General features: G+C 71.1%; 51 protein-coding genes (2 of these 51 running past the window's edge). 34 read left to right on the forward strand and 17 right to left on the reverse strand.

Translation table 11 applies throughout. From position 1 onward, the window contains the following. On the reverse strand, nucleotides 1–1,008 hold the 5' portion of the coding sequence (xseA, locus tag ACFVVO_RS02950; RefSeq protein ID WP_390051195.1) for an exodeoxyribonuclease VII large subunit. The gene continues 201 nt to the left of window position 1, outside the view; 1,008 of the gene's 1,209 nt are visible here — the first part of the coding sequence; the start codon lies at nucleotides 1,006–1,008; its stop codon lies off the left edge, out of view. Between the two features lie 118 nt (nucleotides 1,009–1,126). Here xseA and ACFVVO_RS02955 point away from each other — a divergent pair, with 118 nt between their 5' ends. Both ACFVVO_RS02955 and ppgK read left to right on the forward strand, forming a co-directional pair. Continuing rightward, nucleotides 1,127–2,143, forward strand: a complete 1,017-nt coding sequence (locus ACFVVO_RS02955) for a 4-hydroxy-3-methylbut-2-enyl diphosphate reductase (RefSeq protein WP_390051196.1) — start codon at nucleotides 1,127–1,129, stop codon at nucleotides 2,141–2,143. A 69-nt stretch (nucleotides 2,144–2,212) separates the two neighbouring features. Then, on the forward strand, nucleotides 2,213–2,974 hold the full coding sequence (gene ppgK / locus ACFVVO_RS02960) for a polyphosphate--glucose phosphotransferase (protein WP_390051197.1): 762 nt from the start codon (nucleotides 2,213–2,215) through the stop codon (nucleotides 2,972–2,974). A gap of 46 nt (nucleotides 2,975–3,020) precedes the next feature. Here the strand turns inward: ppgK and ACFVVO_RS02965 are convergent, their stop codons facing one another. Then, nucleotides 3,021–3,551 carry a DUF6542 domain-containing protein gene (locus tag ACFVVO_RS02965; RefSeq protein ID WP_390051198.1) on the reverse strand — a complete coding sequence of 177 codons (531 nt, stop codon included), beginning with the start codon at nucleotides 3,549–3,551 and terminating at the stop codon, nucleotides 3,021–3,023. A gap of 181 nt (nucleotides 3,552–3,732) precedes the next feature. Between ACFVVO_RS02965 and ychF the strand changes: the two genes are divergently transcribed. Continuing rightward, nucleotides 3,733–4,821 carry a redox-regulated ATPase YchF gene (gene ychF, locus ACFVVO_RS02970; protein WP_390051199.1) on the forward strand — a complete coding sequence of 363 codons (1,089 nt, stop codon included), beginning with the start codon at nucleotides 3,733–3,735 and terminating at the stop codon, nucleotides 4,819–4,821. Between the two features lie 524 nt (nucleotides 4,822–5,345). After that, a complete protein-coding gene (locus tag ACFVVO_RS02975) occupies nucleotides 5,346–5,657 on the forward strand; it encodes a hypothetical protein (protein ID WP_390051200.1) in 312 nt (103 codons plus the stop codon). A gap of 43 nt (nucleotides 5,658–5,700) precedes the next feature. Here ACFVVO_RS02975 and ACFVVO_RS02980 read toward each other — a convergent pair whose 3' ends face one another. Together ACFVVO_RS02980 and ACFVVO_RS02985 are read right to left on the reverse strand one after the other, a co-directional pair. Beyond that, nucleotides 5,701–6,579 (reverse strand): helix-turn-helix transcriptional regulator, encoded by an 879-nt coding sequence (locus tag ACFVVO_RS02980; protein WP_390051201.1) that lies wholly within the window; start codon nucleotides 6,577–6,579, stop codon nucleotides 5,701–5,703. 257 nt (nucleotides 6,580–6,836) lie between these two features. Next, nucleotides 6,837–7,892 carry a hypothetical protein gene (locus tag ACFVVO_RS02985; protein WP_390051202.1) on the reverse strand — a complete coding sequence of 352 codons (1,056 nt, stop codon included), beginning with the start codon at nucleotides 7,890–7,892 and terminating at the stop codon, nucleotides 6,837–6,839. Nucleotides 7,893–8,035: 143 nt separating this feature from the next. Between ACFVVO_RS02985 and ACFVVO_RS02990 the strand changes: the two genes are divergently transcribed. From ACFVVO_RS02990 to ACFVVO_RS03015, 6 genes are all read left to right on the forward strand, one after another. Then, nucleotides 8,036–9,244: a DUF4190 domain-containing protein gene (locus ACFVVO_RS02990; protein WP_390051203.1), complete on the forward strand. Its 1,209-nt coding sequence runs from the start codon at nucleotides 8,036–8,038 to the stop codon at nucleotides 9,242–9,244. A 184-nt stretch (nucleotides 9,245–9,428) separates the two neighbouring features. Next, nucleotides 9,429–10,181: a GntR family transcriptional regulator gene (locus ACFVVO_RS02995; RefSeq protein WP_390051204.1), complete on the forward strand. Its 753-nt coding sequence runs from the start codon at nucleotides 9,429–9,431 to the stop codon at nucleotides 10,179–10,181. A gap of 336 nt (nucleotides 10,182–10,517) precedes the next feature. Then, the gene (locus ACFVVO_RS03000; protein ID WP_390051205.1) at nucleotides 10,518–10,712 is read left to right on the forward strand and encodes an SPOR domain-containing protein; all 195 of its coding nucleotides are present in this window, start codon (nucleotides 10,518–10,520) and stop codon (nucleotides 10,710–10,712) included. 30 nt (nucleotides 10,713–10,742) lie between these two features. After that, nucleotides 10,743–11,168 carry a (deoxy)nucleoside triphosphate pyrophosphohydrolase gene (locus ACFVVO_RS03005; protein WP_390051206.1) on the forward strand — a complete coding sequence of 142 codons (426 nt, stop codon included), beginning with the start codon at nucleotides 10,743–10,745 and terminating at the stop codon, nucleotides 11,166–11,168. A gap of 136 nt (nucleotides 11,169–11,304) precedes the next feature. Next, the gene (locus ACFVVO_RS03010) at nucleotides 11,305–11,733 is read left to right on the forward strand and encodes an ATP-binding protein (protein ID WP_390051207.1); all 429 of its coding nucleotides are present in this window, start codon (nucleotides 11,305–11,307) and stop codon (nucleotides 11,731–11,733) included. Nucleotides 11,734–11,983: 250 nt separating this feature from the next. Continuing rightward, on the forward strand, nucleotides 11,984–14,572 hold the full coding sequence (locus ACFVVO_RS03015; protein ID WP_390051208.1) for a SpoIIE family protein phosphatase: 2,589 nt from the start codon (nucleotides 11,984–11,986) through the stop codon (nucleotides 14,570–14,572). A gap of 92 nt (nucleotides 14,573–14,664) precedes the next feature. Here the strand turns inward: ACFVVO_RS03015 and ACFVVO_RS03020 are convergent, their stop codons facing one another. Next, nucleotides 14,665–16,215 carry a hypothetical protein gene (locus ACFVVO_RS03020; RefSeq protein ID WP_390051209.1) on the reverse strand — a complete coding sequence of 517 codons (1,551 nt, stop codon included), beginning with the start codon at nucleotides 16,213–16,215 and terminating at the stop codon, nucleotides 14,665–14,667. An 80-nt stretch (nucleotides 16,216–16,295) separates the two neighbouring features. Between ACFVVO_RS03020 and ACFVVO_RS03025 the strand changes: the two genes are divergently transcribed. Continuing rightward, nucleotides 16,296–17,402, forward strand: coding sequence for a hypothetical protein (locus tag ACFVVO_RS03025; protein ID WP_390051210.1), 1,107 nt, complete (start codon nucleotides 16,296–16,298; stop codon nucleotides 17,400–17,402). A gap of 9 nt (nucleotides 17,403–17,411) precedes the next feature. Here the strand turns inward: ACFVVO_RS03025 and ACFVVO_RS03030 are convergent, their stop codons facing one another. The 4 genes from ACFVVO_RS03030 to ACFVVO_RS03045 are packed head-to-tail and all read right to left on the reverse strand — an operon-like array spanning nucleotide 17,412 to nucleotide 21,297. After that, nucleotides 17,412–18,182 (reverse strand): succinate dehydrogenase/fumarate reductase iron-sulfur subunit, encoded by a 771-nt coding sequence (locus ACFVVO_RS03030; RefSeq protein WP_390051211.1) that lies wholly within the window; start codon nucleotides 18,180–18,182, stop codon nucleotides 17,412–17,414. Next, nucleotides 18,179–20,134 (reverse strand): fumarate reductase/succinate dehydrogenase flavoprotein subunit, encoded by a 1,956-nt coding sequence (locus ACFVVO_RS03035; protein ID WP_390051212.1) that lies wholly within the window; start codon nucleotides 20,132–20,134, stop codon nucleotides 18,179–18,181. Before ACFVVO_RS03035 ends, ACFVVO_RS03030 begins: the two co-directional genes overlap by 4 nt. A 23-nt stretch (nucleotides 20,135–20,157) precedes the next feature. After that, complete coding sequence (locus ACFVVO_RS03040) at nucleotides 20,158–20,979, reverse strand: hypothetical protein (protein ID WP_390051213.1); 822 nt, start codon at nucleotides 20,977–20,979, stop codon at nucleotides 20,158–20,160. A gap of 27 nt (nucleotides 20,980–21,006) precedes the next feature. Further along, nucleotides 21,007–21,297, reverse strand: coding sequence for a hypothetical protein (locus tag ACFVVO_RS03045; protein ID WP_390051214.1), 291 nt, complete (start codon nucleotides 21,295–21,297; stop codon nucleotides 21,007–21,009). Between the two features lie 286 nt (nucleotides 21,298–21,583). Here ACFVVO_RS03045 and ACFVVO_RS03050 point away from each other — a divergent pair, with 286 nt between their 5' ends. The 7 genes from ACFVVO_RS03050 (at nucleotide 21,584) to ACFVVO_RS03080 (ending at nucleotide 32,551) form a co-directional block, all read left to right on the forward strand. Next, nucleotides 21,584–23,773 (forward strand): ABC transporter family substrate-binding protein, encoded by a 2,190-nt coding sequence (locus tag ACFVVO_RS03050; RefSeq protein WP_390051215.1) that lies wholly within the window; start codon nucleotides 21,584–21,586, stop codon nucleotides 23,771–23,773. Nucleotides 23,774–23,981: 208 nt separating this feature from the next. Then, nucleotides 23,982–25,898 carry a translational GTPase TypA gene (gene typA, locus ACFVVO_RS03055; protein ID WP_390051216.1) on the forward strand — a complete coding sequence of 639 codons (1,917 nt, stop codon included), beginning with the start codon at nucleotides 23,982–23,984 and terminating at the stop codon, nucleotides 25,896–25,898. Between the two features lie 404 nt (nucleotides 25,899–26,302). Next, nucleotides 26,303–27,349, forward strand: a complete 1,047-nt coding sequence (locus tag ACFVVO_RS03060) for an ABC transporter permease (RefSeq protein WP_390051217.1) — start codon at nucleotides 26,303–26,305, stop codon at nucleotides 27,347–27,349. A 104-nt stretch (nucleotides 27,350–27,453) separates the two neighbouring features. Beyond that, the gene (locus ACFVVO_RS03065; protein ID WP_390051218.1) at nucleotides 27,454–29,262 is read left to right on the forward strand and encodes an ABC transporter substrate-binding protein; all 1,809 of its coding nucleotides are present in this window, start codon (nucleotides 27,454–27,456) and stop codon (nucleotides 29,260–29,262) included. 99 nt (nucleotides 29,263–29,361) lie between these two features. Further along, nucleotides 29,362–30,339, forward strand: a complete 978-nt coding sequence (locus ACFVVO_RS03070; protein WP_390051219.1) for an ABC transporter permease — start codon at nucleotides 29,362–29,364, stop codon at nucleotides 30,337–30,339. A gap of 15 nt (nucleotides 30,340–30,354) precedes the next feature. After that, entirely contained in the window at nucleotides 30,355–31,416 is a 1,062-nt protein-coding gene (locus ACFVVO_RS03075) for an ABC transporter ATP-binding protein (RefSeq protein ID WP_390051220.1), read from the forward strand. 13 nt (nucleotides 31,417–31,429) lie between these two features. After that, on the forward strand, nucleotides 31,430–32,551 hold the full coding sequence (locus ACFVVO_RS03080; RefSeq protein ID WP_390051221.1) for an ABC transporter ATP-binding protein: 1,122 nt from the start codon (nucleotides 31,430–31,432) through the stop codon (nucleotides 32,549–32,551). On the opposite strand, the gene ACFVVO_RS03085 is transcribed toward ACFVVO_RS03080, so the two are convergent. After that, nucleotides 32,548–33,309, reverse strand: a complete 762-nt coding sequence (locus ACFVVO_RS03085) for a class I SAM-dependent methyltransferase (protein WP_390051222.1) — start codon at nucleotides 33,307–33,309, stop codon at nucleotides 32,548–32,550. The genes ACFVVO_RS03080 and ACFVVO_RS03085 overlap by 4 nt on opposite strands. 120 nt (nucleotides 33,310–33,429) lie before the next feature. Between ACFVVO_RS03085 and ACFVVO_RS03090 the strand changes: the two genes are divergently transcribed. Genes ACFVVO_RS03090 through ACFVVO_RS03110 form a run of 5 tightly spaced genes read left to right on the forward strand, consistent with a single transcriptional unit; the run spans nucleotide 33,430 to nucleotide 39,007 of the window. Further along, nucleotides 33,430–35,052, forward strand: coding sequence for an ABC transporter substrate-binding protein (locus ACFVVO_RS03090; RefSeq protein ID WP_390051223.1), 1,623 nt, complete (start codon nucleotides 33,430–33,432; stop codon nucleotides 35,050–35,052). A 6-nt stretch (nucleotides 35,053–35,058) separates the two neighbouring features. Further along, entirely contained in the window at nucleotides 35,059–35,982 is a 924-nt protein-coding gene (locus ACFVVO_RS03095; RefSeq protein WP_390051224.1) for an ABC transporter permease, read from the forward strand. Then, nucleotides 35,975–36,955 carry an ABC transporter permease gene (locus tag ACFVVO_RS03100; RefSeq protein ID WP_390051225.1) on the forward strand — a complete coding sequence of 327 codons (981 nt, stop codon included), beginning with the start codon at nucleotides 35,975–35,977 and terminating at the stop codon, nucleotides 36,953–36,955. The genes ACFVVO_RS03095 and ACFVVO_RS03100 overlap by 8 nt, the downstream gene beginning before the upstream one ends. A gap of 8 nt (nucleotides 36,956–36,963) precedes the next feature. Beyond that, nucleotides 36,964–37,947, forward strand: coding sequence for an ABC transporter ATP-binding protein (locus ACFVVO_RS03105; RefSeq protein ID WP_390051226.1), 984 nt, complete (start codon nucleotides 36,964–36,966; stop codon nucleotides 37,945–37,947). Next, complete coding sequence (locus tag ACFVVO_RS03110; RefSeq protein WP_390051227.1) at nucleotides 37,931–39,007, forward strand: ABC transporter ATP-binding protein; 1,077 nt, start codon at nucleotides 37,931–37,933, stop codon at nucleotides 39,005–39,007. The genes ACFVVO_RS03105 and ACFVVO_RS03110 overlap by 17 nt, the downstream gene beginning before the upstream one ends. A 438-nt stretch (nucleotides 39,008–39,445) precedes the next feature. On the opposite strand, the gene ACFVVO_RS03115 is transcribed toward ACFVVO_RS03110, so the two are convergent. Continuing rightward, nucleotides 39,446–41,566: a prolyl oligopeptidase family serine peptidase gene (locus ACFVVO_RS03115; RefSeq protein ID WP_390051228.1), complete on the reverse strand. Its 2,121-nt coding sequence runs from the start codon at nucleotides 41,564–41,566 to the stop codon at nucleotides 39,446–39,448. A 211-nt stretch (nucleotides 41,567–41,777) separates the two neighbouring features. Between ACFVVO_RS03115 and ACFVVO_RS03120 the strand changes: the two genes are divergently transcribed. Further along, nucleotides 41,778–41,972, forward strand: a complete 195-nt coding sequence (locus tag ACFVVO_RS03120; RefSeq protein ID WP_358927465.1) for a hypothetical protein — start codon at nucleotides 41,778–41,780, stop codon at nucleotides 41,970–41,972. 34 nt (nucleotides 41,973–42,006) lie between these two features. On the opposite strand, the gene ACFVVO_RS03125 is transcribed toward ACFVVO_RS03120, so the two are convergent. Both ACFVVO_RS03125 and ACFVVO_RS03130 read right to left on the reverse strand, forming a co-directional pair. Then, on the reverse strand, nucleotides 42,007–42,216 hold the full coding sequence (locus ACFVVO_RS03125) for a DUF397 domain-containing protein (RefSeq protein ID WP_390051229.1): 210 nt from the start codon (nucleotides 42,214–42,216) through the stop codon (nucleotides 42,007–42,009). Further along, on the reverse strand, nucleotides 42,213–43,097 hold the full coding sequence (locus ACFVVO_RS03130) for a helix-turn-helix domain-containing protein (RefSeq protein WP_390051230.1): 885 nt from the start codon (nucleotides 43,095–43,097) through the stop codon (nucleotides 42,213–42,215). The genes ACFVVO_RS03125 and ACFVVO_RS03130 overlap by 4 nt, the downstream gene beginning before the upstream one ends. Before the next feature lie 165 nt (nucleotides 43,098–43,262). Between ACFVVO_RS03130 and mshB the strand changes: the two genes are divergently transcribed. The 7 genes from mshB (at nucleotide 43,263) to ACFVVO_RS03165 (ending at nucleotide 50,639) form a co-directional block, all read left to right on the forward strand. Continuing rightward, entirely contained in the window at nucleotides 43,263–44,129 is an 867-nt protein-coding gene (gene mshB / locus ACFVVO_RS03135) for an N-acetyl-1-D-myo-inositol-2-amino-2-deoxy-alpha-D-glucopyranoside deacetylase (RefSeq protein ID WP_390051231.1), read from the forward strand. Beyond that, complete coding sequence (locus ACFVVO_RS03140; protein WP_390051232.1) at nucleotides 44,126–44,542, forward strand: DUF6113 family protein; 417 nt, start codon at nucleotides 44,126–44,128, stop codon at nucleotides 44,540–44,542. Before mshB ends, ACFVVO_RS03140 begins: the two co-directional genes overlap by 4 nt. 155 nt (nucleotides 44,543–44,697) lie before the next feature. Then, the gene (locus ACFVVO_RS03145; protein WP_390051233.1) at nucleotides 44,698–47,010 is read left to right on the forward strand and encodes a hypothetical protein; all 2,313 of its coding nucleotides are present in this window, start codon (nucleotides 44,698–44,700) and stop codon (nucleotides 47,008–47,010) included. 143 nt (nucleotides 47,011–47,153) lie between these two features. Further along, a complete protein-coding gene (locus ACFVVO_RS03150) occupies nucleotides 47,154–48,086 on the forward strand; it encodes an ABC transporter ATP-binding protein (protein WP_390051234.1) in 933 nt (310 codons plus the stop codon). Then, nucleotides 48,080–48,838, forward strand: a complete 759-nt coding sequence (locus tag ACFVVO_RS03155; RefSeq protein ID WP_390051235.1) for an ABC transporter permease — start codon at nucleotides 48,080–48,082, stop codon at nucleotides 48,836–48,838. The genes ACFVVO_RS03150 and ACFVVO_RS03155 overlap by 7 nt, the downstream gene beginning before the upstream one ends. A gap of 5 nt (nucleotides 48,839–48,843) precedes the next feature. Further along, entirely contained in the window at nucleotides 48,844–50,004 is a 1,161-nt protein-coding gene (locus ACFVVO_RS03160; RefSeq protein WP_390051576.1) for a sensor histidine kinase, read from the forward strand. A 20-nt stretch (nucleotides 50,005–50,024) separates the two neighbouring features. Beyond that, nucleotides 50,025–50,639 (forward strand): DNA-binding response regulator, encoded by a 615-nt coding sequence (locus ACFVVO_RS03165; RefSeq protein WP_390051236.1) that lies wholly within the window; start codon nucleotides 50,025–50,027, stop codon nucleotides 50,637–50,639. A gap of 195 nt (nucleotides 50,640–50,834) precedes the next feature. Here ACFVVO_RS03165 and ACFVVO_RS03170 read toward each other — a convergent pair whose 3' ends face one another. Both ACFVVO_RS03170 and ACFVVO_RS03175 read right to left on the reverse strand, forming a co-directional pair. Beyond that, on the reverse strand, nucleotides 50,835–51,701 hold the full coding sequence (locus ACFVVO_RS03170; RefSeq protein ID WP_390051237.1) for a tetratricopeptide repeat protein: 867 nt from the start codon (nucleotides 51,699–51,701) through the stop codon (nucleotides 50,835–50,837). A gap of 29 nt (nucleotides 51,702–51,730) precedes the next feature. Next, a complete protein-coding gene (locus ACFVVO_RS03175; protein ID WP_390051238.1) occupies nucleotides 51,731–52,783 on the reverse strand; it encodes a GNAT family N-acetyltransferase in 1,053 nt (350 codons plus the stop codon). Nucleotides 52,784–52,923: 140 nt separating this feature from the next. Between ACFVVO_RS03175 and fdxA the strand changes: the two genes are divergently transcribed. After that, a complete protein-coding gene (gene fdxA / locus ACFVVO_RS03180; protein WP_004926152.1) occupies nucleotides 52,924–53,241 on the forward strand; it encodes a ferredoxin in 318 nt (105 codons plus the stop codon). A gap of 123 nt (nucleotides 53,242–53,364) precedes the next feature. Further along, nucleotides 53,365–54,462, forward strand: coding sequence for a bifunctional succinyldiaminopimelate transaminase/glutamate-prephenate aminotransferase (locus ACFVVO_RS03185; protein WP_390051239.1), 1,098 nt, complete (start codon nucleotides 53,365–53,367; stop codon nucleotides 54,460–54,462). Nucleotides 54,463–54,537: 75 nt separating this feature from the next. Here the strand turns inward: ACFVVO_RS03185 and ACFVVO_RS03190 are convergent, their stop codons facing one another. Further along, nucleotides 54,538–54,999 (reverse strand): ATP-binding protein, encoded by a 462-nt coding sequence (locus ACFVVO_RS03190; protein ID WP_390051240.1) that lies wholly within the window; start codon nucleotides 54,997–54,999, stop codon nucleotides 54,538–54,540. A gap of 273 nt (nucleotides 55,000–55,272) precedes the next feature. Beyond that, nucleotides 55,273–56,271, reverse strand: coding sequence for a heavy metal transporter (locus tag ACFVVO_RS03195; RefSeq protein WP_390051241.1), 999 nt, complete (start codon nucleotides 56,269–56,271; stop codon nucleotides 55,273–55,275). Between the two features lie 94 nt (nucleotides 56,272–56,365). Here ACFVVO_RS03195 and dapE point away from each other — a divergent pair, with 94 nt between their 5' ends. Then, nucleotides 56,366–56,900 carry the 5' end (the start) of a succinyl-diaminopimelate desuccinylase gene (dapE, locus tag ACFVVO_RS03200; protein ID WP_390051242.1) on the forward strand. Its footprint extends 545 nt past the window's final position, so the window shows 535 of its 1,080 coding nt (coding positions 1–535); its start codon is at nucleotides 56,366–56,368; its stop codon lies beyond the right edge, outside the window.

Genomic DNA, 56,900 nt, shown 5'->3' on the forward strand with positions numbered 1-56,900 from the left:
GAGGTGGCCGAGGGTGCGCCGGCCGCGGTCCAGCAGCGACGTCACATGGTCGGCGCGCTCGTCCACCATCCGGTGCGGATCCTCCATCGAGGGCCGCCCCAGCGCGTGCGCCAGCCCCCGCTCCTCGCGCTCCACGGACGCCGACACGCACCGCCGGGCACGGTCCCGCAGCATCCGCACCCGCTCGAACTCCTCGCCCACGTCCGGCACGACCTTCTTGGCGGCGTCGGTCGGGGTGGAGGCGCGCAGGTCGGCCACATGGTCCAGCAGCGGATTGTCCGGCTCGTGCCCGATGGCCGACACCACGGGCGTACGGCACTGGGCCACCGCGCGCACGAGCTGCTCGTCGGAGAAGGGCAGCAGATCCTCCACGCTGCCGCCGCCACGCGCCACGACGATGACGTCCACGTCGTCCAGCCCGTCCAGCTCCTTGACCGCCTGCACGACCTGCGGAACGGCGTGCACACCCTGCACGGCCACGTTGCGCACCTCGAAGCGGACGGCGGGCCAGCGGTGGCGGGCGTTCTCCAGCACGTCCCGCTCCGCGGCGGAGGCCCGCCCGCAGACCAGCCCGATGAGCTGCGGCAGGAACGGCAGCGGCTTCTTCCGCTCGGGCGCGAACAGCCCCTCGGCCGTGAGCGCCTTCTTGAGCTGCTCCAGCCGGGCCAGCAACTCACCGACGCCTACGGGCCGTATCTCGGCGGCCCGCAGCGAGAGCTGCCCACGCGGCGCGTACCACTCCGGCTTCGCCAGGACGACGACCCGGGCGCCCTCACCGACCACGTCGGCCACGGCGTCGAACACCTGCCGGTAGCACGTCACGCTGACCGAGATGTCGTGCGAGGGGTCCCGCAGGGTCAGGAACACCACCCCGGCGCCCGGCCGCCGCGAGAGCTGCGTGATCTGCCCCTCGACCCACACCGCGCCCAGCCGGTCGATCCACCTCCCGATGAGCCGCGAGACCTCACCGACGGGCAGGGGCGTCTCGGGCGACGTGTTCACAGCCATGCCGCGAGCGTAACGGCGGGCACCGACAAAAGGCCCCGCCCGCACGCGCGCCCGCGGCGGACCCGTATGACGGGCCGCGCGGGCACGCGATCCCGGAGCCCGTGAACACACCCTTACGATGGGTCCCATGACCGCTTCGTCTGGCCGCCGTGTCCTGCTCGCCGCCCCCCGGGGCTACTGCGCCGGTGTGGACCGCGCCGTGATCGCCGTCGAGAAGGCCCTGGAGCAGTACGGGGCCCCGATCTACGTCCGGCACGAGATCGTCCACAACAAGTACGTCGTGCAGACCCTGGAGAGGAAGGGCGCCGTCTTCGTCGAGCGGACGGAGGAGGTGCCGCCGGGCAACATCGTGATGTTCTCCGCGCACGGCGTCGCCCCGGTCGTGCACGAGGAGGCCGAGCGTGGCCGGCTGGCCACGATCGACGCGACCTGCCCGCTGGTCACCAAGGTCCACAAGGAGGCCGTGCGGTACGCCAAGGAGGACTACGACATCCTCCTGATCGGGCACGAGGGCCACGAGGAGGTCATCGGCACCTCCGGCGAGGCCCCCGAGCACATCCAGCTGGTCGACGGCCCCGAGGACGTCGCCAAGGTCGAGGTGCGCGACCCCTCGAAGGTCGTCTGGCTGTCCCAGACCACCCTCTCCGTGGACGAGACCATGGAGACCGTCGACGCCCTGAAGACGAAGTTCCCGGGCCTCGTCTCCCCGCCGAGCGACGACATCTGCTACGCCACGCAGAACCGCCAGCTCGCCGTGAAGCAGATGGGTGCCGAGGCCGAGCTGGTCATCGTGGTCGGCTCGCGCAACTCCTCGAACTCCAAGCGGCTGGTCGAGGTCGCCAAGCTCGCCGGTGCCCGCGCCGCCTACCTGGTGGACTTCGCCGACGAGATCGACGAGGCCTGGCTGGAGGACGTGACGGCCGTGGGCGTCACCTCCGGCGCCTCCGTCCCGGAGGTACTGGTCGAGCAGGTCCTGGAGTGGCTCGCCGAGCGCGGCTACGGGGACGTGGAGATCGTCAAGGCCGCCGAGGAGTCCATCACCTTCTCGCTGCCCAAGGAGCTGCGCCGCGACCTGCGCGACGAGGCGGCGACCCTGGCCGCCGAGCGCGGCGGGACCGGCACCTCCGGGGCGTGACCGGCACGGCCGGGGCGTGACCGGCATCTCCCTGGCGTGACCGTCAGTCGCACGTCGTAACGTGGTGCCATGCAGATCTTCGGCGTGGACATCGGTGGATCCGGGATCAAGGGCGCCCCTGTGGACCTGGACAAGGGAGACCTGGCCCAGGAGCGCTGCAAGGTGCTCACCCCGCAGCCGGCGACGCCCGACGGCGTCGCCGACGGGGTGAAGCAGGTCATCGACCACTTCGGCTGGACGGGCCCGGTGGGTCTGACCTTCCCCGGAGTGGTCACGGGCGGCGCCACGGTCCGTACGGCGGCCAACGTCGACAAGAGCTGGGTCGACACGGACGCGCGCGCGTTGTTCGGCGGCCGGCTGGGCGGCCTGCCGGTGACCGTGGTCAACGACGCGGACGCGGCGGGCGTCGCCGAGATGCAGTTCGGCGCCGGCCGGGACCGGCACGGCACGGTCATCCTGCTCACCTTCGGCACCGGCATCGGCAGCGCCGTCTTCGTGGACGGCGTCCTGGTCCCCAACACCGAGCTGGGCCACCTCGAGCTGAACGGCCACGAGGCCGAGAAGCGGGCCTCCAGCAAGGCCAAGGAGGACCACGACCTGAGCTGGGAGCAGTGGGCGCGCCGGATCGGGAAGTACCTCGCCCACGTCGAGATGCTCTTCTCGCCCGAGCTGTTCATCGTCGGCGGCGGGGTCAGCCGCAAGGCGGACAAGTTCCTGCACCTCATCGAGGGCGTGAAGGCCGAGATCGTGCCGGCCCAGCTCCAGAACAACGCGGGCATCGTCGGGGCGGCGATGCACGCGGCGCAGGCGCAGGCGCGGGTCGGGGACTAGAAGGGCACGGGTTCAGGCCCGGGAAGGACGGCGCGGGACCCGCCGGTCAGGCACGGCTCCGGCGGGCCCGTACCCACAGCACCCGGCGTACCAGCACGATCACCCCCGCGAGCAGCGTCCCCCCGTACAGCCAGCCCGCCTGCGTGGCGAGTCCGGTGACCAGCCCCATCAGCCGCCCGAGCAGCCCCCCGCCGCCGTCCGTCACGGGGAACAGGCCCGCCGCGAAGGCGATCGGCACGACGACCGGCGCGGTGAGCACGTCACCGCCGCGGACCCACAGCGCGGTCAGCACGCACACCGGCAGGAACAGCACGCCGTACAGCGTCAGGGACGCACCGAACATCAGCTGGTCCAGCGCACCGAGCAGGAGCATCACCGCCGCGCAGAACAGCCCCCCGCCGAGCCCGGTGAGTCGCAGCCCCGCCGGCTGCCCGTCCGACGGCCCGGCACTCGCCGGCCTTCCGTCCGCAGGCCGTGCCCCGCGCGGCACCGGCCGACGTACCTGCGGCGGCAGCGACGCGGGCGGTGTGCCGCGTCGCCGTCCGTTGTTCGGGGGTCGGCCTCTGCGCTGCTCCATCGGACTAACTTAGGTCTGCTTATGTGCCCAATCGGCCCTCAGACACGCCGGTGGGCGCGGCTCGGCCGGACGTCCCGCGCTCCCGCGAGCCCGCCATCGCGGACGCCGTAGACTGGTGGATCGGCCAGTGTCTCTGGCCCCTGGCAGCCCCTGGCCCCTCTCATCTACGGGAAGTCGCAACGTGTCGCTCACGATCGGAATCGTCGGCCTGCCCAATGTCGGCAAGTCGACCCTGTTCAACGCCCTGACCAAGAACGACGTGCTGGCGGCCAACTACCCGTTCGCCACGATCGAGCCGAACGTCGGCGTGGTCGGCGTCCCGGACGGCCGCCTCGCCAAGCTGGCGTCGATCTTCAAGTCGGAGCGTATCCTGCCGGCCACGGTCGACTTCGTCGACATCGCCGGCATCGTGCGCGGCGCTTCCGAGGGCGAGGGCCTGGGTAACAAGTTCCTCGCGAACATCCGCGAGTCCGACGCGATCTGCCAGGTCATCCGCGCCTTCAAGGACGAGAACGTCGTCCACGTCGACGGCAAGGTCTCGCCGAAGGACGACATCGAGACGATCAACACCGAGCTGATCCTCGCCGACCTCCAGACCATCGAGAAGGTCCTGCCCCGGCTCCAGAAGGAGTCGCGGATCAAGAAGGACGTGGCCCCGAAGGTCAAGGCCATCGAGGAGGCCAAGGAGATACTGGAGAAGGGCGACACGCTCTTCGCGCACGGCATCGTCCAGGGCACCGAGCGCAACGAACCTCTGCACGACCTGCACCTGCTCACCAGCAAGCCGTTCCTCTACGTCTTCAACGTCGACGAGGACGAACTGGTCGACGAGGACTTCAAGAACGAGCAGCGCGCCCTGGTGGCCCCCGCCGAGGCGATCTTCCTCAACGCCAAGCTGGAGCAGGACCTCGCCGAGCTGGACGAGGAGGACGCGCTGGAGCTCCTGGAGTCGGTCGGCGCCGAGGAGCCGGGCCTGGCCACCCTCGCCCGCGTCGGCTTCAACACCCTCGGGCTGCAGACCTACCTCACGGCCGGTCCCAAGGAGTCCCGCGCCTGGACGATCAAGAAGGGCGCGACGGCCCCCGAGGCGGCCGGTGTGATCCACACCGACTTCCAGAAGGGCTTCATCAAGGCCGAGGTCATCTCCTTCGGCGACCTGGTCGAGACGGGCTCCGTCGCCGAGGCCCGCGCCAAGGGCAAGGCCCGCATGGAGGGCAAGGACTACGTGATGCAGGACGGCGACGTGGTGGAGTTCCGCTTCAACGTCTGATCGCGCGCGTGAGGGGCCGGGCTCGTCAGAGCCCGGCCCCTCCTCGTTTTCCGCCCGGCGGCGGACCGAGGGCCCCGCCGAGTTGAACATCCCTGGAAACGACGTAGATTCGTAAGTGGACCGCCTGCGGTTCGACCGGCGACCGACTCGATCGAGAGTCCGCCTGGAAGCAGTCGCCCGTGGGGCCGGGTCCGTCGCACAGGATTCCGGTCGCTTCTTCCCCCGCTCGTCCGAGTCGACGACGGCACGAGCGGTGTCCGTCGCAACGGGAGGAAACCGCACCGAGGGTATGTGGGCCGCGCCGTGCGGCGGCAGCGTGTCGAAGCGCTCATGTCCGCGAGGATGATCATGAAGACGCTGAAACCACAACACCATGCACCCGCCTGATGATCACGGTGGCGCGACCGCCACGGACGAGGGGTGGAGCAGGCACACCCCGCCCCCCAGCCAGGCGCGGCAGAAGCAACTGCGCGACGCCTGGGACAACTTCCGCGTCGGCAACGGTGTCCGCCAAGGCCTGGAACGTGTGCACGAGAGGCCCCGTCGAACCGGATCGGGCGGCCGTCATCCGGATCGGTCTCCCGCCCACCTGGCTGGCCGTGCTGCTGCGGAAGCGGGTGCACCGCCACGGCCTCGGCCGGGTCCGGTCCCTGGACGCCCGGAGCGCGCCGCACGACCGGAACGCCGGAGCGGATGTCGTCGGGATCGCCCTGTGCGCGTTCCTCGCCGCCGCGCTCGTGGTGATCACCGGACTCGGCGAACCGAGCGCGAACGGCGGACCGAGCCCGAACTGGGCTTTATGGCTATGGGGCTTCGTCCTCGTGCTGTCGGCGTGAACGGCGGCGTGAACGGCGGTTCGTTTCCGCAGGCCCCTCGCCGTCACCTCCAGGCCTGTCCCAGCGCGCGGTGCGGCGGAGCCTGCATCCGGTCGTATCGCCAGGCGAGCGCCGTCAGTTTGTCCTCGGTGCCGGTGTCGGGCTGGGGAGTCTCCAGAATGACCCGCCGGCCGGAGCGGTCGTCGACGACGAGCGCGGTCTCCTCCAGCATCATGGGCCCGACCAGAGGATGCCGGACCTCGCGGGTGGTGACGCGCTGCCTTCCGATTTCGTGCCGCCGCCACCAGGCGCGGAAATCCGCGCTGCTTTCGCTCAATTCGTGGACGAGTGCGGTGAACCACGGCTCGTGCACATAAAGTCCGGTCGCCGCACGGAACTCGGCTAGTATCGAGCGGGCGCTCGGCTCCCAGTTGCGCATCAGTTCGCGCATGTGGTCGCTGAAGAAGAGCCACAGCAGATGACGGTGTGCCGGGGTTGTCGCGGCCAGATCGCCATATACATCGGTCCGCGCCTGGTTCCAGGCGAGAATGTCGAACCGGGGGCCGAGGGCGAATGCGGGATGCGGGAGTTGGCTGTCGAGGATGCGCTGGAGCGTCGGCGGCACACCATTCGCGGGTACGGTGGCGCTGGAACGGGCGTCCCCGCTCGCCAGGGTCAGAAGGTAGTCGTGCTCTTCGCCGGTGAGACGAAGGGCGCCGGCGAGCGAGTTGAGGACCTGGTCGGAGACCCGGATCTTACGGGCCTGCTCGAGCTGGGAGTACCAGCACGAGCTGATGCCCGCCAGGTCCGCGACATCTTCCCGTCGCAGGCCGGGCGTTCGCCGCGAGGGGCGTGAGGGGAGACCGACCTCTTCGGGTTGGAGGGCCAGCCGGCGTGTTCTGAGGAAGTCCGCGAGCTCCGCTCGCCGTGGGTCGTCATTCATCCGGCGTTCCCCCTGTTGGGCGACTGGTGCGGATGCTTTTCCATCCAAATACCCCTACTCCTAGGATAGTCGGTTTCTGTGTTCCGCGCCCGATGGGCCCGCTGGGGGCGGCATCCGGCAATCCAGCCCCGGTTCGCTACGGTGTCAATGCGTGTGACTCCTCAAGAGTCCGGCCCGAAAACGTTGTTGAGCGCATTCCGTCGCCGTCTCACTGGTCGGGGCTTATTGCGGACGGCTGTTGCCGATAACCCCGAGTCCTAGGATGAGCGGTTTCTTGATGGGTGTTGTGGCGCGTGTGATCCTGCTGTTGGAGGCGGCGTTCGACCGTTGCGTGGTGCCGATTGCAGGCGCCGGCCACGACAGAACGACTGTCTTTCGTTCCGCGGGTCGAAGGGAGAAAGGTTATGCGTGGCAAGCGGTACCTCACCCGGCTTAGCCCAGCGCTCATCGCTGCCGCTCTGGCGTTCCCGGCGGGCTTCGCCGGTGAAGCGGTCGGTGCTGCACCTCCAGCCGCTGTGGTGGCATCGGCCCACCAGAAGGCGCCCGCGACCACGGACCTCGCCCCGGATCGCCCGTGCAAGCAGCGCCCGTGCAAGCCGGTGGTGCGGCAGCAGCAGCAACAGCAGCAGCGGGGCCAGCAGCAGCAACAGCAGCAGCGGGGCCAGCAGCAGCAACAGCAGCAGCGGGGCCAGCAGCAACAGCAACAGCAGCAACAGCAGCAACAGCAGCAGCAGCAACAACAACAGCAGCAGCAGCAACAGCAGCAACAGCAGCAGCAACAACAGCAGCAGCAACAGCAGCAGCAACAGCAGCAGCAGCGGGGCCAGCAGCAACAGCAGCAGCAGCAACAACAACAGCAGCAGCAGCAGCAACAGCAGCAGCAGCAACAGCAGCAACAGCAGCAGCAGCGGGGCCAGCAGCAGCAACAGCAGCAGCAACAGCAGCAGCGGGGCCAGCAGCAGCAACAGCAGCAGCAACAGCAGCAGCAGCAACAGCAGCAGCAGCAACAGCAGCAGCAGCAACAGCAGCAGCAGCAGCAGCAACAACAGCAGCAGCAGCAACAGCAGCAGCAGCAACAGCAGCAACAGCAGCAGCAACAGCAGCAACAGCAGCAGCAGGGCCAGCAGCAACAGCAACAGCAGCAGCAACAGCAGCAGGGCCAGCAGCAGCAGCAACAACAGCAGCAACAGCAGCAACAGCAGCAGCAACAGCAGCAGCAGCAACAACAACAGCAACAGCAGGGCCAGCAGCAACAGCAGCAGCAACAGCAGCAACAGCAGCAGCAACAACAGCAGCAGCAACAGCAGCAGCAACAGCAGGCCGCCTGAGTCGCTTGGCCGAGCTGTCCGACGGACACACTGTGCCCACCCGGTGGCGCGCAACCCGCAAGGCCCGCGGATTGCGCGTCACTGGCGTATACCTCCAAGCATCAGTTGACCTGGCTTAACATGCACCGGTGTCCATACCCCCGCCCCCCGGCCCCCAGCAGCCGCACGGGCCGTATCAGCCGCCGCAGCGGCACTACCCGCAGGGGCCGTACGGGCCGCCCACGCATCCGCAGGGGCCGGCGTACCAGCCGTGGGCGCAGGGCTACAGCCCCTACAACCGGCCCGCCCCCGTGAACGGCCTCGCCATCACCTCCCTGGTGTTCGGCGTGCTGTGCTGTCTGCCGGGCGTGGGGCTGGTGTTCGGGCTGATCGCGCTGCGGCAGATCCGGCGGCGGGGTGAGCGCGGGGCGGGGCTTGCGGTGGGCGGCTCGGTGCTGTCCGGGATCGGGCTCGTGCTGGGGGCCCTGATGCTGGCCACGGGTGGCGCGTCCAGCGTCTGGGAGGGAGTGAGGGAAGGGGCGCGTGACGGCGCCAACTCCTCGCTGGTGAAAGGGGAGTGCTTCGACGCGCCCGGCGGGATGCTGAGCGGCGGGACCGGCGCCGTGACCGGGGTGCCCTGCCCCGGGGAGCACGACGGCGAGGTGTTCGCCTCGTTCCGGCTGCGGGACGGCGGCTACCCCGGCGACGACTCGGTGACCGGTACCGCCGACGAGCGCTGCTATGGACTGCGGGACACCTACGCGATGGACGCCTGGGCCGTCCCAGACGACGTCGACGTCTACTACCTCACGCCGACCGAGCGCCGTTGGTCGGCCGGGGACCGGGAGGTCACCTGCGTCTTCGGCAACGTGACCGAGGGCGCGAACCTCACCGGCTCGCTGCGCAACGACGCGACCGTCCTCGACGCCGACCAGATCGCCTATCTGAGGGCCGCTCACATCCTGAACGCCGCCGTGGAGTCGGCCCCGGAGGCGGAGTACGTCGAGGACGACCTGCCGGGGCACCAGGCGTGGGCCGGGCGGATCTCCACGGCCCTGGACGAACAGGCCCGGTCGCTGCGCGGACACGAGTGGCCCGCCGGTGCCCGGAAGCCGGTCGCCGCCCTGGCCGCCGATCTGGACCGGGCGCGTGCCGAGTGGGCGAAGGCCGCGAAGGCGGAGGACGCCGACGCGTTCTACGAGCACTACGACACCGGTCTGCGACTGCTCGACCCGAAGGAAGGGGTTCCCGTACGGAGGGCCCTGGGACTGCGGACCACCCCGCCGGCCGGTGGCGGTCATGCCAGGGGTGACACGGGGGACGGCGGCTCGGACGGCGGCAGCGGCATGGCGGTATGAGCCGGGCTGCGGACGTGATGACCGTGCGGAGGTGTGGCTTCGCCCATAGCGGGGAGAAAGTGCCTGGGTAAAGCCCTCCCCGGCCCCTTGTCATCACATCGAGTGATTCTCTGGCCTTTGCTTGCACGGGACAACCCACGGTTGCCAGGCTGTTGCTGTCTGTACAACCTGATGGGAGTGGCCAGTGACTTTCGGTGAGCAGCCGGCGTACTTGCGTGTCGCGGGTGATCTCCGCAAGAAGATCGTCGACGGTTCACTGCCTCCTCATACCCGGCTCCCCTCCCAGGCCCGCATCCGTGAGGAGTACGGCGTCTCGGACACCGTCGCGCTGGAGGCCCGCAAGGTCCTGATGGCCGAGGGTCTGGTGGAGGGGCGCTCCGGCTCGGGGACGTATGTGCGCGAGCGGCTGGTGCCCAGGAGCGTGGCACGCTCCGGCTTCCGTCCCTCCTCGGGTGCCACGCCCTTCCGGCAGGAGCAGACCGACGCCTCGGTACGCGGCACCTGGGAGTCCAGCAGCGCGCAGACCACGGCCGGGGCCGTCATCGCCGAGCGGCTCGGCGTCGAGCCCGGCGCCCGCGTCATGCGCACGAAGTACCTGTTCAGGGAGGCGGGGGAGCCCATGATGCTCTCCACCTCCTGGGAGCCCCTCGCCGTCACCGGCCGCACCCCGGTGATGCTGCCCGAGGAGGGGCCGCTCGGCGGCATGGGAGTGGTCGAGCGGATGCGGGCCATCGACGTCATCGTGGACAACGTCACCGAGGAGGTCGGCGCCCGCCCCGGCCTCGCCGAGGAACTGCATGTCCTCGGTGGCGTCCCCGGTCATGTGGTCCTCGTCATCCAGCGCACCTACTTCGCCTCCGGCCGCCCCGTCGAGACCGCCGACGTCGTCATCCCGGCCGACCGGTACCGGGCCGCGTACCACCTGCCCGTGAAGTAGCGCACACACCGGCACACGCCGAAGGCCGGCGATCCGTCGCCCACACTGGCACCCGGTGCCGCGCCCGCCGCTGCAATCCGGCCGTTCTCCCAGGTGATCGTGGGTGCGGCCGAAATGCCCCCGCCCCACGACAACGGCACAGGGGGTGGCGCGTTCACGGTTGCGCGCCCCCTGCGTTCTGGCTGGTTGCGTACCTCTTTGTGAAAAGACGTATTCGCTCCGTGAAGGTTGGGCGTACGCTCGGGCATATGCGGACTGCGGTTTCCTTGGGCGGGGCTCGGCGGGCGCCCGAGTGCGAGGGAGGGCGGGGCGGTGCGAGAAGGAACGGTGGGGGCCATGAGTGAGGGCACGGGCGTCTCCCTGCCCTGGATCGTGATACGGCAGGACGACAACGGCAATCGCTACCGCGTGGGACGGTACGCGACCCGGGCCGAGGCCCAGAAGATCGCCGACAGCCTCGACGACCACGGACACAAGCAGCTCTACTGGGTCGAGCGCATCGCTCAGAACGGGAACGGCGTCCACAACTGACCTTCTCCGCCTTCCCGTAGGCTCCGCTCCATGACGGATCGCCCCGTGACGGACCGCATCGTGGTGGTGGGAGCCGCCCTGCTCGACACCGGCCGACTGCTCGCCGCGCGCCGCAGCGCACCCCCCGAGCTGGCCGGACGCTGGGAGCTGCCCGGTGGCAAGGTCGAGCCGGGCGAGCGGCCCGAGGACGCCCTGACGCGTGAACTGGCCGAGGAACTCGGCATCGACGCCGAGCCCGTCGAGCGGGTGCCGGGGGAGTGGCCCCTCAAGTCCCCCTACGTGCTACGGGTGTGGACCGCCCGGCTGCGCGCCGGCTCCGCCGAGCCCCGGCCCCTTCAGGACCACGACGAACTGCGCTGGCTCACCCCCGACCGGCTCTGGGAGGTGCCCTGGCTCGAGCAGGACGTCCCGGCGGTCCGCGAGGTCGCCGCCCGCCTCGCCGCGGAAACGCGCTGAGCGGAGCCCACGACTGCCGGGCGGGGCGCGGCGGAGCGGGGCCCCTACGCCGTTCGCACCACAGTGCGCCGTCCCGCGCGGTACTGCCCCCTGAATACCGGGTATGTGCCCATTAACCCCATGAAAACGGACATGGGTGGGCTCGCTGGCCTGGGAAGTGATCGGCGTGATCGACACCGATGGCGACTGCGCCGAGTGGATTTTCCCCGCGGAGCCGGGCGTCGTTCGGACCGCCCGTGGCGCGGTCCGCGGCCAACTGCGCGGCTGGGACCTCGACTGTGTCGCCGACCTCGCCGCGCTGCTGGTGAGCGAGCTGGTGACCAACTCCCTGCGGCACGCCACCGGCCCCATCGGCGTACGGCTGGTGCGGCCCGCGCGGTTCGGCGACACACTGCTCGTCGAGGTCTCCGACCCGCTCCCCGACCCGCCGCGCGAGCGTGTCGCCCAGCCCGAGGACGAGAGCGGCCGCGGCCTGCAGCTGGTGGCCGGCGCCGCGCGCCGCTGGGGAACCCGGCCCGGCGGTGGCGGAAAGACCGTCTGGTTCGAGCTGGCGGTGCCCGGCTGAGCGCGGTGTACATCCCGGCGCGCGACGTCCATCCTGCGGGGGCGCCCGACGACCGGGGCGGGGGTGCGTGATTCGAGGCCGTGTTACCTGGTTAGAAGACTGGGAGTGTTGTCGCGGCCCGGTCCGAAAAGCACCTCGACCGAGCTGTGATCGTGAACACCGTGTTGTGCGGCGCCGTAGTGCTGGATACTGCGGGCAGCCGCCCCCGGTGACCGGTGCCGGGTGCGGTGAGCTGGAGGGGACGGTTCGCGTGAGCGAGATACCAGCGAAGGCCACGGAGTCCGAGGACCCGTCGGACGGCGCGAGTGACCAGGCCGCACGCAACGCGGGCGGGCCGGGCGACGCCATGTGGCAGAGCAGCCCGCCCGGCTCCATCTACGACTACATCAGGGTCGCGTCCTTCTCCATCGGTGCCGGTGGACTGGTCGAGCAGTGGAGCCTGCGCGCCGAGCAGCTCTTCGGCATCCCCGCCGAACGCGCCGTCGGAATGGACCCGATCGAGGCCTTCGTCGACTCCGACCTGCGCGAGCGAAGCCAGCGCAAGATGGCCGAGATCCTCGACGGGCGGGAGTGGACCGGGGTGGTGCCCTTCCGGATGCCGGACGGGCCGGACGGAACCCGGGGCGACGAAGGGCTCGCCGAGGTCTACGTCATGCCCACCCGGACCGCCGAGGGCGAGCGGGCCGCCGTCTGCATCGTGGTGGACGTCCGCACCCTGCGCAGCATCGAGACGGACCTCGCGGCCTCGCAGGCGATTTTCGGTCAATCACCGTTCGGATTCCTGCTGATCGACATAGATCTGAGGGTTCGTCGGGCCAACATGCGTTTCGCCTCCATCTTCGGCGGATCCCCGGACGACCACCGGGGCAAGGGAGTTCACGACTATCTGCCGCGCGCCGAGGCGGATCGGGTTTCGGCCACGCTGCGGCGCGTGCTGGAGACCGGTGACTCCATCACCGACATGCATGTGACCGGGTTCGTCCCGGGCTCCCAGGAGCGTCGGCACTGGTCCATCAACCTCTACCGGGTGCACAGCGGCAGCGGACGCCCCATCGGCATCGCCTGGCTCGGCACCGACATCACCGCCCGCCGCGCGGCCGCCCGGGAGGCGGCGGCGGCCCGGCGCAACCTCGCCCTGCTCAACGAGGCCGGCGCCCGCATAGGCAACTCCCTCGACCTGGAGACCACGGCCCGCGAACTCCTCGACGTCGTCGTCCCCGGCTTCTGCGACCTCGCCACCGTCGACCTCTACCAGGGGCTGCTCATCGGCGACGAGACCCCGCCCGGCCTAGCCGACGGCAGCGCCGAACTGCGCCGCGTCGCCTTCGCCAGCGCCGTCTCCGACGCGCCCCTCAGCGGCTCCGGTGACGCCGTCGCGGTCGGCGCGGTCCACCACTTCCCCTTCAACTCGCCGTGTGCGGACGCCCTGCGCACCGCCCGGCCACAGCGTGTGCCGCCGGAGGACGGGGGACTCGTGCAGTCCACGCTGGCCGTGCCGATGGTCGCCCACGACACCGTCGTCGGACTCGCGCGGTTCGCCCGTACGAAGGGCAGCGAGCCGTTCGGCGACCGGGACCGGGACCTCGCGGTCGAACTGGCCGCACGCGCCGCCGTCTGCATCGACAACGCCCGCCTGTACCGCCGCGAGCACGAGCGGGCGCTGATACTCCAGCGCTCCCTGCTCCCGCCCGGCGACCCGGAGGCCTCCGGCCTCGACATCGCCTGCCGCTACCTGCCCGGAAACGCGGCCACCGAGGTCGGCGGTGACTGGTTCGACGTCATAGAACTCCCCGGTCACCGCACCGCGCTGGTCGTCGGCGACGTCATGGGGCGCGGGCTGCGCGCGGCGGTCGCGATGGGCGAACTGCGCACGGCCGTACGCACCCTGGCGCTGCTGGACCTCGAACCGGCCGAGGTGCTCTCCGCGCTGGACGAGATCGCCCGCGGCCTCGGCACCCCCGGGGGCGTCCAGCAGGCCACCCGCGCCGCGCGCCAGCCCCGCGACGCCGACCTCTCCGAGGTCTACCTCGCGACCTGTGTGTACGCCGTCTACGACTCCGTCACCAGGCGCTGTACGTTCGCCAACGCCGGGCACCTGCCGCCGGTGCTGGTGGAGCCCGGCGAGGCGGCCCTGATGCTCGACGTGCCGCCCGGGATGCCGCTCGGTGTGGGCGGCGAGCCGTTCGAGGAGGTGGAGGTCGAACTGCCGGAGGGCGCGCTGCTCGCCCTCTACACGGACGGCCTGGTCGAGTCCCGCCACCACCCCCTCGACGAGGGCCTCCAGGCCTTCGTGGGCGCGCTCACCGATCCCTCCCGGCCCCTGGAGGACGTCTGCGACCACGTCCTGAACACCCTCGACACCCACCACGGCGAGGACGACATCGCGCTGCTGATGGCCCGGGTCCAGGGGCTGCCCGCCGAGTCCGTCGGCGACTGGACGCTGCCGCGCGAGCCGCGCAGCGTGGGGCGGGCCCGTGAGTACGCCCGGGCACAGCTGGTCGGCTGGGGCCTTGAGCCGCTGGTCGACACGACGGAGTTGCTGGTCAGCGAGCTGGTGACGAACGCGCTGCGCTACGGTGAGGGCGAGATCAGACTGCGGTTGCTGCTGGACCGGACCCTGGTGTGCGAGGTGTGGGACTCCGGTCTCGTGCAACCGCGGCGACGCCGGGCCCGGGACACGGACGAGGGCGGCCGCGGCCTGCAACTCGTCGGGCTGCTCAGCGCGGCCTGGGGCTCACGGCGCACGCCACGCGGAAAGACGGTGTGGTTCGAACTCCCCCTCCCCGGCGGCGAAACCGGCCTGACCGACCCGGCGGAGGCCCTGCTCAGCCTCTTCTGAGAACCCGGGCGCGTCACGGCAGGCGGGGCCGGGAGCGGGGCTGGAGGTCCTCTGGCGGGCTCAGCCTCTGCCGAAGGGTGGCGGCAGGCGCGTCACGGCATGTGGCGGCGGGAGCGGGTCTGGGGGCCGCCGAAGCTTGTCGGGGGGCCGCCGTCCGGGTCCTCGGCCAGGAGGATGCCGCCGAGGACGGCGCCGGTGAGGCCGGTGGCGTGGCCGTCGGCGAACGGGTTGCCGTGGGCGCGCACGTCCAGCTCGGCCAGTTCCCGGGCCTGCCCGGCGAGCACGTCCGCCTCGGCGCCCGAGCCCAGGGCCCGCACCGCCTGCGCCAGCCGGGCCCGTGCCGGTGCGCCCACCGCCCCCCGGTGCACCGCGACGAAGTCCTCCGTGGCGTCGACCGCGCCGCGCGACACGAGCAGCGCGGCGGCCTCCAGCACCCCGGACCGCCCCGCCTCCAGACGTTCCACGGCCCGCGTGATCCGGCGCAGCGCGTCCAGCGGGTCGTACGGGCCGCCGGTCAGCTCGGCGCGCACGGCGGCCGGCGCGGCGTCGGCGTGCGCGAGCCGGGCCCGCAGCTCACCGCCGGTCAGGGAGGTGCGCCCGCCCTCCTTCCGTACCCCGGCGATCTCCGCCTCCGCGCCGGTCAGCGCGGCCGGCACCAGCGCGGCCGCCTCCCGCAGCCGGGCCGCGAGCCGTTCCACCCCGCCCACCAGGACGCCTGCCTGGGTGATACCGCCCTCGGCGGCGCGCAACTGCCGGGCCGCCCGCGACAGCTCGCCCGAGTCGGCTGCCTGCCGCGCCTCGTTGAGCCGCTCGGTGGCGAACACCAGCCGGTCCTTGGCCTGTTCGACATACCCGGTGACGGGTGCGCCCGCCGAGGGCGCGTACCGCTCCCGCAGCCCGGCCGCCGTCGCCTGCGCCGCCGCCGTCCGCGCGGCCAGCTCACGAAACCGCGCCTCCGCGACCTCCAGGGCCGCGCTCACCCCCTGCTCCAGCCCGCGCAGCCGGTCCAGCCCCGCCGCCTCGGCGTCCAGCCGCCGTCCCGCCTCCGCACACCGCCCGACCACCCCCACCAGTGCCTGCCGCCGGGCCGTCGCGTCCGCCGGAACACCCTCCTCGTAGCGCCGCCACATCGCGAACGCGGCCGACAGCTCGGTCTCCGCGGCCCGCAGGGCATGCGCGAACGGCTCGACCGCCTCCGCCCCCAACAGCTCCTCGACGTAGGAGAGTTCCTCCCTGCTGCCCCGCACGCAGTCGTCGGCCAGCACCAGCGCGGCGCGGGCCTGCCGCTCGCTCTCGGCCGGAGTGGGCACGGGTGGCGCCGCCGGCACCACACCCGGTGTGGTGCGGGTCCGGGCCCGCCGGGTGCGCCGCAGATACCCGTAACCTGCCAGCACCCCGGCCGCGCCGAGGACGGCGAGCGGCAGCACGAGGTCGGTCGTGGAGGTCTCGTCCTGCCGCGGTGCGGCGGAGCCGGCGACCGGTCCGACCGGAGCTGCGGGAACCGGATCACCGCCCCCCGCCGTCATCACCGGCAACACCAGCCACCCGGTTCCCACGAGCGCACCGGCCGCGGCGAGCGCTAGGCGCGCCCGTACGGGCGCGCGGGTGCGCCGGGGCCGGCCGCGGATCGGGGAGCGCGTCACATTTCGGAGCGTATGGGCAGGTGGGCGCCCGCGCGAGTGGGGCGGACGCGGCTGGGGGAACGCGATGACAGGGGGTCGGAATGAGCACGGCACGGCACGACCGGGAGACGGAACCGGACCAGGAGACACCGCAAGGGCAGGCCCCCGAGGACCGGCCCGCGCCCGGCGACGGCAAAAACCCCGGACGCCGCCGCCTGCGCCGCGTCCTGATCGCGGTCCTCCTGGCCCTGACCCTGCCCCTCCTCACCGCCGAGACGGCCCTCCGCCTCAACTACACCGGCACCCCGGCACCCGGTACCCTCACCCGCCACAAGGACGCCCTCTGGCTGGGCCACGCCTGGGTGGACGGTCGCAAGACCGACGCGGACGTCAAGGCCCTCGCCGACCGCCTCCGGGGCACCGGCATCCGCGACCTGTACGTCCACTCCGGACCCCTGGAGCACGACGGCACGCTCCCGAAGTCGGCGTACAAAAGGGCGGGTTGGCTCATCGCGGCCGTACACCGGGAACTCCCCGGCGTCCGGGTCCAGGCCTGGCTCGGCGACGTGCTGGCCAGCGAGGGCCCCTATGGCCTGCACCTGGAGCGCGCCGCCACCCGCGAGGCGATCGTCGAATCGACCCGCGGCATCCTCGCCGCCGGCTTCGAGGGCGCCCACTTCGACCTGGAGCCCCTCCACTCCGGCGACCGCGACTACCTCTCCCTCCTCGACGACCTGCGCGCCCTCACCCGCGCCCACCACGCCCTGCTCTCCGTCGCCGCCCACCAGATCGACCCGCTGCCCGGGTTCCACTCCTTCTGGGGCACGACCACCGGCCACCCCAAGTGGTGGTCGCAGGCCTACTTCGGGCAGGTGGCCCGCCGCGTGGACCAGATCGCCGTGATGTCGTACGACACCATGCAGCCGCTGCAGAGCCTGTACGGCGGCTATGTGGCCCAGCAGACCAGCCTCGCCCTGGAGGTCACACCCAGGACCACCGACCTGCTCATGGGCCTGCCCTTCTACCACGAGAACCGCTTCGGCCACTGGGCCCACGCCGAGACCGTCCCGGCCGCCGTCCGCGGCGTCCGCCTCGGCCTGTCCCGCACCGACGCCGGCCGCACCCGCTTCGGCGTCGCCCTGTACGTGGACTTCGCGGCCACCGAGGACGACTGGACCGCGTACCGGAATGACTGGGCGCGGCGGTAGTGCCGCCCGCTACGAGGAGCGTCTCCTGATCTTCGACCCGAGCCACACCAGCGGGTCGTACTTGCGGTCGACGGCGCGTTCCTTCAACGGGATCAGGGCGTTGTCCGTGATCCGGATGCCCTCCGGGCAGACCTCCGTGCAGCACTTGGTGATGTTGCAGTAGCCGAGGCCGTGCTCGTCCTGGGCCGTGCGCCCGCGGTCCAGGCCTTTCTCGGCGGCCGCGTCCAGCGGGTGCATGTCCAGTTCCGCGATGCGCATCAGGAAGCGCGGGCCGGCGTACGCCCGCTTGTTCTCCTCGTGGTCGCGCACGACGTGACAGACGTCCTGGCACAGGAAGCACTCGATGCACTTGCGGAACTCCTGCGAGCGCTCCACGTCCTCCTGCGACATGCGGTACTCGCCGGGGCCCAGCCCGGCCGGCGGCACGAACGCCGGGACCTCCCTGGCCTTGCGGTAGTTGTAGCCGACGTCCGTCACCAGGTCCCGGACCACCGGGAAGGCCCGCAGCGGGGTGACGGTGATCGTCTCGTCCCGGTCGAACACCGACATGCGGGTCATGCACAGCAGCCGGGGCCGCCCGTTGATCTCCGCCGAGCAGGAACCGCACTTGCCCGCCTTGCAGTTCCAGCGCACCGCGAGATCCGGGGCCTGGGTGGCCTGGAGGCGGTGCACGATGTCGAGCACCACCTCGCCGTCGTTGACCTCGACCGTGAAGTCCGCCAGGCCACCGCCGCTCACATCGCCCCGCCACACCTTGAAGCGGGCCTCGTAGCTGCTCACTCGTACAGCTCCTCTTCGGCGAGGTACTTGACCAGCTCCTCCTTCTCGAAGAGGGCGAGCAGGTCCGGGCGGACGGGTTCGGTGGTCGCCCGGGTGAGCCGGATCTGGCTCCGGGCGGGATCGGTACCGGCGAGGGTTCCACCGGGGTCGGCGAGCGCGCACAGCAGGTTCACGTTGCGCCAGCCGCGGTCCATCGCGGGGTGGTCCTCACGGGTGTGCCCGCCGCGCGACTCGGTGCGCTCCAGGGCGGCCCGCGCCACACACTCGCTGACCAGCAGCATGTTCCTGAGGTCGAGGGCCAGGTGCCAGCCCGGGTTGAACTGGCGGTGCCCCTCGACACCGGCCCGCCGGGCCCGCACCCGCAGCTCGGCCAGCTTGTGCAGGGCCTGCTCCATCTCGCCCTCGCGGCGGATGATGCCGACCAGGTCGTTCATCGTCTGCTGGAGCTCCTGGTGCAGGGTGTACGGGTTCTCCGGGGGGCCCGCCTCACCTTCCGTCTGCGCGGAGAACGGGCGCAGGGCCTCCGCGGACGCCGTGTTGACCTGGGCGTCGTCGACCCGCGGACGCCGGTCCGCCAGTCCCTGCGCGTACTCGGCCGCGTGCCAGCCGGCCCGGCGCCCGAACACCAGCAGGTCGGACAGCGAGTTGCCGCCGAGCCGGTTGGAGCCGTGCATGCCGCCGGCGACCTCACCGGCCGCGAACAGCCCCGGCACCCCGCGCGCCGCCGCCGTGTCGGACTCGACGGCGATGCCGCCCATCACGTAGTGACAGGTCGGCCCGACCTCCATCGCCTCCGCCGTGATGTCGACGTCCGCCAGCTCCTTGAACTGGTGGTACATCGACGGCAGCCGGCGCCGGACGACCTCGGCGGGCATGCGCGTGGACACGTCCAGGAAGACCCCGCCGTGCGGCGAGCCGCGGCCCTCCTTCACCTCGGAGTTGATCGCCCGGGCCACCTCGTCGCGGGGCAGCAGCTCGGGAGGCCGGCGGTTGTGGTCGGGGTCGTCGTACCACCGGTCGGCTTCCTCCTCCGACTCGGCGTACTTCTCCTTGAACACATCCGGGACGTAGTCGAACATGAACCGCTTGTCCTCGGAGTTGCGCAGCACCCCGCCGTCCCCGCGCACCGATTCGGTGACGAGGATGCCCTTGACCGACGGCGGCCAGACCATGCCGGTCGGGTGGAACTGCACGAACTCCATGTTCAGCAGCGGCGCCCCGGCCAGCAGCGCGAGGGCGTGCCCGTCACCGGTGTACTCCCACGAGTTCGAGGTGACCTTGAACGACTTGCCGATCCCGCCGGTCGCGACGACCACGGCGGGGGCCTCGAGGACGAAGAACCGCCCGGTCTCGCGCTCGTAGCCGAAGACGCCGCAGACCTGACCCGCGGCGGAGCCGCTGTCGGATGCCGTGTCCTTGAGGATCCGCGTGACCGTGCACTCCTGGAACACCTTCAACCGGGACTCGTGGTCCCCGGTCTCCCGGGCGTCTTCCTGCTGGAGCGAGACGATCTTCTGCTGAAGGGTGCGGATCAGCTCGAGGCCCGTACGGTCGCCGACGTGCGCGAGCCGCGGGTACTCGTGGCCGCCGAAGTTGCGCTGCGAGATCCGGCCGTCCTTCGTCCGGTCGAACAGCGCGCCCCAGGTCTCCAGCTCCCACACCCGGTCCGGTGCCTCCCGGGCGTGCAGTTCGGCCATCCGCCACTGGTTGAGGAACTTCCCGCCGCGCATCGTGTCGCGGAAGTGGACCTGCCAGGTGTCGTGCTCGTTCGCGTTGGCCATCGCCGCCGCGATGCCGCCCTCGGCCATCACCGTGTGCGCCTTGCCGAACAGCGACTTGCAGATCACCGCCGTACGGGCGCCCCGCTCGCGCGCCTCGATCGCGGCGCGCAACCCGGCGCCCCCGGCACCGACCACGACGACGTCCCACTCCTGCCGGTCGACCACGGACATCAATCAGTCCCTCACTGGAGTCACTAGAAGAAGCGCGGATCGTCGAAGACACCGGACGCGACGAGATAGACGTAGAAGTCGGCGAGCGCGACGCTCACCAGGGACGCCCAGGCGAGCAGCATGTGGTGGGCGTTCAGCCGCCCGACGAACTGCCACGCGCGGTAGCGCACGGGGTGCCTCGAGAAGTGCTTGAGCTTGCCGCCGACGATGTGCCGGCAGGAGTGGCAGGAGATCGTGTACGCCCAGATCAGCAAGATGTTGGCCAGGAAGACCAGGGTGCCGAGGCCCATGTGGCCCCAGCGGTAGTGCGGGTCCCGGAAGGACAGCACGGTGTCGTAGGTCAGCACGCCGGCGACCAGCAGGGCGGCGTAGAAGAAGTAGCGGTGGACGTTCTGCAGGATCAGCGGGAAGCGGCTCTCGCCGGTGTACCCGCGGTGCGGCTCGGCCACCGCGCAGGCGGGCGGGGACGCCCAGAAGCTGCGGTAGTACGCCTTGCGGTAGTAGTAGCAGGTCAGGCGGAAGCCGAGCGGGAAGATCAGGATGATGATCGCCGGGGAGATGCCCCACCAGCTCCCGAAGATCTCCGCGTTCGGCCCGGCGCGCATGGTGTGGCAGTTCTCCGCCAGGCAGGGCGAGTAGAACGGGGAGACGTACGGCGCCGCGTAGTAGTCCGTGTTCGAGAACGCCCGCCAGGTCGAGTAGACGACGAAGGCGAGCAGACCGGCCGCGGTGACGGCGGGCGCCAGCCACCAGCGGTCGGTCCGCAGATGCGGTGCGGCGATCGCGGCGCGCGTACCGCCGCGCACGCCACCGCTGTCCGGTTGGGATTCCGTACCAGTAGCCAAGACGGGACTCCGGTCGGTTCGGGGGTGTCAGGGAGCGTGCCGGTCGCGAGCGCCCAGACCCTCGTCGTCGGAGTCCGTCCACAGGCTGATGTCGTACGGCGTGTCGGAGATGGTGACGAGGTCGGGCCGGTTCGGGGCGGCCGGGTGGTTCGCCGCCTCGCGCAGCAGCCCGAGGCTGTCGCGCAGATGGTCGGCGTCCATCCGGACCCGGCGCATCTCCAGGCCACCGCTGTCGAGCTGCTGCTCCAGGCGTCCGATCGACCGGTGCAGTTCGTCCAGGCAGCGCTGGACGGATGTCAGTTCGTCGTGCACGGACATGACTTGCCCTCACTTCCGCGGGTCTGCGGGCCCTGGGCGGCGACGTTCATGCGCCTTGGAGTGTTGCGCGTCACACCTGGTGCTGTGAAGAGATGTGCACCGATTGGCCGAGGCGTACGGATGCACTTTCGGTGTATTGCGCCGCACGGGTGGGGTTCGTGTCCGTTGCCGCCGTGTCGCCCGCTGTTGCCGGATCCTTTCCTCTTCAGTGGGTGCATAGATCTGATCAGCTCCATATACCGCCAAAAGTGATCATAACGCCCGCGGCTCCCCGGAGGTAGCAGAGATGTCCCACCACGGCGTCGGCCTGCGCGCGGTCCTGCGCCCGGCCGCCTTCCTCACCGCGGGCGCCCTAGCGGTGCCGCTCCTGGCCGGCTGCGGTTCCGACGAGGAGGCGAGCCGCCCCCTGGCCGGGCAGGACATCGGCCTCGTCGCCCGCGACAAGGTCACCGACGGCGGCACGCTGAAGTGGGCCGTGGACGCCGTGCCGGAGACCCTGAACACCTATCAGGCCGACGCCGACGCGGGCACCACCCGCGTCGCGCAGGCGGTGCTGCCGTCGATGTTCCGGTCCGACGCGAACGGCCGGCCGGTGGCGAACCCGGCCTATCTGGAGTCCGCCAAGGTCATCGAGACCGAGCCGCGCCAGGTCGTGCTGTACAAGCTGAACCAGCAGGCGGTGTGGAGCGACGGCCGGGAGATCGGCGCCGCCGACTTCGCCGCCCAGTGGCGCGCCCTGTCCGGCAAGGACAGCGCCTACTGGACCGCCCGCAACGCCGGCTACGACCGCATCGAGAAGATCGAGCGCGGCTCCGGCGACCTCCAGGTCCGGGTCACCTTCTCCCGCCCCTACGCCGACTGGAAGTCGTTGTTCTCCCCGCTGTACCCGAAGGACGTCATGGGCACCCCGGACGCCTTCAACGACGGCGCCCGCCGGAAGCTGAACGTCACCGCGGGCCCCTTCAAGGTGGAGAAGGTCGACACCGCCAAGAAGGACGTCGTCCTCACCCGCAACCCCCGCTGGTGGGGCAGTCCCGCCAAGCTGAACGAGCTGGTGCTGCACGCGGTGGACCGCGACAAACGGGTGTCCGCGCTCGCCGACGGAACCGTGCAGCTCGCCGACATCGACTCCGCCGACGCCGAGCGGATCAAGGCGGCCTCCGGCTCGGGCGGCTCCCCGCTGCGGGGCGGCGGCAAGACCTCCGCGAGCAAACTGCGGTCCTGGGCGCTGGCACACGGCTTCGACGCCGAGCAGGTGAAGGTCGGCAAGAAGAAGCTGCGCAAGGCGATCACGCGGTATCTGGAACAGCAGCAGGAACTGCGCGCCTTCGGCGTCCGCAAGTCGCTGGAGCCCGCCTACACCCAGCTCGCTCTCAACGGCGCCGGGGGCATGCTCGCCGACGAGCGGGTCCGCCGGGCCGTCGCGCGGGCCCTCGACCGCGAGGAACTGGCCAAGGCCGTGCTGACCCCGCTCGGCCTGCCCGCCGTGCCGGTCGGCAGCCACCTCGCCCTGTCCGGGCAGGACGCCTACGCCGACGGCAGCGGCGCCCTGGGCGGCCCGGACGTCAAAGAGGCACAGGCGCTGCTCACGGACGCCGGCTGGGTGGCCGGCGGACCGGTGAAGGAGCAGAAGCAGGCCGAGAAGGCGGCCGGCGCCGAGCCCGGCAAGGGCGACAAGCAGAAGAAGTCCGACGGCGGCAAGGACGGCGAGTACATCGTCGGCGAGGACGACAAGGCCAAGCAGCACGAGTCGGCCGAGGAGCGGCGGGAGAAGGGCGACGAGGGCGGCAGGCACCTCGCCCAGGACGGCAGGCAGTACTCCGACAAGGACCTGAAGCAGGGCGGTGCGCCGGGCGCCTACGCCCCGCAGGGCACCGCCGCCCCGGCCGGCGCCGTGACCGCGCCGCTGGCCAAGGACGGCAAGGCCCTCGACCTGCGCTTCGTGCTTCCCTCGGGGCCGGGATCCGAGACGCTGGACACCGTCGCCGCCCGGATCTCGGCGATGCTGTCGAAGGTCGGCATCCGCACGACGATCACCAAGGTCTCGGACGAGAGCTACTTCAAGGACCACATCGCCTCCGGCGACTACGACCTCGCCCTGTACTCGTGGCCCTCCTCCGCCTTCCCCGCCACCGACGCCCGGCCGATCTACGGCAAGCCGATCCCGGCCGCCGACGGCTCGGTGAACATCGAGCAGAACTACACCCGGGTCGGCACCGACCAGGTCGACCAGCTCTTCGACCAGGCCGCGGCGACGCTGGACGAGGGCGAGGCGCGCGACCTGATCCGCAAGGCGGACTCCCGTATCTGGGCCGCGGCCGCCTCCATCCCGCTCTACCAGCGGCCCGAGCTGGTCGGCGTGCGCAAGGACGTGGTCAACGCGGGCGCGTTCGGCTTCCGTACACCGGTGTACGAGGACATGGGTTTCCTGAAGAAGGGCGCGAAGATCGCACCCGGCCCGACCGCCACGAAGTGAGGCCCGGCCCATCCGGCCGGTGAACCGGAACCCGTCCGGAACGTGAACCCGAGCCGTCCGGCACCCGGCCCCGTGGCCCTGCGGAGGCCTTCACCCGCGGGGCCACGTACCATGGGGTGAGGCCGTGGCGTGTCCAGCCCGGCAGGGCCCGCGCATCAGCAAGACGTCCGCGCAGGGCAATCCTCATACTCCGGGAGTACGCCGCACCATGGCTGTGACTGCAACGCGTCACGACATCCGCAACGTCGCCATCGTCGCCCACGTCGACCACGGCAAGACGACCATCGTCGACGGCATGCTGAAGCAGGCCGGCGCGTTCGCCGCCCACCAGCTCGAAGGCGTCGACGACCGCATGATGGACTCGAACGACCTGGAGCGTGAGAAGGGCATCACGATCCTGGCCAAGAACACGGCGGTCAAGTACCACCCGAAGGCCGGCGGGGACCCGATCACCATCAACATCATCGACACCCCCGGCCACGCCGACTTCGGTGGTGAGGTCGAGCGCGGTCTGTCGATGGTCGACGGCGTGGTGCTCCTCGTCGACGCCTCCGAGGGCCCGCTGCCGCAGACCCGCTTCGTGCTGCGCAAGGCCCTCCAGCAGCGCCTGCCCGTCATCCTGTGCATCAACAAGACGGACCGCCCGGACTCCCGGATCGACGAGGTCGTCAACGAGACGTACGACCTCTTCCTGGACCTGGACGCGGACGAGGACCAGATCGAGTTCCCGATCGTCTACGCCTGCGGCCGCGACGGTATCGCCTCGCTGACCAAGCCGGACGACGGCACGGTCCCGGCCGACAGCGACAGCCTGGAGCCGTTCTTCTCCACGATCCTGGAGCACATCCCGGCCCCCACGTACGACGAGGAGGGCCCGCTCCAGGCCCACGTCACCAACCTCGACGCCGACAACTTCCTCGGCCGTATCGCGCTGCTCCGCGTCGAGCAGGGCGAGCTGCGCAAGGGCCAGACGGTCGCCTGGATCAAGCGCGACGGGTCCGTCAGCAACGTGCGCATCACCGAGCTGATGATGACCGAGGCGCTCACCCGCAAGCCCGCCGAGAAGGCCGGCCCCGGTGACATCTGCGCCGTCGCCGGCATCCCCGACATCATGATCGGCGAGACGCTGGCCGACCCCGAGAACCCGGTCCCGCTGCCGCTGATCACGGTGGACGAGCCCGCGATCTCGATGACGATCGGTACGAACACCTCGCCGCTGGTCGGCCGGGGCGGCACCGGCAAGGGCGCCGACGCGAAGGCGGCCGTCAAGGACCGCAAGGTCACCGCGCGCCAGGTCAAGGACCGCCTGGACCGCGAGCTGATCGGCAACGTCTCGCTGCGGGTGCTGGAGACCGAGCGCCCGGACGCCTGGGAGGTCCAGGGCCGTGGTGAGCTGGCGCTCGCCATCCTGGTCGAGCAGATGCGCCGCGAGGGTTACGAGCTGACCGTCGGCAAGCCGCAGGTCGTCACCAAGGATGTCGACGGCAAGACCTACGAGCCGGTCGAGCGCATGACGATCGACGTGCCCGAGGAGCACATGGGCGCCGTCACGCAGCTCATGGGCGTGCGCAAGGGCCGGATGGACAACATGTCCAACCACGGCTCGGGCTGGGTCCGCATGGAGTTCGTCGTGCCGTCCCGCGGTCTCATCGGCTTCCGCACCGAGTTCCTCACCCAGACCCGCGGCACGGGCATCGGCCACTCCATCCACGAGGGCTTCGAGCCCTGGTTCGGCGCCCTGACGACCCGCAACAACGGCTCCCTGGTCGCCGACCGTGCCGGTGCCGTCACCGCCTTCGCGATGACGAACCTCCAGGAGCGCGGTGTGCTCTTCACCGAGCCGGGCACCGAGGTGTACGAGGGCATGATCGTCGGTGAGAACTCGCGCTCCGACGACATGGACGTGAACATCACCAAGGAGAAGAAGCTCACGAACATGCGGTCCTCGTCGGCCGACTCGTTCGAGGCGATCGTGCCGCCGCGCAAGCTCTCCCTGGAGCAGTCGCTGGAGTTCTGCCGCGACGACGAGTGCGTCGAGGTGACCCCCGAGGCGGTTCGCATCCGCAAGGTGAACCTGGACGCCCGCGAGCGCGCCCGCGCCGCGAGCCGCGCCAAGCACGGCTGACGCCGACGCCCCAAGCCCGTGGAACCCGGCCCTCCGCCATCTGGAGGGCCGGGCTTTCGGTTTGTATGTCCGGACCCCGCACGGGTAGCGACACCGTGACCGGTTCGCCCGGACAGCCGCCGGTACCGAGTGTTCGGATACCGGGGACAAGCGCGTCAAGTTTCGGACATGTAACGAAAAAAAAGTAACGAGCTGTCCGATTTGCCGAGAACCCACTGACCGTGTCAAGCGCGCACAGGTGTCGATCTCTGCAATTTTTGCTCAAAATAATGACGGTAGGGAGATCCCTATGTCTTCCGCCCTTGACGCGCGTTGAACGCATTGGCGAAAGTTCCCCCAAACCGCAGAACTCTCCGGTATCTGCGCTGCGCTCAGCTCTCCAACCCCCCGGGGGAAGAACTCACATGTCCAGTCCTGCCAAGGCTGAAGGCTCCGGGCCGTCGGTTGCCCTGGAGCCAGAACTCGAGCCGGCACCTGCGCCCGCCAAGGGCGAGACCACGCTCGAGGGTCGCTCTCCCGGCCAGTTGATGTGGCAGCGCTTCAAGCGTGACCGTACCGGTGTCGTCTGTGCGGCGATAGTGATTTTGTACTTCGTCGTGGCGGTCGCCGCGCCGCTGCTGACGAAGATCAGCGGGACGGACCCGTACACCCTGTACGGCCAGGACCCGACCTACCAGAGCACCCCGGTCCTCGACGACTTCGGTCTGCCGCTCGGTTACTTCGGCGGCCTGTCCGGGGCGCACTGGTTCGGCGTCGAGCCGCAGTACGGCCGCGACGTGTTCGCGATGCTGGTGTACGGCATGCGCACCTCGCTGTACATGGCGGTGGGCATCACGGTCCTGATGATGGTCACGGGTATCGTCCTCGGTCTGATCGGCGGCTACTTCGGCGGCAGGACCGACTACTGGATCGGCCGCGTCACCGACTTCTTCCTCGCCTTCCCGCAGCAGCTGTTCTTCATCGCCTTCATGCCCGTGGTGACCGCGTTCTTCGTGGACCCGCGCGAGGAGACGCCCACGTACCTCCGTGCGGTGGCGATGCTCATCGTGCTCTGGCTCCTGGGCTGGATGGGCATGGCACGTCTGGTGCGCTCGACCGTGCTGTCACTGCGCGAGCGGGAGTTCGTGGAGGCCGCCAAGGTCTCCGGCGCCTCGCCCTGGCGGATCGTCCGCAAGGAGATCCTGCCGAACGTGGTGACTCCCATCCTGGTGCAGTTCACGTACACGCTGCCCAGCACCATCCTCACCATCGCGTTCCTGTCCTTCGCCGGGGTCGGCTTCGTCGAGCCCACCCCGGACTGGGGAAAGCTGTTCGCCAACGGTGCCAAGTACACCGAGCAGGACCCGGCGTTCCTCTTCTTCCCCGGTCTGGCGCTGGTGATCTTCGTCCTGGCCTTCAACCTCCTCGGAGACTCAGTGCGGGACGCGTTCGACCCCAAGTCCGGACGGTAGTTCGTCCAACCGGTGGGGGATGACTGCCACCCCCGATTCGGCCTACCAGCCGCGTCAGGCAGTACTCAGGAAATATCAAACCGACAGGTAGGTGCATTCGCCTCATGAAGTCGTTCAGCTCGCGCAGAGCGCAGGCCATCGTCGTCGCCCTCGCGGCCGGCTCCCTCGTGCTCACCGGGTGCTCCGAGAACAAGGGGGGCAACGGCGGTCAGGACTCCAAGAAGGACCAGCAGCAGGCCTCCGTCCAGTCGAAGGCGGTCACCTACGCCGACGCCGCCGGCTCCACCGGTCCGGCCGAGGACGTCCCCGGTGCCCAGAGCGGCGGCACCATCACGGTCTACCAGGAGGCGGGCCTCTCGCACCTGGACCCGGGCCAGACCTACGTCTCCGACGCCGGTCAGGTCGCCAACCTGCTGTTCCGTCGCCTGACCCAGTTCAAGGAGGACGGCAAGGGCGGCGTCTCGGTCGTGGGTGACATCGCGACCGACGCGGGCAAGATGTCGGACGGCGGCAAGACCTGGACGTTCACCCTCAAGGACGGCGTCAAGGACGCCAAGGGCAACGCCATCACGTCCGCCGACGTCCGCCACACCGTCGAGCGCCAGTTCGCGAAGTTCATCTTCGACGGCCCGCCCTACCTGCACGACTGGCTGGCCGGCAAGAAGTACACGGGCAAGTACCGCGAGCTGCTGCCCGGCGGCGGCTTCGACGGCAAGCACCTGCCGAAGTCCGTCCTGGACACCCCGGACGACAAGACCGTCGTCTTCCACTTCGACCAGGCCCGCCCGGACCTGCCGCAGACGCTGGCCATGGCCGGCTACGCGATCGTCCCCACGAAGGACGACACCAAGGAGAAGTACGACACGGCTCCGGTCGCCACCGGCCCGTACAAGATCCAGTCGTACAAGAACGGCAAGTCCATGGTGCTCGTCAAGAACACCAACTGGGACCCGAAGACCGACTCCGTGCGTCACCAGTACGTCGACGGCTGGAACTTCCAGTTCGGCGTGACCGAGTCGACCCAGACCAAGCGTCTGATCGCCGACCAGGGCAACGACAAGAACGCCATCCAGCTCACCGGCGGTGTCGAGGCCACGCAGATCCAGGACGTCATCAAGAACCCGGCCGTCAGCAAGCGCACGGTCAAGGGCTACCAGCCCTACGTGATGCAGCTGTCGTTCAACCTGGACCGCGTGAAGAACCTGAAGGTCCGCCAGGCCATCACCTACGCCGTCAACTCCAAGTCGCTCATCGCCGGTGAGGGTGGTGTCTACGGCGGTGACGTGGCCCCGAACTACTTCGCCCCGACCCTGCCGGGCTACGAGGCCAAGTACGACCCCTACGGCCGTCTGAAGACGCCGCAGGGCAACCTCGCCAAGGCCAAGGAGCTCCTCAAGGGCGTCCCGGCGGCCGACAAGAAGGTCGTCTTCGCCTACGGCAACAGCGAGAACGGCCAGAAGCGCAAGGTCGCCATCGAGGACGCCCTCTCCAAGGTCGGCTTCAACGTCGTCTCCAAGGAGGTCGACGCGGCGAGCTACTACGAGCAGATCGGCAAGCTCGACAACCCGTACGACATGTACGTCACGGGCTGGGGTCAGGACTGGCCGAGTGCCTCCACCGTCATCACCCCGGTCTACGACGGCACGCAGGTCGCGGACGGTTCGCCGAACTACTCGCACATCAAGGACCCGAAGGTCGACGCCCTCATCCAGAAGGCTCTGACCCAGAAGCCGACCGAGGCCGCGGCCACCTGGAAGGAAGCCCAGCACTACATGCTGGAGAAGATCGTTCCGGCGGCTCCGCTGTGGTACACCAAGCAGTTCCAGCTCTCGGGCTCCAACGTGGGCGGCGCCCGCTACGGGTCGGTGTCGAGCCTCATCGACATCAACCAGCTGTACCTGAAGAAGTCGTAACTCTCTACGGCTGAACGCGGGGACGCGCACCAGGCGGAGCGCGTCCCCGCACCTCCGTGAAACCTCCCTTTCGTCTCCGCAGAGAGCAGCCCTCCCGCCATGCTTCAGTTCATCCTCCGGCGCACGGTCGGTGCCGTCGTCACTCTGTTCCTCATCGGCGCCGTCACGTTCTTCCTGTTCGTGGCCGCGCCCTCCGACTACGCCTCCCTGGCCTGTGGCAAGGACTGCTCTCCTCAGCGACTGGAGGACATCCGCCAGGCCCTCGGTCTCGACCTCCCCATCACCCAGCAGTTCTGGGACTTCATGTCCGGCATCTTCGTCGGCCGTGACTTCCCGACCGGTCACTGCAGCGCCCCGTGCCTCGGTCAGTCGTTCTACTCGGGCGACATGGTCTGGTCGACGATCACCGACCGCTTCCCGACCACGCTGACCCTCACCGCCGGCGGTGCGGTCGTCTTCCTCGTGATCGGTGTGGGAGCCGGCATGATCGCCGCGTACCGGCGCGGCTCCCTGGTCGACAAGGTCGCCACCGGCGCCTCGATGGTGCTGAGCTCGTTCCAGATCTACCTCCTCGGCCCGATCGTCCTGTGGATCTTCGTCTACAGCACCGGCTGGATGGAGAACCCCGCGTACGTCCCCATCACCAAGGACCCCTGGGGCTGGTTCGTCGGCATGCTGCTGCCGACGCTGGTGATGGCCAGCATCTTCACCGCCCAGTACACCCGTATGGCGCGCTCCTCCATGATCGAGCAGCTCGCCGAGGAGCACGTGCGCACCGCCCGCGCCAAGGGCATGTCGCGCAGGTACGTCTTCTTCCGCTACGCCTGGCGTGGCGCGCTCATCCCGATCGTCACCGTCCTCGGCATCGACCTGAGCAGCATGCTCGGCGGTGCCGTCGTCACCGAGCTGACCTTCTCCCTGCAGGGCATCGGTCGCCTGGCCGTGGACGGCGCGATCCACAAGGACCTCCCCATGACCATGGGCGTCATGCTGTTCGGTGCCTTCTTCATCCTGATCTTCAACATCCTCACCGACATCGCGTACGCCTGGATCGATCCGCGCGTCCGGCTCTCCTAGGAAGAACGAACCACCGTGACCACACTGACCAAGACCGAGGACGCGTCGGCCCCGACCGGTCCGGAGAGCTTCCTCTCGGTGCGCGATCTGAAGGTGCAGTTCTCCACCGAGGACGGCATCGTCAAGGCGGTCGACGGCCTCTCCTTCGACGTCGAGCGCGGCAAGACCCTGGGCATCGTCGGCGAGTCCGGCTCCGGCAAGTCCGTCACCAACCTGACGGTCCTGGGCCTGCACAACCCGCGAACCTCCACCATCGACGGCGAGATCGTCCTCGACGGCAAGGAACTCGTCACCGCCAGTGAGCGGGAGCTCGAGCGGCTCCGCGGCAACAAGATGGCGATGATCTTCCAGGACCCGCTGACCGCGCTGTCGCCGTTCTACACGGTGGGTCGCCAGCTGTCCGAGCCGTTCATGAAGCACCGCGGCGCCTCCAAGAAGGAGGCCAAGGACCGGGCCATCCAGATGCTGGAGAAGGTCGGCATCCCGCAGCCCAAGATCCGCTTCGACGACTACCCGCACCAGTTCTCCGGCGGTATGCGCCAGCGCGCGATGATCGCCATGGCGCTGATGTGCGACCCCGAGCTGCTGATCGCCGACGAGCCGACCACCGCGCTCGACGTGACGGTGCAGGCGCAGATCCTCGACCTGCTGAAGGACCTCCAGCAGGAGTTCGGCTCCGCGATCATCTTCATCACCCACGACCTCGGCGTCATCTCCCACATGGCCGACGACCTGCTGGTGATGTACGCGGGCCGGGCCGTGGAGCGCGGCAGCGTCCGCGAGGTGCTGCACGAGCCGAAGCACCCCTACACCTGGGGCCTGCTCAGCTCGATGCCGCGCCTGGACAGCGACCTCGACCAGCACCTGACGCCGATCCCCGGCAGCCCGCCCTCGCTGCTCAACCCGCCCGCCGGGTGCCGCTTCCACCCGCGCTGCGCGTTCAAGGAAGAAGTGCAGGGCAACCTCTGCTCGGAGGTGCGGCCACCGCTGGGCGAGGGTCGCGCGGCCGCGTGCCACCTCACGGCCGAGCAGAAGCAGACCATCTTCATCGACAAGATCCAGCCCCGGCTGCGCTAGGGAGAACTGAGACATGAGCGACAACCTCACCCTCCCCGCACCGCAGGGCACCTCCGGCACCCCGGCGGAGGCGCTGCTCGAGGTCAAGGGCCTCACGAAGCACTTCCCGATCTACGGCGGCTTCCCGATCAAGCGGAAGGTCGGCGCGGTGCAGGCCGTCGACGGCATCGACCTGACGGTCGGTTTCGGCGAGAGCGTCGGTCTGGTCGGCGAGTCCGGCTGCGGCAAGTCGACCACGGGCCGGCTCATCACCCGGCTGCTGGAGCCGACCGCCGGCTCGATCACCTACGCCGGGCAGGACATCACGCACGCCTCGCGCCGGCAGATCGCGCCCGTGCGGTCCGAGATCCAGATGATCTTCCAGGACCCGTACTCCTCGCTGAACCCGCGGCAGACCGTCGGCTCGATCATCAAGGCGCCGATGGAGGTCAACGGGATCGAGCCGGAGGGCGGCCGGGAGAAGAAGGTCCGGGAGCTGCTGGAGCTCGTCGGCCTGAACCCGGAGCACTACAACCGCTTCCCGCACGAGTTCTCCGGCGGTCAGCGTCAGCGCATCGGCGTCGCCCGCGCGCTGGCCCTGAACCCGAAGCTGATCGTGGCGGACGAGCCGGTCTCCGCGCTGGACGTGTCCATCCAGGCGCAGGTGGTGAACCTGCTCCAGGAGGTCCAGCGGGAACTGGGCATCGCCTTCCTGTTCATCGCCCACGACCTCGCCGTGGTGCGGCACTTCTCGCAGCGCGTCGCGGTGATGTACCTCGGCAAGATCGTCGAGGTCGGTGACCGTGAGTCGATCTACAACGGGCCGCGTCACCCCTACACGCACGCCCTGCTGTCGGCCGTGCCGGAGGTCGGCGTCGACGGGGAGAGCGCCGACCGGGAGCGGATCCGGCTCTCCGGCGACGTCCCCTCGCCGATCCACCCGCCGTCCGGCTGCCGCTTCCGCACCCGGTGCTGGAAGGCGCAGGACAAGTGCGCGACGGAGGAGCCGCCGCTGGTGCAGCTCTCCGGCAACCGTGACGGCCACCTGACGGCCTGCCACTTCCCGGAGGACCCGACGACCGAGGCCCGTGACGCGGACATCGTCATGGACCCGGCGCTGGTGGCGCTGGAGGAGAGCGACACCCCGGAGGTCTAGGAAGCCGCCCGGGTGGTCCAGGTGGCCGCCCGGGCCACGGTGATGATCTCGGGGCCGGCGGGGGTCAGTGGCCCCCGCCGCCAGTCCCCGTAGCGCTCGGCGACGGTCAGTCCGGCCTCGCCCAGGAAGTCGTCCAGGGCGTCGGTGCCGAGGAACCGCAGGGTGCTGCGGCACACCAGCGGCCGGTCCCACCGCGCGCCCGCATAGGTCTCCGTGAACCCGAGCCGGTCCCCGACGGGGGCCGGCTCGGCGTCGTGCCACACCTTCACGAGGCCGCCGTCCCCGTCGGGGATCTCGTACACCTTCTCCGGCGTCCAGCGCTCCCAGGCGCGGGCCGCCGGATTCCGCGTCTCGAAGACGAACCGGCCGCCGTCGGACAGCGCCCGACGCACCCCGCGCAGACAACCGCGCACGTCCTCGTCGCCGAGCAGTTCCTGGAAGGCGTGACCGGTCATCACGACCAGGTCGAACGCCTGCTCCCAGCGGTGCGTCGTGAAATCCCCGAGCACCCATTCGCCCTCCGGTGCCGCCCGCCGCGCCTGTACGAGCATGGCGGCGGCCGGATCCAGGCCGGTGAGCCGGCCCCGGTGGCCCGCGTCCCGGGCCGCGCGCAGCAGCCGTCCGGTCCCGCAGCCGACGTCCAGGACCGTCTCCGCCTCCATGACGAGCCCCAGATAGAAGTCGTCGGCTGGGCCCCAGGCGTTCAACCTGTCGTACAGCGAAGCGAGTTCCACGTCGGCGAATACGCGATCGACCATGCCGTGAGTCTGCCTGCTGATCCGTCGATCAGTAAGGGGATCGGGGAATCCGCCGCGGTGCGCGAGTTTTATATGTCTTTTCATGTGATATGTCTGATTCTGTATCAGGAGGAGGTGCCGATGCGCGGAGCCGGGCACGCCCGACGGGCCGCGGGCGCGGTGGTGCTGGCCCTCGCCGCGACGGCCTGCGGGGGCGCCGCCGGCAGCGCGGGCGGCGCCGGGGTGCTGACCTCCTCCTGGGGCGACCCGCAGAACCCGCTGGAGCCGGCCAACACCAACGAGGTGCAGGGCGGCAAGGTGCTCGACATGATCTTCCGGGGCCTGAAGCGGTACGACCCGAGGACCGGCCAGGCGAAGGACATGCTCGCCGAGAGCATCGAGACCACGGACTCCAGGAACTTCACGGTCAGGGTCAGGGACGGCTGGACCTTCTCCAACGGCGAGAAGGTGACCGCCAGGTCCTTCGTGGACGCCTGGAACTACGGGGCGAGCCTGCGCAACAACCAGAAGAACGCGTACTTCTTCGGCTACATCGAGGGCTACGGCAAGGTCCACCCCGACAGCGGCAGGCAGACCGCGGACACCCTGTCGGGGCTCCGGGTCACCGGACCCCTGACCTTCACCGTCAGGCTCAACCAGAAGTTCTCCGGCTTCCCCGACACCCTCGGCTACGTCGCCTTCGCCCCGCTCCCGAGGGCGTTCTTCACCGACCACGCGGCCTGGGTGGGCAAGCCGGTCGGCAACGGGCCGTACCGGATCCGGTCGTACACCAAGGGCTCCGCGATGGCCCTGGAGAAGTGGGACGCCTATCCGGGCCGGGACCGGGCCCGCAACGAGGGCGTGAGCCTGCTGGTCTACACGGACAACAACACCGCTTACACCGACGTGCTGGCCGGCAACCTCGACCTGGTCGACGACGTGCCCGCCACCCAGCTCAAGAACGTGAGGACCGACCTCGACGGCCGCTACATCAACACCCCGGCCGGCATCCTGCAGACCCTCGCCTTCCCGTTCTACGACCGCGAGTGGAACACCGACGGGGCACGGAAGGTGCGCACGGGCCTGTCCATGGCGATCAACCGCGCGCAGATCACCCGGACCCTCTTCCGCGGCACCCGCACCCCGGCCACCGACTGGACCTCCCCGGTCCTCGGCACGAAGGGCGGCTACCAGTCCGGCCTGTGCGGCCACGCCTGCGACTACGACCCCGGCGACGCCAAGAAGCTGGTCCGGGAGGGCGGCGGGATCCCCGGCGGGCAGCTGAAGATCACCTACAACGCCGACTCGGGCTCGCACAAGCAGTGGGTGGACGCCGTGTGCAACTCCATCAACAACGCCCTCGGCGACGACCGGGCCTGCGTCGGCAACCCGATCGGCACCTTCGCCGACTTCCGCGACCAGATCTCCCGGCACAAGATGCCCGGTCCCTTCCGGGCCGGCTGGCAGATGGACTACCCGTTGATCCAGAACTTCCTGCAGCCGCTGTACTACACGGGAGCCTCCTCCAACGACGGCACGTGGTCGAACAAGCAGTTCGACCGTCTCGTCGACCGGGCCAACGCCGAGACCGACACCGCCCGCTCGGTCGCGCTCTTCCAGCAGGCGGAGGCCGTGGTCAGGGACAACATGGCCGCCATCCCGCTGTGGTACCAGAACGGCAGCGCCGGCTACTCCGCGCGCCTGTCCCACGTGGCGCTCAACCCCTTCAGCGTCCCGGTCTACCACGAGATCAAGGTCGGCTGAGCCGTCATGGGGCGCTATGTGCTGAGGCGGCTGCTGCAGATGGTCCCGGTGTTCATCGGAGCCACGCTGCTGATCTTCCTGATGGTGAACGTCATGGGCGACCCCATCGCCGGCCTGTGCGGCGAGCGGAGTTGCGACCCGGCGACGGCGGCCCAGCTCAAGAAGGACTTCGGCCTCGACAAGCCCCTGTGGCAGCAGTACCTGACCTACATGGGGAACCTCTTCACCGGGGACTTCGGGACGGCGTTCAACGGCCAGCCGGTCACCGAGCTGATGGCGGCGGCGTTCCCGGTCACCATCCGGCTGACGATCGTCGCGATCCTCTTCGAGATCGTCGTCGGCATCGTCCTGGGCGTGGTCACGGGGCTGCGGCGCGGCCGGCCCGTCGACACCTCGGTGCTCGTCGTCACCCTCGTGGTCATCGCCGTGCCCACCTTCGTCACCGGCCTGCTGCTCCAGTTGCTGCTGGGCGTCGAGTGGGGCTGGATCAAACCCTCCGTCTCCCCGGCCGCGACCTTCGACGAGCTGATCGTGCCCGGCCTGGTCCTCGCCTCTGTCTCGCTCGCCTACGTCACCCGGCTGACCCGCACCTCCATCGCCGAGAACAAGCGGGCCGACTACGTGCGCACGGCCGTCGCCAAGGGCCTGCCCCGGCACCGGGTGATCACCCGGCACCTGCTGCGCAACTCCCTCATCCCCGTGGTCACCTTCATCGGCGCCGACATCGGCGCGCTGATGGGCGGCGCCATCGTCACCGAGCGGATCTTCAACATCCACGGCGTCGGCTACCAGCTCTACCAGGGCATCCTGCGGCAGAACACCCAGACGGTCGTCGGCTTCGTGACCGTGCTCGTACTGGTCTTCCTGGTCGCCAACCTGCTCGTGGACCTCCTGTACGCCGTACTCGACCCGAGGATCCGCTATGCCTGAACAGTCACGGGAACAGGACGGCGCGATCGCCGCGACCGGCATGGGCGGCGCCATGGACCTCGCGGCAAGTGAGGCGACGACGCTCGAACGGACCCCGGGCGGCCCCGGGGGCGCGACGGACACCGGCAGGCCGCGCTCGCTGTGGTCCGACGCCTGGCGGGACCTGCGCCGCAACCCGGTCTTCCTGGTCTCCGCCCTCGTCATCCTCTTCCTGGTCCTCATCTCCCTGTGGCCCTCGGCGATCGCCCCCGGCAGCCCCCTGAGCTGCGACCTGGCCAAGGCCCAGGACGGCCCCGGCCCCGGTGCCCCCTTCGGGTACGACGGCCAGGGCTGCAACGTCTACACCCGGACCGTGTACGGCGCCCGTACGTCCGTCACGGTCGGCGTCTGCGCCACGCTCGGGGTCGCGCTGCTCGGGTCGGTGCTGGGCGCCCTGGCCGGGTTCTTCGGCGGCGTGTGGGACTCGGTGCTCTCCCGGGGAACCGACATCTTCTTCGCCATCCCGGTCGTCCTCGGCGGTCTCGTCCTGCTCTCCGTGGTCACCAGCAACACGGTCTGGCCGGTCATCGGGTTCATGGTGCTGCTGGGCTGGCCGCAGATCTCCCGGATCGCGCGCGGCTCGGTCATCACCGTCCAGCAGAACGACTACGTCCAGGCGGCCCGCGCCCTCGGCGCCTCCCACTCCCGGATCCTGCTGCGGCACATCGCCCCGAACGCCGTCGCCCCGGTGATCGTCGTCGCGACCATCGCGCTCGGCACGTACATCGCGCTCGAGGCGACCCTGTCCTACCTCGGCGTCGGCCTCAAGCCGCCCAGCGTCTCCTGGGGCATCGACATCTCCGCCGCCTCGCCCTACGTCCGCAACGCCCCGCACGCGCTGCTGTGGCCCGCGGGCGCCCTCGCCGTCACGGTCCTGGCCTTCATCATGCTCGGCGACGCGGTGCGCGACGCCCTCGACCCGAAGCTGAGGTGACGGACGGCATGCTGCTCGAAGTACGCGACCTGCACGTGGAGTTCCGGACCCGGGAGGGGGTCGCCAAGGCCGTCAACGGGGTGTCGTACGCCGTCGACGCGGGGGAGACCCTGGCGGTGCTCGGCGAGTCGGGCTCGGGGAAGTCGGTGACCGCGCAGGCCGTGATGGGCATCCTCGACATGCCCCCGGGCCGGATCACGGGCGGGGAGATCCTCTTCCGGGGCCAGGACGTGCTGCGGCTGAAGGAGGAGGAGCGGCGCGGCCTCCGGGGCACCGGGATGGCGATGATCTTCCAGGACGCGCTGTCCGCCCTCAACCCCGTGCTCTGCGTGGGCGACCAGCTCGGCGAGATGTTCGTGGTGCACCGGGGCATGTCGAAGAAGGACGCCCGGGCCAGGGCGGTGGAGCTGATGGACCGGGTGCGCATCCCGGCCGCTGCGCAGCGGGTGCGGGACTACCCGCACCAGTTCTCCGGCGGCATGCGCCAGCGCATCATGATCGCCATGGCGCTGGCCCTGGAACCCGCGCTCATCATCGCCGACGAGCCCACCACCGCCCTGGACGTCACCGTGCAGGCCCAGGTCATGGAGCTGCTGGCCGAGCTGCGGCGCGAGTACCGGATGGGCCTGATCCTGATCACCCACGACCTCGGGGTCGTCGCGGACGTGGCCGACCGCATCGCGGTGATGTACGCGGGGCGGATCGTGGAGTCGGCCCCCGTGTACGACATCTACAAGGCGCCCGCGCACCCCTACACCCGCTGCCTGCTGGACTCCATCCCGCGCCTGGACCTGAAGGGCCGGGAGCTGTACGCGATCAAGGGCCTGCCGCCGAGCCTGACGCACATCCCGCCCGGCTGCGCCTTCCACCCCCGCTGCCCGATGGCCCGGGACGTCTGCCGCACCGACGTGCCCCCGGTCCACCCGGTCTCCGAGGAGCGCGGCAGCGCCTGCCACTTCTGGAGGGAGTGCCTGGATGACCGCGACCACTGAGCCCGTCCTGGAGGTCGGCGGCCTCGTCAAGCACTACCCGCTGACCCGGGGCATCGTCTTCCGGAAACAGATCGGCGCGGTGAAGGCGGTCGACGGCGTCGACTTCACGCTGTGCAGGGGCGAGACCCTGGGCATCGTCGGGGAGTCGGGCTGCGGCAAGTCGACGGTCGCGAAGATGCTGTGCAACCTGGAACGGCCGACGGCGGGCTCGATCCGGTTCAAGGGCGAGGACATCACCAGGCTGTCGGGCCGGGCCCTGAAGGCCGTCCGCCGCAACATCCAGATGGTCTTCCAGGACCCGTACACCTCGCTCAACCCCCGTATGACGGTGGGGGACATCATCGGGGAGCCGTACGAGATCCACCCGGAGGCGGCCCCCAAGGGCGACCGCCGGCGCAGGGTCCGGGAACTGCTGGACGTCGTCGGTCTCAACCCGGAGCACATCAACCGCTACCCGCACCAGTTCTCCGGCGGGCAGCGCCAGCGCATCGGCATCGCGCGGGGCCTGGCGCTGCGCCCGGAGGTGATCGTCGCCGACGAACCGGTCTCCGCCCTGGACGTCTCCGTGCAGGCCCAGGTGATCAACCTCATGGACCGCCTCCAGTCGGAGTTCGACCTGTCCTACCTGTTCATCGCGCACGACCTGTCGATCGTCCGGCACATCTCGGACCGCGTCGGGGTGATGTACCTGGGCCGCATCCTGGAGACCGGCACGGACACCGAGATCTACGACCACCCGACCCACCCGTACACCCAGGCGCTGCTCTCGGCGGTCCCGGTGCCCGACCCGGAGGCCAGGGAGGACCGCGAGCGGATCATCCTCTCCGGTGACGTGCCGTCGCCCACGGACATCCCCTCCGGCTGCCGCTTCCGCACCCGCTGCTGGAAGGCCCAGGAGCGGTGCGCCCTGGAGGTCCCGGCGCTGGCGGTCCCGGCCGTCTTCCGTCAGGCACCGGGTCCGGCGGCCCATGACTCGGCCTGCCACTTCGCCGAGACCCGGCCCGTGACAGGCCCGGCGCCGGGGCCGGGGGTGCCGCCGGAGGAGGCGGGGCAGACCTGACCCGGGTACCGGCCACGCCCCCCTCGCCCGGCGGCGGGCGGCCCACCGGAAGCCGTACCAGCGGGGCGCAGCGGTCGGGCCCGGTCGTCGTACCGCGGCCACATCGGCCGTGCGCCCCCTCGTGCGGCCGTGCGCCAAATCCCGGTCACACGGCCGTAGTCATGGTCACTGGCAGGTGCTGGTAGAACACCGGCACGTAGAAGGGCCCCCGACAGGAGAAGACTTCCCGACCGACCGAGGATCACGGCCGCGGCCGCGCTGCTCACCGCCTTCGGTGTGCGCCGCGACGCCGTGAGCGCCCGTCAACTGCCTTAACACGTAGGCAACTCGGCCGACCCGGTACCGATATACGGACGGGGCACGCTGAACAGCGTACGGCCGTGCGGGTGCCGTGAAACGGGCCGGGGGGCGCCATGTCCCCCCGGCCCGTTGCCGTGCCTACGCGAGCTTCAGTGAACGGCGGAGGAAGTCGAGCTGCAGGCGCAGCAGGTTCTCCGCGACGGTCTCCTGCGGGGTCATGTGGGTCACCCCGGACAGCGGCAGGACCTCGTGCGGGCGGCCCGCGGCCAGCAGGGCGGACGACAGGCGCAGGGAGTGGGCGACGACCACGTTGTCGTCCGCCAGGCCGTGGATGACCATCATCGGCCGGTGCGGCTCGGCCGCGTCTACCAGGCCGGCGTCGTCGATCAGCGAGTTGCGCCGGTAGACCTCCGGCTGCTCGTCCGGCAGGCCGAGGTAGCGCTCCTGGTAGTGGGTGTCGTACAGCCGCAGATCGGTGACGGGCGCGCCCACCACCGCGGCGTGGAAGACGTCCGGGCGGCGCAGTACCGCCAGCGCGGCCAGATAGCCGCCGAAGGACCAGCCCCGGACGGCCACCCGGCCGAGGTCGAGCGGGAAGTCCTGGGCGAGGGCGTGCAGCGCGTCGACCTGGTCCTGGAGCACGACGGCCGCGAGGTCGTCCCGGATCTCCTTCTCCCACGCCGGTGAGCGGCCCGGTGTGCCCCGCCCGTCGGCCACGATCACCGCGAACCCCTGATCGGCGAACCACTGCGAGGTCAGGTACGCGTTGTGCCCGGCGACCACCCGCTGGCCGTGCGGGCCACCGTAGGGGTCCATGAGGACGGGGAGGGGAGTGTCACCGGGGTAGTCCGTAGGCATAAGCACGGCGCACGGAATTCGGCGTGCGCCCCCCTGGGTGAGCGTCACGCGGGGGGACAAACCGGGATCTTCGGCGTACGAGGTGACAGTCGCCGTCCGTTTTCCGTCACGGAGTACCTGGACACGGGTCCCCGGACTGTCCGGCGTGGCGGACACCAGCACCGTCACGTCCCCGGCCCGCACCGCCGAGTGCACGCCGGGCTCCTGCGACACGCGCTCCACGCCGAGCTCGTTCACCCGGTAGACATGGATCTCGCCGATCTCCGGCGACGCCGCCTCCTCGCCCGCCGAGGCTGTGACCAGCACATCGTGGGCCGTCACATCGAGAACCGAACGGATATGCAACTGCGGTCCCGTCAACGGCCGTTCGCCCACCGCCAGCACCCGCGCGCCGCCCTCGTCCGCGATCCGGACAAGCTGCCCGGACGGGCTCCAGCAGGGCACACCGGCGAAGAGTTCCAGCCATGTTGGATCTTCGTCGGCATGCACCATCCGGGTCGCACCGGTGTCCGGGTCCACCGCCAGGAAGAGCTGGCTGCGCTGGTCCCTGGCCTGCACCAGGATCAGCGGCGCCCCCGCCTCTGACCAGTGCACTCGCGCCAGATACGGATAGCGCGTCCGGTCCCACGCGACCTCCGTGCGCCCTCCGTCGAGCCCGAGGACGAAGAGGCGTACGTCCGCGTTGGGAGTCCCCGCCGCCGGGTACGCGACGTGGTTCGGGTCACGCTCCGGGTGGGCCGGGTCGGAGATCCACCAACGCCGCACCGGCGTGTCGTCCACCCGCGCCACCAGCAGCCGGTCCGACCCCGGTGCCCACCAGAAACCCCTGTTGCGGCTCATCTCCTCGGCCGCGATGAACTCCGCGAGCCCGTAGGTCACCTGCTCGGCCTCCGGCTCCGCGAGCGCCCGGTCGCCCTCGCCCTCGGCGCCCGTCACCCGCAACGCGCCCCGCGCCACGTACGCGATGTGCCGTCCGTCCGGCGACGGGCGCGGGTCGATCACCGGTCCCGGCACCCGGAGTTCGCGCGCCGTGCCGGCCCGTAGCTCGGCCGTGAAAAGCCGCCCTGACAAGGTGAAAGCCGCCAACTCCACGGCGGCGTCGGTGGCGTGGCCGACGATGCCGGCCCCGCCCTCCCGGCTGCGCTCCCGGCGCGTCCGCTCCTCGGGCGGGAGCTCCTCCGAGGCGCCCCGCAGCAGGGCGCCCGGATCGGCCGCCAGGCGTTCCGAGCCGTCCGCCGGGTCCAGGACCCAGAGCGAGTTGGCCCGGTCGGTACCGGAGTTGGAACGCAGGAACGCGACACGTGAACCGTCGGGTGCCACGGCGAACGCACGCGGCGCGCCGAGTGTGAACCGCTGCGTGCGGGCGTGCCGACGGGGGAAGGAGTGAGCCTCGGTCGTCATACCCCGACCATATTGGCCATGCGCCCCCTTGTGCGGCCGTGCGCCGAGCGATGCGCGAGTACGGATAGTTATGATCACTACCGCTGAGTGGGTATGAACCCGCTGGCGTCCGCATGGACTTGCCGTACGGATCGACGCCCGGCATACGACCGGGTCACAACCCCCATAGTCCGAACCCCCGCGTCCCTGGGATTTTTGGAGGTGAGCCGCCGTGGCACTCTCGATTTCGGCGGTGGTGCTGCTGGCGATCGTCGTCTTCTTGCTGATCAAGAAGTCGGGACTGAAGGGCGGTCATGCGGTCGTCTGCATGCTGCTCGGGTTCTACCTCGCCTCCTCCACCGTGGCCCCCACGATCAGCGAGCTGACGACCAACGTCGCCAGCATGATCGGCAGCATCAAGTTCTGACCGCGCCCGAGACCGGGCGGCGGCAGTGGCCGGGTCAGCCCTCGACCGCGTACGGCACGAAGCGGGACCACGCGGCGGGGGCGAAGGCGAGACGCGGCCCCTCGACGTCCTTCGAGTCACGGACGTGCACGGTGGGGGGCGCTATCGCGATCTCGACGCAGGAGTCACCGTCGGGGCCGCTGCTGTAGCTGCTCTTGAACCATGTCAGGTCAGAGGTGTCCCAGGGGGAAGCCTTGTGGGTCATGTCTCTCCAAGCAGTCGCTCGATGAGGGCCAGTGACTCCCCCGGTGGGAGAGCCTGGGCTCGGATCGTGCCATATCGCATTTCGAGAATGCGCAGTTGCCTCAGGCCGGAGGCCGGGCGGCCGTTGAACGCGCCGTCGGAGCGTCCCACCGCTGTCCCGTCCTCGAACTTCAGCAGTTCGATCCTGCCGCCCATACCGGGGTGGGCCACGCTGCCCATGGGCATGACCTGGAGCGAGACGTTGTTCAACCGTCCCGCTTCCAGCAGGCGTTCGAATTGTTGCTTCCGCACCATTGTGCCCCCGACCCTGCGGAGGAGGACCGACTCCTCCAGGACGAAGCTGAGGAAGGGGGCCGGGGACCGGTCGAAAACGGACTGCCTCGCCATACGTGCGGCCACTCGCCGTTCGAGATCCTCCGGTGAGTAGGCGGGCAGCCAGCACTCCAGCAACGCCCGTGCGTGCTCGGGCGTCTGCAGCAGGCCCGCGACGCTGCTGCACTCGTAGACCCCGATCTCGACCGCCCGCGCCTCCATCTCCGCCAGATCCCGGACCTTCTTCGGGTACCGGACCTTCTTCACGTCCTCCTTCATCGCCGCGATGAGGCCCCCGGCGTCCAGCACCTCGTCCGCCGTGTCCAGGAACTCGGGCCGGGGGATCCGCTTCCCCGCCTCGATCTTGTAGACGAGGTCCTCGCCGTAGCCGACCGCCGCCGCGAAATCGCCGGCCCGCATCCCGGCCGCCTCCCGGCGGAGCCTCAACTGCCGGCCCACGGTGGCCACCACGGCGAGCGCCCAGTCGTCGTCCGGATCCACCTCCCACCCCGGCTCATCGGCCTGCGCCGCCCCGGTCCGGACCCGCACCGCCTCACCGTCCACCGACATCCGCGCCCCTCCGTAGTTACCAGTGACCCTGCGCTACAGCGCGATCACTCATCAAGGTAGGGGCGAGCGGGCGCCCCGAGTCGCGTGAATCGGGAAAATCAGGAGATCGCCGATAGGGGAGCCCGGTTCCGAACGCCGCCCCGCGGCGCCTCGTAGGGTGGTCCCATGACGGAACTGCCCGACCGGCGTCTGCTGCTGGTGCACGCGCACCCGGACGACGAGTCGATCAACAACGGCGCGACCATGGCCCGGTACGCGGCCGAGGGCGCCCATGTGACCCTGGTCACCTGCACCCTCGGTGAGCGGGGCGAGGTCATCCCGCCCGAGCTGCGGCATCTGACCGGCGCCGCGCTGGGCGCGCACCGCCGCGGCGAGCTGGCCGCGGCCCTGCGTGAGCTGGGCGTGACGGACTTCCGGCTGCTCGGCGGCGCGGGCCGCTACGGCGACTCCGGGATGATGGGCACCCCCGACAACGAGGACTCCGGCTGCTTCTGGCAGGCCGACCCGGGCACCGCCGCCGGGTCGCTCGTGGAGGTGATCCTGGAGATCCGCCCGCAGGTCCTGGTCACCTACGACGACGACGGTGGCTACGGCCACCCGGACCACATCCAGGCCCACCGCGTCGCCATGCGCGCCGTCGAACTGGCGGCCGAACAGGGGCACCGGATCGAGAAGGTCTACTGGAACCGCGTCCCGCGCTCCGTCGCCGAGGCCGCCTTCGCCCGCCTCCAGGACGAACTGCCCACGCCGTCGTTCGCCAAGGGCGCCTCCCTGGCCGACGTGCCCGGAGTGGTCGACGACGAGCGGATCACCACCGCCGTCGACGGCTCCGCCCACGCCTCGGCCAAGGCCGCCGCGATGCGCGCCCACGCCACCCAGATCGAGGTGGCCGAACCCTACTTCGCGCTCTCCAACGAGCTGGCGCAGCCGCTGTTCACCACCGAGTACTACGAGTTGGTGCGCGGTACCGCCGGGCCCGGGGAGACCGACCTGTTCGCCGGTGTCACCGGCAACGCCGAGGAGGCGTCATGAGCACCGCCGGACGCGGATCCGCGCTGGCCCAGCCGTTGCGGCGCCCCTCGGTCGGGCGGATGGCCGCCTACGCCGGGCTGTTCGTGCTGGGTGCGGTCGTCGCCCTCGCCGGGGCCCTGGTCCAGGGCGCCTGGTTCCCCGGGGGCCTGCTGCTCGCCCTCGCGGGTGCGGCCGGGCTGTTCCTCGGCGGCGCCTACGTGCTGCGCGGCCGGGGCGGGGCGGTGGCGCCGGTGGCCGGCTGGATCATCGCGGTCATCCTGCTCACCGCCAGCCGCCCGGAGGGCGACTTCCTGTTCGGCGCCGGACTCGGCTCCTACCTGTTCCTGTTCGGCGGGATGGCGGTGGCTGTGATCTGCGCCACCCTTGGCCCGGGACGGCAACCCGGCGGCGACGCTGCCCGACTTGGCAAGTGACGTACCACTTCGCCGTACGGCGCACGTGCGAGTCCGGTGTGCATTTCCTCAGCGGTCATGGGATACGCGCCAGAGGTGGCCAGTATGGTGGTGCGCGCCGCCGAACTGCCCGCTGAGGTCGTAACGGGCGGTGGAGCCAACCGGGAGAACCTGCCTTGAGTCGTGAAACTGACACTCCGTCCTCCGGGCCCAACGGGCGCGGCGGAGCCGCATACCCCTCCGGGACGCCTCCGTACGGAACCCCCGTCGCCTCCGAAGCCGGTGCGGACGCGGGTCGTTCGGCCGCGCAGCCGGAGGAACGCAAGACCGAGACCACGCTGACGACCCGGATCCGGATCAACATCCCCGGGTCGCGGCCCATCCCGCCGGTCGTGGTGCGCAAGCCCGTCGGCGACGCCGAGGGCGCCAAGGACGTCGCGGGGTCCGACCCGCGGCCGGCTCCGGCCGCCCCGGCGCCCGCGCCCGTCGAGACGCCCGCCGAGCCCGCGCCGCAGGCCGAGGAGAAGACCAGCGACTGGTTCGCGCCCCGTAAGTCGTCCGCGCCCAAGGGCGGTCCGGGCGGCGGCGGCACGAACGGCGCCGGGCAGCACGGCGGTTCGGCGGCCGCACCGTCCGCACCCGCCGCACCCGCCGCACCGGCCCCGCGGCCGGGTGCCACCGGCGCCCGCCCGGGCGGCGGCCGCCCCGGCGGTGTGGTCGGCGCCATGGGCGCACCGGGCGGTTCCCGCCCGGGCGGCACCAACGGATCCGGCCTGCCCGGCGCCACCGGCGGCCCCGTGGCCCCGGGCCATGGCGGCGGCACCGGCTCCTTCGACGTCACCGAGGCGCTGACCGCGGGCCCGCGCGGCGGCGCCCGCTCCGGCGGCACCGGCGGCGACGAGCCGAGCCGCGACGACCTGCCGTTCTTCTCGGAGGGCGGACCGAGCGGGTTCGACGGCCCCGGCGGCGGCCCCGCGGGCGGTACCAGCGGACTCGGCGGCCCGGGCGGCCCCAGCGGCTTCAACGGGCCGAACGGCCCGGGCGGCCGCGGTCCCAAGGGCCCCGCGGGCCCGACGAGCGGACCGGTCACCGGCGACGGGCCGATGATCCCGCCGGCCGCTCCCCGGAGCGCGCTCAGCGACCTGGACCGGGATCTGGGCGAGTCCTTCGGCGGCTACGGCGACACCGGCAGTCACCGGCTGCCCGGCGACACCGGCAGTCACCCGCTGCCCGGCGGTGCGAACCGCCAGGGCCACCAGGGCGGCCCACTGGCCCCCGGTGCCTTCGCCGGCCCCGGCGGCGGCCTCAGCGACGACACCGCGATCCTCACTCCGCAGAAGCCGGCCCCCGAACCGGGCACGCCCGGATACCGCGCCGCCGGCAACGTCTCCGGGCACACCGTCACCAGCGGCATTCCGGTCGTCCCGTCCGCCGGGAACTCCCCGTTCGGCCCCGGCACCCCCAGCGACGGACCGGTGCCGCACCAGGCACCCAAGCTGCCCGACCCGGCCCCGCAGCCCAAGGCGGCGGCCCGGCCGAAGAAGAAGGGCCGCAGCAAGCTGGTGCTGCTCACCGTCGGCGTGGTCGTCGTCGCGGCCGGTGCCTACGGCGCCGGGCTGCTGATGGCCCACACCGACGTGCCCAAGGGCACCACCGTGCTCGGCGTCGACATCGGCGGCGGCACCCGCGACGAGGCCGTCAAGAAGCTCGACGACGCCTTCGGCGGGCGGGTGAACAAGCCGCTGAAGCTGGCCGTGGGCGGCAAGACCGTCTCCGTCGAGCCGGACAACGCGGGCCTGCAGTTCGACTTCGCGGCCACGGTGAGCGACGCTGCCAAGAGCGACTACAACCCGGTCTCCGTGATCGGCTCCCTCTTCGGGCAGAAGCGCGAGGTCGAGCCGGTCATGCCGGTGGACGAGGAGAAGCTGCAGGCAGCCCTCCAGCAGACCGGCGGCGGCTCCGGCTCCGTGGTCGAGGGCGGCATCCAGTTCCGCGCCGGCAAGGCCGTCGCCGTCTACGGCAAGGAGGGCAAGGCCATCGACGCGGCCGGCTCCACCCGGGCGGTCGAACAGGCCTACCGCACGCTGGTGGAGACCGACAGCGCCCCCGCCGTCGCGGTCCCGACCGCCACCAAGCAGCCGACGGTGTCCAAGGCCGAGGTCGACCGGGAGATGAAGGAGTTCGCGGAGCCGGCGATGTCGGCCAACGTGACGGTGCGGACCGACGCCGTGCACTCGATCCAGATGAGCCCGCAGAAGTCGCTGTGGAAGTTCCTCCGGGTCGCGGCCACGCCCGACGGCAAGCTCACCGACAAGCCGGACCTGGACGCCCTGAAGCAGCTCTACGGCCAGACCTTCGACGGCGTGCTCATCACCCGGGGCAACGGCAAGAAGACGGCGGTCACGCCCCAGGACGTGTACGTCGCCCTGCGCCAGGCGCTGACGAGCCGGACGAACCGGGTCGCGGTCATCGACACGAACCCGAGCTAGCGAGGCTTGACAGGCCATGGGGGGGCGTCCGCAGGCCGGGCGCCCCCTTTCGTCATGTCACCGGAACGGCATGACATCTGTCATCCGGCACTGAGGACCGCCGACACTGCCGGGCCCCCGCCCCGCCCGGCCAGCATGGGGACATGACAACGACAGCGGCACCGGCCACCACCACCCCGGTGGTCGGGTTCGACCAGGTGACCAAGACGTACGGGAGCGTGCGGGCCGTCGACGGCCTCTCGCTCCGGCTGTACCCGGGGGAGACCGTCGCCCTTCTCGGCCCGAACGGCGCCGGCAAGTCCACCACGCTCGACCTCCTGCTCGGGCTCAAGCACCCCGACAGCGGCACGGTCGGCGTCTTCGGCACCAGCCCGCGCGAGGCCATCGTCGCCGGGCGGGTCGGAGCCATGCTGCAGAGCGGCGGGCTGATGGACGAGGTCACCGTCGCCGAGCTGGTGAAGCTGGCCTGCTCACTGCACCCGAAGCCGTACAAGGCCGCGGACGTCCTCGCCCGCGCCGGCATCACGCAGATAGCCGACCGCAAGGTCAACAAGCTCTCCGGCGGCCAGGCCCAGCGCGTCCGCTTCGCCCTCGCCACCGCCGGCGACAGCGACCTGATCGTCCTGGACGAGCCCACCACGGGCATGGACGTCTCCGCCCGACAGGCCTTCTGGGCCACCATGCGCGAGCAGGCCGACCAGGGCCGTACGGTCCTCTTCGCCACCCACTACCTCGAAGAGGCCGACGCCATCGCCGACCGGGTGCTGGTGCTGCACCGGGGCCGGCTCCTCGCCGACGGCACCGCGGCCGAGATCAAGGCCCGCGCCGGAGCCCGCCGGATCTCCTTCGACCTGGAGGGGAGCATCGAGGAGACGGCCCTGCGCGACCTTCCCTTCCTCACGTCGTTCGACGTCTCCGGGCAGACCGTCCGCATCCAGTCCTCCGACGCCGACGCGACCGTCCACGCTCTGTACGGCCTCGGTGTCTACCCCCGCAACCTCGAGGTCGCCGGGCTCGGCCTGGAGCAGGCCTTCTTCGCCATCACGGAGGCCGAGGAGGCCAAGCAGTCATGCTGAACACATCCGCTACGCGGGCACTGATCAAGCTGGAACTGACCCGCTCCCTGCGGAACAAGAAGTTCCTGTTCTTCTCGGTGCTCTACCCCTCGTTCATCTACCTCATCTTCTCCAGCAGCGCCGGCTCCGGCGAGAAGGTCGACGAGACCGGCCTGACCGTCGCCACCTACCTGATGGTCTCCATGGCGTCCTTCGGCGCCCTGACCGCCGTGCTCATGGGCAACAGCGAGCGCATCGCCAAGGAGCGCGAGAACGGCTGGGTGCGGCAGCTCAGGCTGACCCCGCTGCCCGGGCGCGGCTACGTCCTCGCCAAGACCGCGAGCGCGGCCGTGGTGAGCCTGCCGTCCATCATCGTGGTGTTCGTCGTCGCCGCCGTCTTCAAGGACGTGCGCCTGGACACCTGGCAGTGGCTCGCCCTCACCGGGGTCATCTGGGCGGGCAGCCTGGTCTTCGCCGCGCTCGGCGTCGCCATCGGCTACGTCGCCTCCGGGGACGCGGTCCGCCCGATCACGATGATCGTCTACTTCGGTCTGTCGATCCTAGGCGGCCTGTGGATGCCCTCCACCACCTTCCCGCGGATCCTGCAGGACATCGCCAAGTGGCTCCCGACGCACGCGTACGCTGCACTGGGGCGGGCGATCGAACAGAGCGAGGCCCCGCACACCACGGACATCGCCGTCCTCGCCGTCTACTTCGTCCTCTTCGCGGGCGGCGCGGCCTGGCTGTACCGGAAGGACACGCTGAAGGCGTGAGCGCCATGACGACCGAGGACCGACCGCGCGGCCCGGAGCACCCGACGGGTCTGGGACAACCGCCCCGCAACCGCCGGGAGCTGCTGCGCAAGCTCGTCTGGGTCGGCGTGTGGCTGGTCTTCATGAGCTCCCCGGTCCACGACCTGGCCGCCGGCCACCACACGCCCTCCGGCACGGCGGCCGGCTGGCTGGGCCTGGCGGTGTTCGCCGGGGTCTACCTGCTGCTGGTCTTCCGGAACATGGGGCAGCCGATGCGCAGGCCCCTGGTCGCCGGCCTCATCGTCGTCCTCTGCCTGCTGGCCGTCGCGCTGTGCCTCACGTTCGGCGCCGCCTGGCTCGGCCTGTTCTGCTACGTCTCCGTCGCCTGCGGGGCCGCCCTGCCGCTCAGGGCGGCCTACTGGGCCGTCCCGGCGACCGGCGTGGTGATGATGCTGGTCGGCCTCGCCACGGACGTGGCGCAGGCCAGGAACCTGGTGCTGGTGGTGGTGCTCATCGGGTTCGCGATGACGGGCGTCGTCCAGCTCATCCGCACCACGGTCGAGCTGCGCGAGGCCCGGGCCACCGTCGCCCATCTCGCCGCCAACGAGGAGCGGCTGCGGCTCGCCCGGGACCTGCACGACCTCCTCGGCCACTCGCTCTCCCTGATCACGCTGAAGAGCGAGCTGGCCGGGCGGATGCTGCCCGGGCACCCCGACAAGGCGGCCCAGCAGGTCGCCGACATCGAACAGGTCAGCCGCCAGGCCCTGGTGGACGTCCGGGAGGCCGTCACCGGGTACCGGCGCCCCCGCCTGTCCGCCGAGCTGGCGGGCGCCCAGGTCGCGCTGACCGCGGCCGGGGTGAGCGCCGAACTGCCCGCCGAGCCGGACCTCGCCGGCGCCGGGGAGGACGGCGAGGCCGCGCTCGCCTGGGCGCTGCGCGAGGCGGTCACCAACGTGGTCCGGCACAGCGGGGCCCGCCGCTGCGTCGTCCAGCTCCTGCACCGTCAGACCCTGGACGGCCCGATGCTCGAACTCTCCGTGGAGGACGACGGGTCCGGCGGCTCCGGCGCCCCCGGCAACGGTCTGACCGGCCTGACGGAGCGGCTGGAGAAGGCCGGCGGCATGCTGGAGGCAGGACGCGGCAGGCGGGGCTTCCGGCTGGTCGCCCGTGTGCCGCTGACGCCCTGAGGGCACGTAGGATCCCGGGCATGAGCAGCCCGATCAAGGTCCTCCTCGCCGAGGACCAGTCGATGGTCCGTGAGGCGCTGGCCGCCCTGCTCGGCCTCGAGGACGACATCGAGGTCGTCGCCCAGGTGGCGCGCGGCGACGAGGTGCAGGCGGCCGTCGGCGCGCACGGCGTGGACGTGGCCCTGCTCGACATCGAGATGCCCGGCTGCACCGGCATCGAGGCCGCGGCCCGGGTGCGCCGGGCGTTCCCCGAGGTGAAACTCGTCGTCCTCACCACCTTCGGCCGCCCCGGCTACCTGCGCAGCGCGATGGAGGCCGGCGCCGACGCCTTCCTGGTCAAGGACGCACCGGCCGCCCAACTCGCCGCCGCGGTGCGCAAGGTGCTCGCCGGGGAACGGGTCATCGACCCCACCCTGGCCGCGGCGGCCCTCGCGGAGGGAGCCAACCCCCTCACCGACCGCGAACGCGAGATCCTGCGCGCGGCGGCCGACGGCTCCACCAACGCGGAACTGGCGGCGGCCCTGCACCTGTCCCAGGGCACGGTCCGCAACTACCTCTCCACGGCCATCCAGAAACTCGCGGTCCGCAACCGGGCGGAGGCGGTCCGCATAGCCCGCGAGAAGGGCTGGCTCTGAGATTCCGGCCGGGCGCGGCCCGCGTTCCCGGCCTGGCCCGGCTTCCTGGCGCTGTGGCCGGAGAGGTTCACCGGCTCGCGACGCCCGGCGCGGCACCTCGCCGCGTTGTCGCATCACCCGAGTACATCCAGTACGCGGGCGATGCTCCGCCCTGCGACGCCGCGAGCGTCCTGGCAAACCCTTCCGGCCCCAGCACTAGTTGAGCATCGCCCTGGCCGTCCGGGCCTGCCGGCGCACCCGGTCGGCGGCCGGTTCGTCGACCACCTCGATCAGATGCGCGTACGCGTCCAGCTCCGTGGCGCCGTCCTCGAACTCGCCCCGCTGCACGAGCAGTTGGCCGCGGTCGTAGCGCAGCCGGGCCGGATGCGCGGGCAGCAGCAGGCTCAGCTCCACGGCCCACAGCGCGACGTCCGACCGCTCGGGACGGGCGGCGGCCCACGCCCGGACGTTGTTGAGGATGCGCTGCACGACCTCCAGTGGTGTCGCGGGCTCCAGCATCGACGGCTGCAACGGCGCCCCGGTGGCCCCGGCCACGAGCAGCTCGGCATCCGTACCGGTCAGCACCCGCCCGCCGTCGAACGGATCGGCCAGCACCTGCTCCCGCGCCGCCCCGAACCCGACCACGAAGTGCCCCGGCAGCGCGACCCCGTACACCGGCGCCCCCGCCCGCCGGGCGACCTCCAGCCACACCACCGACAGCAGGATCGGCAGCCCGCGCCGCCGCCGCAGCACCTCGTGCAGCAGCGAGGACTCCAGCCGCTGGTAGTCGGCGGGGACGCCGTGGAACGCCTCGCCCTCGCCCAGGAGCCGGCACGCCGCCTCCGCCCACGCCCGCGGCCCGCCCGGCCGGTACGGCATCCGCCCGGCCAGCCGGTCCAGCTCCTGCTGGGCCGCGTCGATGCCGGCCTCGTCCAGCGAGCCGTCCGCCTCCGCGCCGATCAGCAGGCACAGCGCCGACAGATCCGGCCGCTCGGACCGGGCCTCGGCGCCGAACCGCCGCCGCAGCTCCGTGGACCGCTCCGGCGGGGGCGGGTACGGGGGCGGGAGCCGAGGGGGCCGCATGTCTGGGTCATGCCCTTCCACGGCGATCGCTACGACCCTCCGGTGCCACCGGTGTCCGGCCGGCGGTAGTGGTGGTACGCGTGGTGGGGTGCGAGGCCCAGCCGGGCGTACAGTCCCCGGGCCCCCTCGTTGTCGCTCTCCACCTGCAGCCAGGCAGCCGAGGCGCCCTCGTCCAGGGCCCGCCGGGCCAGCGCGGCCATCACCTCGGTGGCCAGACCCTGCCGGCGGCGGGCGGGATCGACCTCCACGGCGGCGAAGCCGGCCCAGCGCCCGTCCACCACGCACCGCCCGATCGCCGCCGGGGCCTCGCCGACGGCACCGGGCACGGTCGCGAACCACACCGAGGGGCCGCCCCCACTCCCGGCCTCGCTCGAGCGGGGGGACCTCGACCCGAGCACTCGCAGGGCCACCTCGCTCACCCCCTTGCGCTGGTAACGGGCGAGCCACGCCTCGTCCGCCTCCCGGGACAGCACCACCCCGGCCCCCTCGGCGGCGTCCGCGATCGGCGCCAACGCCCCGGTCCACAGCTCGGCGGTCACCTCGCGCACCCAGCCGCGCCGCTCCAGCTCCGCGCACAGCAGCTCCTGCGTGCCCTCGGCGCCGGTGGCGGTCTGCACATAGGCGGGCAGGCCCCGCTCGCCGTACCAGCGCCGTACGGCCTCCAGGGCGGCGTCGAGACCGAGCCCCGGATCTCCGAGCGGCAGCACGCTGTTGGCGCGCCGGGTGAACCCCTCGGCCGCGCGCAGCTCCCACTCGCCCAGCCGCTCGCTCTCCACCGGTCGCCACGCCCGTGCGGCGACCCGGGCCAGCTCCGTGTAGGTGGCGGCGGGGCCCCGGCGGCGGGCCGGCGCGGCCGGGATCACCTTGCCCGCCACCAGCGCGGACTCCGCGATCCGGACACTCCGCCCGTCCCGGGATGTGATCATGAGCACGCCGTCGTCCCATGATGTGAGAACACCGACCGTGTCGGTGAACTTCTCCGGCCCCGCCCCGGGCTCGCTCAAGCGCCGTACGGAGACGCGTTTGCCCACGTCAGCAGCGGTGATACGGACCTCGAGGCGTCCGTGCGCCGAGATTTCCACTGGTCAGTTCACCCCTCCTGTTCGGATCTTGCCCCAGAACGGAGATACTAGGGGCGGGCATCGACGACGCCGCGCTCCCGCGCGCCAGGCGGCGGAGCCTACGGAGGCCCGCCAGCGCCCTATCGAGGAGGAACGACAGCGTGACCTACGTCATCGCGCAGCCTTGTGTCGACGTGAAGGACAAGGCGTGCATCGAGGAGTGCCCGGTCGACTGCATCTACGAGGGCCAGCGGTCCTTGTACATCCACCCGGACGAATGCGTCGACTGTGGTGCCTGTGAGCCGGTCTGCCCGGTCGAGGCGATCTTCTACGAGGACGACACTCCGGAGGAGTGGAAGGACTACTACAAGGCGAACGTCGAGTTCTTCGACGAGCTGGGTTCCCCCGGCGGGGCCAGCAAGCTGGGCCTGATCGAGCGGGACCACCCCTTCATCGCCGCGCTGCCGCCGCAGGCCTAGTGACCCGCTGGGCGGCGGCCCAGCGGCCCGCAGCGCGCCGCCCCGGTCCCGTACGGCCGATCGCCCCGATCAGCGCCGTACGGGACCGTGGCGTTCGCCGAAGCAGAAAGTGAGCCAGCACCCGTGTCCGCAGTCTCCGACCGGCTTCCGACCTTCCCCTGGGACAAGCTGGAGCCGTACAAGAAGACGGCCGCGGCCCACCCCGGCGGCATCGTCGACCTGTCCGTCGGCACCCCCGTCGACCCGGTCCCCGAACTGATCCAGAAGGCGCTGGTCGACGCGGCCGACTCGCCGGGCTATCCGACGGTCTGGGGCACCCCGGCGCTGCGCGACGCGATCACCGGCTGGCTGGAGCGCCGTCTGGGCGCCCGGGACGTCACCCACCGCCACGTCCTGCCGATCGTCGGCTCCAAGGAACTGGTGGCCTGGCTCCCGACCCAGCTCGGCCTCGGCCCCGGCGACAAGGTCGCGTACCCGCGCCTGGCCTACCCGACGTACGAGGTCGGCGCCCGCCTCGCCCGCGCCGAGTACGAGGTCTACGACGACCCGCGCGACCTGGACCCGGCGAACCTCAGGCTCCTGTGGCTCAACTCCCCGTCGAATCCGACCGGCAAGGTCCTGTCCAAGGACGAGCTGACGGCGATCGTCGCCTGGGCCCGCGCCCACGGCGTGCTCCTCGTGTCCGACGAGTGCTACCTCGAACTGGGCTGGGAGGCCGACCCGGTCTCGGTCCTGCACCCGGACGTCAACGGCGGTTCCCACGACGGCATCGTGGCCGTCCACTCGCTCTCCAAGCGGTCCAACCTGGCCGGCTACCGCGCCGCCTTCCTGGCGGGCGACCCGGCCGTCCTGGGCCCGCTGCTGGAGATCCGCAAGCACGGCGGCATGATGACCTCGGCGCCCACGCAGGCCGCGGCGGTGGCGGCCCTGGGCGACGACGAGCACGTCCGCGTCCAGCGCGAGCGCTACGCCGCCCGTCGCGCGCTGCTGCGCGAGGCCCTGCTCGGCCACGGCTTCCGCATCGAGCACAGCGAGGCCAGCCTCTACCTGTGGGCCACCCGCGACGAGTCCTGCTGGGACACCGTCGCCCACCTGGCCGGCCTGGGCATCCTGGTCGCGCCGGGCGACTTCTACGGCGCGGCCGGCGACCGGTTCGTACGCGTGGCCCTGACCGCGACGGACGAGCGGGTGCGCGCGGCGGTGGAGCGCCTGGCCGTGTAGCGGCTCCACACACGCGAACGGGGTCCGGGGAGCGTTCCCCGGACCCCGTCGGCCGTCCGCCGGTGACGGCGGAGCTCAGCCGCCGATCGGGAGCTGCGCGGCCGGCAGGGACGACGTCGGCAGCCCGCCCTCGGTGAGCGAGCCCGTGGACAGCCCGCCCTGCGCCGCGCCGGTCGCGGCGCGGCCGATGACACCGCCCGCCATCCGGGCCGCGTTCCCGGCCGCGTTCTTCGCCGCGGGCGCCGCCTTCTTCACGGCACCGGCACCGGCGCCGGTCCCGGCCACGGACGGGGCCGCCTTCTTGGCCGCCTTGCCGCCCGTGTTGCCGGCCATACCGGTGACATGCTGCGTCGCACCGTCGACGGTGCTGCCGACGTTGGCCGCGCTGTCCAGCGCGGTCAGGCCGCCCAGCTCAGGGGTGGCCGCCGGCAGGTTCGTGGCCGCGCCGGCAGAGCCGGCCGCACCGACCCCGGCGGCCGCTCCCGCTGCGACGAGCAGCGCGGCACGGGCGATCCGGCGGGTCAGGGGGAGGGACATGGTGCTCCATTCGACGGGAGGAACGGTGGTGTGTCCGGGCCCGGACGCCGTGCTTACCGCTCGAGGCCGATGAAGGTTGCGGACGCCGAAGGTAAAGAATGGGCAACGCATCGCATTATCGTTTGTGGATAAAAACGGGCAAAGGGAGTCTGTTGGGGGTGGTGCAGAATCCTTACGGCCCTTGATTTTCAAGGGCTGTCGAAGCGCCGTCCGCCCCCGGCGGGAAACGCGCCCGCTTCACAGCCGCACAACCCGGCCGGGTGAGCCCCCGTACTACTGTCCGGCCACGATCCGGACCGCCCCGGCGGAGTTCTCCGCACCCCCTGCACCGTCCGTGCCGACCCGGTGCCAGGTGCCGCCGCCGTCCCTCGCGGTCCACTCCCGGTCCGCGTAGAACACCCGCTGGATGTGCAGCGCCGAGGAGTTGGCCACCGCCCAGTGCGCCAGCTGCCAGCCCCGCTCACGCTCCCGCTCGCCCGCCGCGCCCGCGTCCCTGCGCGCGCCCTCGGACACCGGCACGGTCACCGTCCGCCCGTGCGCGGTCGCGGTCACGCTCGGCGACGGCGACGGCGAGGGCACCGGCGTACCGCCCACCACGGCGTTCGTCTCCTGCAGCGCGTCCCGCCCGAAGTCCCGTACCAGCGCCGCCCGTACCGCGTCCGGACCCGTCGCCTTCGCGGTGCGCGCCGGGCGCCCGGCGCAGGTCAGTGTGGCCGCCGTGCGTCCGGTCAGCGCGGCCGCAAGCAGCTCGGCGTCCGGCTCGTGCTTGGCGTACGCCTCCGGGTAGCCGCTGCGCTGCACCCGCTGCGCGGCCACCGTCAGCGGCAGACCGGCGTAGTCCGGCACCTTGGCCAGGTGGGCGTAGAAGATGCCCGCCGCGTAGGCCGGGTCCATGATCTGCCGTTCGGTGCCCCAGCCCTGCGAGGGCCGCTGCTGGAACAGGCCGATGGAGTCCCGGTCGCCGTGCTCGAGGTTGCGCAGCCCCGACTCCTGGAGGGCGGTCGCCAGCGCGATCGTTATGGCCCGCTCGGGCATGTTCCGCCCGGTGCCCACGGCGGCGATCGTCGCCGCGTTCACCGCCTGCTCGGGCGTGAACTCGTAGGACGCCCCGTCACCGCCGACGGGGACCACCTTGCAGCCGCGCGCGCCCCCGCCCCCGGTGACGTACTGCACCACGAGGTAGGCGGCGACACCGCACAGGACCAACAGCGCCGCCCCGAAACGCAGGAGGCGGCCGCGACGCTTGGGACGGGTGGGGGACGGCTCTGGCACGCGTACAAGGTACTGGAGGGCCTCCCGCCCCGGGCGGCGGGTCCGCGCAGCGCGGCGCGGTCTCCCCGCAACGCCATGGCCTAGGGTCGGAACCATGGCCGACACCTCGCTTGACCTCACGCTGGACGCCGCCGAGCTCACCGCCCGGCTCGTGGACTTCTCCTCCGAGAGCGGCACCGAGAAGCCCCTCGCGGACGTGATCGAGACCGCCCTGCGCGCCCTGCCGCACCTGAGGGTCGACCGCCACGGCAACAACGTGATCGCCCGCACCGACCTGGGCCGCGCGGAGCGGGTCGTGCTGGCCGGCCACATCGACACCGTCCCGATCGCCGGCAACGTGCCGTCCCGGCTGGACGAGGACGGCGTGCTGTGGGGCTGCGGCACCTGCGACATGAAGTCGGGCGTGGCGGTGCAGCTCCGCATCGCGGCGACGGTCCCCGCCCCCAACCGCGACCTGACCTTCGTCTTCTACGACAACGAGGAGGTCGCCGCCGAGCTCAACGGCCTCCGGCACGTCGCCGAAGCCCACCCGGACTGGCTGCGCGGTGACTTCGCGGTCCTGCTGGAACCCTCCGACGCCCAGGTCGAGGGCGGCTGCCAGGGCACGCTGCGGGTGCTGCTGAAGACCC

It is taken from the genome of Streptomyces sp. NPDC058145 (assembly GCF_042884245.1).
Taxonomy (GTDB): domain Bacteria; phylum Actinomycetota; class Actinomycetes; order Streptomycetales; family Streptomycetaceae; genus Streptomyces.

Coding starts and splice junctions, on each gene's coding strand:
- ACFVVO_RS03090 (WP_390051223.1), top strand. CDS start 33,430: ATGCGCGGAGCCGGGCACGCCCGACGGGCCGCGGGCGCGGTGGTGCTG.
- ACFVVO_RS03065 (WP_390051218.1), top strand. CDS start 27,454: ATGAAGTCGTTCAGCTCGCGCAGAGCGCAGGCCATCGTCGTCGCCCTC.
- ACFVVO_RS03140 (WP_390051232.1), top strand. CDS start 44,126: ATGAGCACCGCCGGACGCGGATCCGCGCTGGCCCAGCCGTTGCGGCGC.
- ACFVVO_RS03060 (WP_390051217.1), top strand. CDS start 26,303: ATGTCCAGTCCTGCCAAGGCTGAAGGCTCCGGGCCGTCGGTTGCCCTG.
- ACFVVO_RS02980 (WP_390051201.1), bottom strand. CDS start 6,579: ATGAATGACGACCCACGGCGAGCGGAGCTCGCGGACTTCCTCAGAACA.
- ACFVVO_RS03100 (WP_390051225.1), top strand. CDS start 35,975: ATGCCTGAACAGTCACGGGAACAGGACGGCGCGATCGCCGCGACCGGC.
- ACFVVO_RS03045 (WP_390051214.1), bottom strand. CDS start 21,297: ATGTCCGTGCACGACGAACTGACATCCGTCCAGCGCTGCCTGGACGAA.
- ACFVVO_RS03155 (WP_390051235.1), top strand. CDS start 48,080: ATGCTGAACACATCCGCTACGCGGGCACTGATCAAGCTGGAACTGACC.
- ACFVVO_RS03160 (WP_390051576.1), top strand. CDS start 48,844: ATGACGACCGAGGACCGACCGCGCGGCCCGGAGCACCCGACGGGTCTG.
- ACFVVO_RS03105 (WP_390051226.1), top strand. CDS start 36,964: ATGCTGCTCGAAGTACGCGACCTGCACGTGGAGTTCCGGACCCGGGAG.
- ACFVVO_RS03025 (WP_390051210.1), top strand. CDS start 16,296: ATGAGCACGGCACGGCACGACCGGGAGACGGAACCGGACCAGGAGACA.
- ppgK (WP_390051197.1), top strand. CDS start 2,213: ATGCAGATCTTCGGCGTGGACATCGGTGGATCCGGGATCAAGGGCGCC.
- ACFVVO_RS03125 (WP_390051229.1), bottom strand. CDS start 42,216: ATGACCCACAAGGCTTCCCCCTGGGACACCTCTGACCTGACATGGTTC.
- ACFVVO_RS03115 (WP_390051228.1), bottom strand. CDS start 41,566: ATGACGACCGAGGCTCACTCCTTCCCCCGTCGGCACGCCCGCACGCAG.
- ACFVVO_RS03070 (WP_390051219.1), top strand. CDS start 29,362: ATGCTTCAGTTCATCCTCCGGCGCACGGTCGGTGCCGTCGTCACTCTG.
- ACFVVO_RS03000 (WP_390051205.1), top strand. CDS start 10,518: ATGAGTGAGGGCACGGGCGTCTCCCTGCCCTGGATCGTGATACGGCAG.
- ACFVVO_RS02955 (WP_390051196.1), top strand. CDS start 1,127: ATGGGTCCCATGACCGCTTCGTCTGGCCGCCGTGTCCTGCTCGCCGCC.
- ACFVVO_RS03050 (WP_390051215.1), top strand. CDS start 21,584: ATGTCCCACCACGGCGTCGGCCTGCGCGCGGTCCTGCGCCCGGCCGCC.
- ACFVVO_RS03035 (WP_390051212.1), bottom strand. CDS start 20,134: ATGTCCGTGGTCGACCGGCAGGAGTGGGACGTCGTCGTGGTCGGTGCC.
- ACFVVO_RS03130 (WP_390051230.1), bottom strand. CDS start 43,097: ATGTCGGTGGACGGTGAGGCGGTGCGGGTCCGGACCGGGGCGGCGCAG.
- ACFVVO_RS03110 (WP_390051227.1), top strand. CDS start 37,931: ATGACCGCGACCACTGAGCCCGTCCTGGAGGTCGGCGGCCTCGTCAAG.
- ACFVVO_RS03190 (WP_390051240.1), bottom strand. CDS start 54,999: ATGTCCCTCCCCCTGACCCGCCGGATCGCCCGTGCCGCGCTGCTCGTC.
- ACFVVO_RS03080 (WP_390051221.1), top strand. CDS start 31,430: ATGAGCGACAACCTCACCCTCCCCGCACCGCAGGGCACCTCCGGCACC.
- mshB (WP_390051231.1), top strand. CDS start 43,263: ATGACGGAACTGCCCGACCGGCGTCTGCTGCTGGTGCACGCGCACCCG.
- ACFVVO_RS02965 (WP_390051198.1), bottom strand. CDS start 3,551: ATGGAGCAGCGCAGAGGCCGACCCCCGAACAACGGACGGCGACGCGGC.
- ACFVVO_RS03150 (WP_390051234.1), top strand. CDS start 47,154: ATGACAACGACAGCGGCACCGGCCACCACCACCCCGGTGGTCGGGTTC.
- ACFVVO_RS03165 (WP_390051236.1), top strand. CDS start 50,025: ATGAGCAGCCCGATCAAGGTCCTCCTCGCCGAGGACCAGTCGATGGTC.
- typA (WP_390051216.1), top strand. CDS start 23,982: ATGGCTGTGACTGCAACGCGTCACGACATCCGCAACGTCGCCATCGTC.
- ACFVVO_RS03005 (WP_390051206.1), top strand. CDS start 10,743: ATGACGGATCGCCCCGTGACGGACCGCATCGTGGTGGTGGGAGCCGCC.
- ACFVVO_RS03095 (WP_390051224.1), top strand. CDS start 35,059: ATGGGGCGCTATGTGCTGAGGCGGCTGCTGCAGATGGTCCCGGTGTTC.
- ACFVVO_RS03170 (WP_390051237.1), bottom strand. CDS start 51,701: ATGCGGCCCCCTCGGCTCCCGCCCCCGTACCCGCCCCCGCCGGAGCGG.
- ACFVVO_RS03085 (WP_390051222.1), bottom strand. CDS start 33,309: ATGGTCGATCGCGTATTCGCCGACGTGGAACTCGCTTCGCTGTACGAC.